This window comes from Mesorhizobium sp. f-mel (genome assembly GCF_053850215.1).
Map to the genome: position 1 here is coordinate 1 of NZ_JBSPTO010000033.1, position 51,102 is coordinate 51,102.

The window sequence follows — 51,102 nt, forward strand, 5'->3', positions numbered from 1 at the left end:
GCTCTATTTCCGTTACCACCCGGCACCCGATCTTCTCGCCGCATCCGACCCGGAGCGGGCCTCGCACTGTGCTTTCCGCCTGCGCGAGGTCGGGATGGACACGGTCATGGCGATACGGATTCATCTCCCGGGCGAGTTGCCCGAGCCTATGGACGTGATGGCAATGGACGAGTTTCTCAACAAGAAGGAAGGATATGAGATTACGGAAGCCGATCAGCAGATGATGGCTTCCGGCGGCCTGGGGCAGCCTTTCGGTCAGTTCCTACTCGACCGGGCGGGTATCGTACGCTGGAGCTTCACTGAAGTTCTGGAGGGTGGCCTGAATGCGTTCAGGGCGTCGAATCCCGAGGAATTGATGTCGGCAGCTTCCCAAGTCGCACATTAATAGCTGAAAAGCTCGCTCGACGACCACCGTCCTGTGGTGATTCTGTGGGTTTGAGCCATCATCAGGGTGCTCAAGCGCGGCAGCTAAGGTCTGCCCGTAAGCTTCGTAGCGATTTCCATTCAACGGCCCCGCAGAGTGAACCCGGCGCTGGAGTGAGCGAGCCTCAGCGCATATGCGAGGCCACGTCCGCTCCCTTGCCGCGATCACGTCGTTCCGACAGCCGCCCCATACGGCAAGTTTCCACCCAAAGCGGGAATCTGGGCAAGGCCGCTGAGGGACTTGCCGGAACAATGACGCCAGCGCTATTCATCCTCGATGGCAAGGGGCTGGACATTTTAATCGCTGATCGACGCCAGGATGACAGTGACGGCGTTCTGTCATCATGCGACATGCAACCACAACCAGAAGCTGGATCTGGCGATGCTCCGCGACCGCGACCGCTACGGCCCGGACGCGGCGGCGATGGCTGACGACATCATTCCGAAGCTCCGGTGCGCCCGATGCCGCGGCAAGGCAGTCGGCTTGATCTACACGCCAGACACGACACCGACAGGCTATGCGAAGGCAAAAGTATGCAATGTCTAGCGCAATCAGATTGGCGACGAAAGGATATGGTGCCAACCGCTCACTCGGAAAGCAACCGGTCCTCAAGTCCGGTCGTTAGGTCCTGCCAAGCGCGGCGGCAAGTTCGGACGCGCGCGCAAGGATTCCACGGGACCTCTTTGTCAGCCGGCGGTTCTGCTCGATGAGTTCCTGAGTTTCTTTGATGCGGATGAGGCTTTGCCGCTCCCTCTCATCGAGCTGCTTAAGCAGCTTTTTGGTGTCGTTGATCTGTTGCATGGTGATGCCGCCTTCAAAAGCGTTCGCCCGCGATTCAAACCCGCGAGGCTGGAAACCGTTCCCTAGATATTTCAAAGAGGATCACGATGACAGCAGACGAAGTCCACGACAAAGAAGGGTTTATTGATCTCTTGACGCAGATGCGTGAAGAGCTGAGGGCGGGTGCCGACAATTGGGAAAACATCAAGCTTGATGACTTTTTGGAGGCGATGTCGGCTTGGGTAAACGATTGGCAGTGGCCTGCCGAAACAAATCCTTGGACCCACGCAGCTAAACTGATGCAAGCCGCTGCGATCTATGAGTAACGCTCCCGGCTTTAGCCCGGTGGCCGCGCCATCCTTACGCCTGCCCCCCCGCCATTCTCGGCGATGAATTGGACGCCAGCGGATTCGAGGGCCGCGCATAGGCTTTGCGCTGCTATTGCGGCCTCGATCTGATGCGTCGCAGCTTCCTGTTTGGTCACGGTGAAAATACGATAGAAAGGTCGCCTCTCTCTCATAGCGGAATGGCGCCGGCCCACAGGTCTGCGTAAGCAGAAATTTTAAGCTTAGCGACCTCGGGAGGCGTCACCGTTATCGATGCCGGCGAGCGTGCGGCGAGATCCTTGAATGACTGGCTCACCGTCCAGCCCTTCGTGTCATCGACGACAATAAGCCGATCGTGCAAGAGGCGAGGACCGGCGCTCCGCGCTTCGATCGGACGCTTCGCAGCATACTGTGCAGTCCAACGCTTCACCGCAGGCGCCAGGTTGGCCTTCACCGTGGCGCCGTCGCAAAGAAGTTCTAGCTTTACACCCTCCATGCTCATGGGCGCAAAATCGGTCAAAATGGTTTCGTCCAGGTACGGGTCGACGACAAGTAGCTTCGCACGCGCTTCTTTCAGAACCTTTCCGATCGCGGTCATGGCGTCCATAGCGCTGCCGACCGGCAGGAACGATCCGGACGATGAGGCGGGGGCGGCAAGCTCTGCGCGGGCCAGTGCTCTCTGAAGGATGAGCCAGAAGCTGTTTGCGTAGATGTTTGGGTGCGCGCTGTACCATTCCGCCGCGTCCCGTATTGCCAACGTATCTTTTATGTTGCCCACGGCCTCAACCAGGGCAACAGCTTGGCTAACCCAAATTTCTTTCTCCGCGCTGTGGAGCTCAATCCTGGCGGGCATCGCCTCAATATGGTGACCAATGCGGACGTAGAGTTCTTGCGCGTCGATCTGGCGGTAGAGCATCTATGTTGCCCCAAATGTTGCCCGGAGCGGACTGAGCCAGCAGGTTGGCAGGAGTAGATTTAAGCTAAGTTATTGAAGATGTTGGCTCCCCGGGCCGGATTCGAACCAGCGACCAACCGGTTAACAGCCGGTTGCTCTACCACTGAGCTACCGGGGAACAGAGGCTCTCATGTGAGTGGCGCAGCCTATAGCAAACCCGTTTCGGCTTTGCAAAGAAGCATTTCGTATTTTTCCGCGCTTTTTCGCGCGACGATTTCTCGCAATCATGTGCGCGCGTCCTCATATGAGCGGTCTGACGGGGTGCGCGGAACCGAAAACGTGGTTGCGGCTTTCGTCAGCTGGTGCTTTTACTTTGCCCGAACGGACCACCGATCATACATGAGCGCAGCAAGCCACAACCATCCACCGGCACGGAAAATATCGGTCTTCGGCCGTCAGTTCACCATGCCGCGCTCGCGCGGCCTCAGGATTGCGATCGGCGTCGTGCTGATCTTCGGCGGCATTCTCGGCTTCCTGCCGATCCTGGGATTCTGGATGATACCGATCGGATTGCTGGTGCTCTCCTACGAGTTCGCCTTGGTACGCCGCCACCGGCGCCGGCTTGTCGTGTGGTGGGAACGGCGGCGGCGGCCGAACTGACGGTTTGCACCGCGTGGCAAGCCTCTGTGAAGGGGCGGTCTTTCCGGCTCGACGCAACCCGGCTGATGCCCGGCGCGCTTTTTTCCGGCCCTTGCAACTCCTTCAAAATGGCGGACCTTCTGCTTACCCGACGTGAGGTCCAGGCCCCGGGCTTCCCTTTGCAAAATTCCGTACTTAACAGTTAACTAATATTTTGATTGCAGCATGCGTGTCGACGACGCGATGCGTGGAATCATGGTCGAGGGGAAACCGTCCGGAATGCACCATGGCCGCTTGACGGCATTTTCGCCGCAACCTATTGGAACCGGGTGGAACGCCGGGAGCAATGAGGCCTCGTGGCGGAGTGGTTACGCAGAGGACTGCAAATCCTTGCACCCCGGTTCGATTCCGGGCGAGGCCTCCAAATGCCCAAGCTCCCGCGCACCAGCGCCAGGGGGCTTGAGTTCCGGTCGAAATGAGCCGCGGTCTTGGCGCGGCAAGCAGATTGGTTTTGGGCGGATTGGTTGGAACATGAGCGCTGATTTTGCCGAACGTCGGGTGAAGATGGTCGATGGCCAGATCCGCACCACCGACGTGACCAGCGCGCCGCTGCTCGAGGCGCTGCTTGTCGTGCCGCGCGAGGCCTTTGTTGCCCCCGGCCAGCGCGATCTAGCCTATATCGACGAAGACATCCGCATTGCCAATGCAGCGGATGGCCCCCGCTACCTCATGGAGCCCTCGCCGCTGGCCAAGCTGATGCAGCTGGCCGAAATCGGCCCTGGCGATTCGGCGCTCGATGTCGGCTGCGGCACCGGCTATGCGGCGGCGATCCTGTCGCGGCTGGCAAAGTCCGTCGTTGCGCTGGAAAGCGATCCGGCATTGGCCGAGACCGCCATGTCGACTCTTTCGGCGCTTGGCTGCGACAATGTCAGCGTGGTCACGGGACCGCTGCCGGAAGGCCATGCCGCGGGAGCACCCTACGATGTCATTTTCATCGGCGGCAGCGTGGAGAAAGTGCCGGAGTCGCTGCTCAACCAGCTTGCGGAAGGCGGTCGGCTCGTCGCCGTCGAAGGGCAGGGGAATTCGGGTGTGGCCCGATTGTTTCTGAAAACAGGGGGGGTTGTAGCCGGAAGAGGCGCATTTAATGCGGCAATTAAGCCACTACCGGGATTCGAACGTATTCGTGCGTTTGAGTTCTGAATGATTTTGGCTTGCAGCAAAGGCGTTGTCATGTTCGCTTGCGCTGAACAATCGTTGCTGATCCGCATAACCGGGGTGTTCTTTTGGGGGCTGACAGCAGGGAACCTGAAACACACCGCGCCGGCTGCCCAAATGGGAGAAGCCGGCGCGGTGTGGTTCCCATGCAAAACGAATGAGGGAATAACGTGCCGTCTTTACGCAAGAGCCTTTTTGCCGCCGTCCTCGTTTCGGCGACCGCGCTTTCTCCGCTGGCCGCCTCGGCGGAAACTATTCTCGGTGCACTTTCAAAAGCCTACCAGAACAATTCCCAGCTCAATTCGGCTCGTGCCGGCGTCCGTGTCACCGATGAGGGCGTCGCCATCGCCAAGTCGGGGTGGCGCCCGACCATCACCGGTTCTGCGGACATCGACTTTTCCAGAAGCCATTTCGATGCCCGTACCAATCTCGGTTCGAACCGGGGCATCTCGTTGACCACCGGCAACTTCGGCGTCCAGATCGACCAGACCCTGTTCGACGGCTTTCAGACCAGGAACAACGTCGCCGCCGCCGAATCGCGGGTCCGCGCCTCGTTCGAGAGCCTGCGCAACACCGAAGAGAATATTCTGTTCAACGCGGCAAGCGCCTACATGGACGTGATTCGCGACCGCCAAGTGGCGGTGCTGACGGAGCAGAACCTGCAGTTCCTGACCGAGCAGGCGCGCGCCGCGCGCTCGCGCTTCGACGTCGGCGAAGGCACCCGCACCGACGTGGCACAGGCCGATGCCGAGCGCTCGTCCGCTGTGGCGGAACTGGCCGCCGCCCGCGCCCAGGCGCTGGCAAGCGCTGCGACCTATCGCCAGATCGTTGGCGACGAGCCGGGCAGGCTCAGGGGCGCTTCGCCGTTGTCGAAGCTGTTGCCGTCGAACCTCGATGCGGCGATCGCGATCGCATCCAGCGAGCACCCGGCCATCCTCTCGACCCAGCATCTGGTCGATGCGGCGGCGTTTACGGTGAAATCGGCCGAAGGCGCGCTGCTGCCGCAGCTTTCGGCTTCCGCCGGCGTTTCCAGCGCCTTTCGCAGGACGGCCCCGGGCTCTGCCGATACGGGGCAGGATGGCACAACCAATTCGGCCAGCATCGGTGCGACGTTGACTATACCGATCTATTCGGGCGGGCGGACGTCGGCGATAGTGCGCCAGAACAAGGAATCGCTCAGCCAGGCCCGGATCGAGGTCGATGTAAGCCGTGACACCGTGCGGCAAGCCGTGACCTCGGCGTGGACGCAATACATCGCCGCGCAGCAAACCGTGGTGGCCAACAGGCAGGTGATCGCCGCCGCGCAGCTTGCCTTGAGCGGCGTCATCGAGGAGCGCAATGTCGGCCAGCGCACCACGCTCGACGTTCTCAACGCCCAAGCCACCCTCATCACCGCCAAGATCAACCAGGCCAGTTCCGAACGCGATTTGGTGGTGGCGAGCTATGCCATCCTCTCGGCGATAGGTCGTCTTTCGGTCGATCGTCTCGCCCTTCAGGTGACGAAATACAGACCCGAAGAGCATTACAATGCGGTCAAGGACAAGTGGATCGGCCTGCGCACGCCAGACGGCCGCTGATCGCTCCACCAGTTTCAATTCCGTCCAGTTTCAAGGCATTAGAGCCCGCCGTTCAAAGGAACGCGCGGGCTCTAATCTGTTGAAATCCAACGCGCCCTCAGATTGGGGATTCTCGTAAGGCGATCCGTCGGTTACGCTGTTGCCATGATTCGAATCCGGCTTTGGCCGGACTGGAAATCTGCAACGAGTCACAAGGGCGGCGGATGTGACGATGGCGACAGCAAGCAGCGTACAGCGCGAACCTTCCATGGAGGAGATACTGGCTTCCATCAGGAGGATCATCGAGGACAACGATACCGGCCGCAAGCAGCCGGACGAAGCGGACGACCTGCTGCAGGATTTAGCGTCGGTTGCCGTGCCGGCACCGGCGGTAGGCGGGCCGCCACCGGCGGCAGGCGAGGCGCCGCCGGCGGTAGGCGTGGCGCCGCCGGCGGTAGGCGGGGCGCCACCGGAGGCGGGTGCGTTTCGCGCCGAGTTGCGTCCGGGATTCGACGCCAGGAGGCCGGTCACGCTGACCGAGGTGCAGGCGCCACCGTCGGCCGCCGAGCCTGTCATCGCACGTATGGAGCCGCCGCTGCGTTCCGACCCGACTCCGGTCAAAGCGCCCGTGACGCTTGCTGGTGCCAGGGCCGCGGCCGAGCCGGGCCCGGCCGCCAAGCCGGAGTTGGATATGCCTGCGACGGCAAGGGTTGCCGAGACGACCGACAGCATTGTTGCCGATTGGCGGCGTGAGATCGCCGCCGTCGGCGAAACGATGACCGCGGCCAAGCCGGACAGGGCCGAGGTGCGACGAACGCCGGACGCCGAACCGAAGGCCGAGGTTTTCGAGGACGCGGCCGAACCTGCTTTCGAGCCGGCCCCGCCGCGAAGCGGGTTGGCGCGCCCGGCGACAAGCGAGGCACCGTCCACTCGTCCGGCGATCCTTTCCGAACATACGGGCCGGCAGGTCGCCGCCGCCTTCGGCGAGCTTTCCGATGCGTTCGCCAGCCGCAGCAAGAAAACCTTCGACGAGATGGCCGAGGAGATGCTCAGGCCCATGCTGCAGGACTGGCTGGACAACAATCTGCCGACGCTGGTCGAGCGGCTGGTGCGCGAGGAAATCGAGCGCGTAGCGCGCGGCGCGCAGTAACAATTCCGACGGTTGGCGGATGGGGAACGCCGCCGCTGGCGGCGTTTTGTTGATGTGCGATTTAATGCCTACGGCCTCGGCAGTGGCATTGCCTGTGATCTTGTCAGATCTATCTGTATGGCAGGCGAGCCCGCTCGCCTGCCGCCTCGCGGTTGACTTGGCCAAGACCTTCCGATTTACACCGGACCAGCAAAAAACCCGACAGCTCGGACCATTTCCCTATGCTCGAAAAAACCTACGACGCTAAAATCGTCGAGCCGAAGATCGCCAAAATCTGGGAGGAGGCCGACGCGTTTCGTGCCGGCGCGGGCGCCGAGGAGGGTGCGGAAGCCTTCACCATCGTCATCCCGCCACCGAACGTCACCGGCTCGCTGCATATGGGCCATGCGCTCAACAACACGCTGCAGGACATTCTGGTGCGCTTCGAGCGCATGCGCGGCAAGAACGTGCTGTGGCAGCCCGGCATGGATCACGCCGGCATCGCTACGCAGATGGTGGTCGAGCGCCAGCTTATGGAGAAGCAGATCCACCGCCGCGACCTGACGCGCGACGAGTTCATCGAGAAAGTCTGGGAGTGGAAGGCTGAATCCGGCGGCGCGATCTTCAACCAGTTGAAGCGGCTGGGGGCCTCGGCCGACTGGAGCCGAGAACGTTTCACCATGGACGAGGGCCTATCCAAGGCGGTGCTCGAAGTGTTCGTCACGCTCTACAAGGAAGGCCTGATCTACAAGGACAAGCGCCTTGTCAACTGGGACCCGAAGCTCCTGACTGCGATTTCCGACCTCGAGGTCGAACAGCAGGAGGTCAACGGCAACCTCTGGCATTTCCGCTACCCCGTCGAGGGCGAGGTTTTCGATCCGGAAAATCCTAAAACCTTCATCGCCGTGGCAACGACACGCCCGGAGACGATGCTGGGCGATACGGCGGTGGCGGTGCATCCCGACGACGAGCGTTTTCGGCATCTGGTCGGCAAGAACCTCGTCCTGCCGATCGTCGGCCGCAAGATCCCGGTGGTGGCGGACCAATATTCCGATCCGGAGAAAGGCAGCGGCGCGGTCAAGATCACGCCGGCGCATGACTTCAACGACTTCGAGGTCGGCAGGCGCCATAAGCTGCCGGCGATCAATATCCTCACCGTAGAGGCGGCGGTCACCCTCACGGACAATGACGACTTTCTTGCCGGGCTGGAGGTGACGCCCGAGCGCCAGGCCGTCTGGGATGAACTCAACGGCCTCGATCGTTTCGTCGCGCGCAAAAAGATCGTCGAGCTGATGGAGGCGGGCGGTTTCCTCGAAAAGGTCGAGCCGCATCGCCATGCGGTGCCGCATGGCGATCGCGGCGGCGTGCCGATCGAACCGTTCCTGACCGAACAATGGTATGCGAACGCGGCGGAGCTCGCCAAACCGGCTATTCGTGCGGTGCGCGAGGGCCGTACCAATTTCGTGCCGAAAAACTGGGAAAAGACCTATTTCGACTGGATGGAGAACATCCAGCCCTGGTGCATTTCGCGCCAGCTCTGGTGGGGTCACCAGATCCCGGCCTGGTACGGACCGGATGGGCGCGTCTTCGTCGAGAAGACCGAAGAGGAGGCGCTCGCGGCCGCCGTCGAATATTATCTGGCGCTGGAAGGGCCTTGGAAGGCCTGGGTCGAGGACAAGCTCGAGAACTTCAAGCCGGGCGAGATCCTGACCCGCGACGAGGATGTGCTCGACACATGGTTCTCGTCGGCGCTGTGGCCGTTCTCGACGCTTGGCTGGCCGGACCAGACGCCGGAGCTGAAAACCTACTACCAGACCGACGTGCTGGTGACCGGCTTCGACATCATCTTCTTCTGGGTCGCCCGCATGATGATGATGGGCCTGCACTTCATGGACGAAGAGCCGTTCCACACCGTCTATGTCCATGCGCTGGTGCGCGACAAGAACGGGCAGAAGATGTCGAAGTCGAAAGGCAACGTCATCGACCCGCTCGATCTCATCGATGAATACGGCGCCGACGCGCTGCGCTTCACGCTGACGGTGATGGCCGCGCAAGGACGCGACGTGAAGCTCGATCCGGCCCGCATCGCCGGCTACCGCAACTTCGGCACCAAGCTGTGGAACGCGACGCGCTTTGCCGAGATGAACGACGTCGCGAGGAACGACGAGTTCTGGCTGAACGACGCCAAGCTGGCGGTCAACCGCTGGATCCTGACCGAACTGACCCGCGCCTCGCGCGAAATCACCGATGGCATCACCTCATACCGGTTCAACGAGGCTGCAGGTGCGGCCTACCGCTTCGTCTGGAACCTCTTCTGCGACTGGTACCTGGAACTGCTGAAGCCGGTGTTCACAGGTCCGGATGAGGCTGCCAAGGCCGAAAGCCGGGCTTGTATCGCCTTCGTGCTCGACGAGATCTACAAGCTGCTGCATCCGATGATGCCATTCATGACCGAAGAACTGTGGGCTGAGACATCAGGCGAGGGCAAGGAACGGCCGTCGCTGCTTTGCCATGCCGCGTGGCCGTCGCCAGACTTTGAGGATGAGGCAGCGGCCGCCGACATCAACTGGCTGGTCGAGCTCGTCTCAGGCATCCGCTCCGTGCGCTCGGAAATGAATGTGCCGCCGGCCGCGATCGCGCCCCTGATGGTGATCGGCGCCAATACCGCGACCCACGAAAGGCTTGAGCGCCAGGCATCGGCCATCAAGCGACTGGCGCGGGTCGGCGACATCTCGCTGGTCGATACGGCGCCTAAGGGCTCCGCCCAGATCGTGCTCAACGAGGCGACCATCTGTCTGCCGCTCGGCAGCCTGATCGACCTTACCGCCGAGGCGGCGCGGCTGCAGAAGGAACTGGTCAAGGTGACCGAAGAGATCGCCCGCCTGCACAAGAAGCTGTCCAACGAGAAATTCGTCGTCAACGCGCCGGAAGATGTCGTGGAAGCCGAGCGCGAAAAACTCGCCGAGTATCGCGAGGCGCAAGAAAAGCTTTCGGTAGCGCTGACACGAGTGCGCGAAGCCGGTTGACTTATTCTGGGGTTTGAGAATCGAATTGGCTGAGGTTCGGATTGACCAAAACCGGCTTCCGCTTTTGGGTCCGATGCTCAGGATTCGCGAGTCCTGCGACCTTGCTTTTCGGACGGCTTCCTGACGCGAAATAGGCATTCCGCAGCGTAAATCTTGACGTAAACGGAATGTTTTAGCCCCATTGTTGCCATAATGTAACAATGTGGCCTTGTCTTCGCAAAACCGGCCGTTTTGGCGTCGTTCCACGCGAGTTTTCTGAATTTTTTGTCGATTTGCAACCAAACGGGCCGTTTTCTGGCTTTGCGGTGAAAGCTGTCACTTTGTCTAAAATGCGGTCGGCGAAGGTGTACATGTACCGCATCGGGAATTCATTGTTGCGCCGTTAACCTGAATTGGTTCTAGCTTAATCCCATTCGTATTCGGGAGGAGATTCATGAACAATTTGCGTCGGAAAGCGCTGCTGGGGGCGGGGTGCTTTTCTCTATTGACTTCGGGCGTTGCGAACGCCGGCGGCTTCGACCGGGGCGGTGTCAACATCGACCAGTTGTTTGATGCCGCGCCATATTCGTTCGATGCTGGCGTCACATATGTTTCGCCACAGCGCAAATTGAAGAATGTGCAGCGCTTGGATTCCCCGCCGAACCCGGTTGCATTGTCGTCTTCATCAGTGGATGTTGGTGGCGACTATGCGGTGCCGCGCATCGGTATCAAGGCCAACATCTTTGAACCAGTGGATTGCCTTGCGACCTATACGGAACCGTATGGTGCGGAGGCAGACTTCGGAATGAACAACGCCTATTCGCCAACGGCGGTTGAATACTTCGTCAAAACAAATGATTTCGGCCTTACCTGCTCCTACAAGGTAAATGTCGGCAAGGGCTCCATGCGGTTCATCGGCGGCGTCTCCTACCAGGAGGTCGATGCGTTTCTGTCCCGCCAGACACTGCTGGCCTTCGGCAATACCGGCATCGGCGAGTTCAAGCTTTCTGACGAGGCGTGGGGCTGGCGTGTTGGTGCCGCCTATGAAATTCCCGAAATCGCCTTGCGCGGAAGCCTGATGTACTCTTCGAGCTACAAATATGACGAGCTGTCGGGAACTGTCGACACCACTGGTTTTAGGGGCGCCTTTCCGGCGGATCTGATTCCAGGCGCTACCGGGGTCTTCCCTGTCTCCGCCTCGGCCGAGATACCCCAAGCTGTGGAACTTAAGCTGCAGAGCGGTATAGCGCCTGGCTGGCTGGCCTTTGGTTCCATCCGCTGGCAGGAATGGAGCAGGCTTGGCGTCATTCCCATCAATGGCGTGCGCAGTCCGGTGACCGGCGCTCCCTCGCCCGTTTCTTTCGACCTGCTTTATCGCGACGGCTGGACGGTTTCGGGTGGCATAGCTCACAAGTTTTCCGACCAATTGTCTGGCGCGGTTTCGCTGACCTGGGATCGTGGAACCTCGACGACCTCCGGCTATCAGTCGGACACCTGGTCCGTGGCCAGCGGCATTTCTTATTCGCCGAACGACAAGATCGAGGTCAGACTTGGTGGTTCGATCGGTGTTCTGACCAGTGGGTCGTCGACCTTCACCGGTGTTGGTGACACGGCAAATGCCATCACCTACACATACGACGACGATCTGCTCCTTGCCGGCTCAGCTTCGGTTAAGGTCAAGTTCTAAACATAAGTTTTCAATAGCAAAAAGGCCGGGCATTGCCCGGCTTTTTTGTTCGAGCGGCTTCCTGACATGCAGGCGGCGTTACAAAAACGCGGCACCCCTCTGCCTCCCGCGATTGTGACGTTTTGGCAACAGTTTCTGAGCAACCCTCGCACCACAAGGACGCCCGGGGAGATTGCCTATTTCCCGCCATAAACCCGGCGCACTCGAATTTGTCCCGGAACACGTGCCCAAAGAGGCTCGGCAATGGGGCAGGTCGCACCGCCCGCGGCAAGGAAGAGTATGAACGCCAGAGTCATCTCCAAGGCCAAGCTGCCCAGCCGCTATGTGACCGTCGGTCCGGCGCGCGCGCCGCACCGCTCCTATCTCTATGCGATGGGATTGTCGGCGGCCGAGATCGCGCAGCCGCTGGTCGGTGTCGCGAGCTGCTGGAACGAGGCGGCACCGTGCAACATCTCGCTGATGCGCCAGGCGCAGGTGGTCAAGAAGGGCGTCGCCGCGGCGAACGGCACGCCGCGCGAATTCTGCACCATCACCGTCACGGACGGCATCGCCATGGGCCACCAGGGCATGAAATCGTCACTGGTGTCGCGCGAGGTCATAGCCGATTCGGTCGAACTCACCATGCGCGGCCATTGCTACGATGCGCTGGTCGGCCTTGCCGGTTGCGACAAGTCGCTGCCCGGCATGATGATGGCCATGGTGCGGCTCAACGTGCCGTCGATCTTCATCTATGGCGGCTCGATACTGCCCGGTTCCTACAAGGGCCGGCAGATCACCGTGCAGGATGTGTTCGAGGCCGTCGGCCAGCACTCGGTCGGCACGATCGGCGACGCCGAGCTCCTCGAAATCGAACAAGCCGCTTGTCCGTCGGCCGGCTCTTGCGGCGCCCAGTTCACCGCCAACACCATGGCCACCGTCGCCGAGGCCATCGGTCTGGCGCTGCCATATTCCTGCGGGGCACCGGCGCCCTACGAGATGCGCGACCGCTTCAATTTCGCCTCCGGCGAAAAGATCATGGAGCTGATCGCAAAGAATATCCGCCCGCGCGACATCGTCACGCTGAAGGCGCTGGAGAATGCGGCGACCGTGGTTTCGGCCACCGGCGGCTCGACCAACGCAGCGCTGCATTTACCGGCGATCGCGCATGAGGCCGGGATAAAGTTCGACCTCTTCGATGTAGCCAGGATCTTCGAGAAGACGCCCTACATCGCCGACCTGAAGCCGGGCGGCAAATATGTCGCGAAGGACATGTTCGAGGCCGGCGGCATTCCGCTCTTGATGAAGACGTTGCTCGACCACGGCTATCTGCATGGCGACTGCCTGACGGTGACCGGCCGCACTTTAGCCGAAAATATGGAGCACGTAGCCTGGAATGATAGCCAGGATGTGGTCCGTCCCGCCAACCGACCAATCACCCAAACGGGTGGCGTCGTGGGCTTGAAGGGAAACCTAGCCCCCGAAGGCGCGATCGTGAAGGTCGCGGGCATGTCGGAGCTGAAATTCTCTGGTCCGGCGCGCTGTTTCGATTCGGAAGAGGAATGTTTCGAGGCGGTTACGGATCGCAGCTACAGCGAAGGCGAGGTCCTCGTCATCCGCTATGAGGGTCCGCGCGGCGGTCCGGGCATGCGCGAAATGCTATCGACGACGGCGGCGCTCTATGGCCAGGGCATGGGCGGCAAGGTGGCTCTCATCACCGACGGACGTTTTTCGGGCGCGACACGCGGCTTCTGCATTGGCCATGTCGGGCCGGAAGCCGCCGTGGGTGGTCCGATCGGGCTGCTCAGGGATGGCGATTTGATCTCGATCGACGCGGTGAACGGCACGATCGAGGTGGCGCTGTCCGACACCGAACTGGCGGCCAGGGCAAAGGCCTGGAAGGCCCGCGCGACCGACTATCAGTCGGGCGCGATCTGGAAATATGCACAAACGGTGGGGCCTGCCCGCGACGGCGCGGTCACCCATCCCGGTGGTGCGAACGAAACACATTGTTATGCGGATATCTGAGTTGCTGAGGTTGTCTGTCTTTTCGGCACTGGTCGCTATCGCCACTTTTGGCGCGACCTTGGGCGCCGCGGACCAGGCCATGGCCTTCGACGACAAGGTGTTCGACGACAAGACCGGCGTGAAGCCGCAGTCCAGCCCGTGGGCGGTGTTTCAGTTCGGCTTCTCCGCCTATAAGAACGGACGCAAGGAACAGGCCGCGGAGGCCTACAAATACGCGGCCGAAAACGGCCAGATCGGCGCCACCTGGAAGCTTGCGCGTATGTATGCGGAGGGTGACGGCGTGGAGCGCGACGACTATGCGGCGTTCAAGTTCTTCAGCGAGATCGCCGACCAGGACGTCGAGCCCGGTTCGCCGGAAGAGAGCTATGTGTCGGACGCGCTCGTGGCGCTCGGCGACTATTTGAGGAAGGGCATCCCCGGCAGCCCCATCACAGAGAACGAGGTGGCGGCCCAGGAATATTACATGCGCGCCGCCGCCAATTACCGCAACCCGAATGCCCAGTTCGAGATGGGCCAGATCTTCCTGAATGGCAAGGGCGGCGTCAAGGCCAGCATCAAGCAGGCCGGACGCTGGTTCCAACTCGCCGCGGAAAAGGGCCATGCCGGCGCGCAGGCAACGCTCGGCCATCTGCTTTTCCAGAGCGGTAAGATCGTTCGGGGGCTGGCGATGATGACCGCGGCGCTCGAACGGGCCTCACCTTCCGACCAGCCATGGATACGCGGCATGCAGGAAGAGGCGTTTGCCGCCGCGGGCGAGGCCGACCGCCGCACCGCGATTTCGCTGGCCGACGACATCCTCACCAAGGGCGGCGGCGACCAGTAGCCAAGAAGCCAGTAGCCACGAAGCCGATAGTGAGGAAGGCAATAAGTCGGAGGACTGGCTACTTCGAAAAATCAAGTCGGAAGATCAGTTCTCGGTGGGTCCCGTCGGAACGAGACCGGACTCAGGTGTTGAAATTGGCGTGGCCGACGGCGCCAGCGTCGTTCGCGGGCATTCGTCCCGAATCTTTGTCCATGACGTGTTGTTGAGCACCATATCGCAGCGGGCGAGGTGGCTCCGGCCGGACAGCGTCAGACAGGCGACCTGGCCGATCTGGAATGATTTTCCGTTGGCCAGGCATTCAGGATCGGCAAACGCCGGCGTCGCCGCGAGGGCGAGCGCGGCGGCACATGGGCAAAGCGCAAATCTGATCGTCATCTTGAACCCCGGCCGAACCCGGATTGCAGCGGAAACCCCGATTGTGGCGATATGACGGTCCATCAACCGGGAATCCGGTGGTCCGAGCCCCGAAATGATCAGATTGGCGCGAAAGCCAGTTCGACGGCCACCGGCACATGGTCGGAGGGTTTTTCCCAGGCGCGCACATGCTTTTCGATCGAGGCCGAGGAAAAGCGGTTGGCGGCTTCGGGCGAGAGCAGCAAGTGATCGATGCGGATGCCGTTGTTCTTCTGCCAGGCGCCGGCCTGATAATCCCAGAAAGTAAAGATGTCCGGCGCGTCGGTGACCGCGCGCACCGCTTCGGTGAAGCCGAGATTCTTCAGCCGGCGGAACGCCTGCCTCGTCTGCGGCTGAAACAGCGCGTCGCTCAGCCAGTTCTCCGGGAATTTCGCGTCGATGTATTCGGGGATGACATTGTAATCCCCGGCCAGCACCAGCGCCTCTTCGAGCATGAGCCGTTCCTCGGCCCAGCGCTCCAGCCGCGCCATCCAGGAAAGCTTGTAGGAGAACTTCTTCTCGTCATTGATCGGGTTGCCGTTCGGCAAGTAGAGCGACGCAACGCGCAATGCGCCCTTGTCGGTCGAGAACACGCCCTCGATGAAACGCGCCTGCTCGTCGGTGTCGTCACCCGGCAAGCCTCTGATGACCTCGTCGAAGCGCAGCTTCGACAGGATGGCGACGCCGTTAAAACCTTTTTGGCCATATAATTCAACGTTGTAGCCGAGCGCCTCGATCTCCGCGCGCGGAAACTGCTCGTCTACGGTCTTGATCTCCTGCAGGCAGGCGATATCAGGCGCGCTTTCCGTCAGCCAATGGGTCAAATTGCCGATGCGGGCCCGAACGCCGTTGATGTTCCAGGTGACGATTTTCATGACGACCTCATTGCTGTTCCGGCGGATGACGTTCGACGATGCCGATCGTATTGCCTGCCGGGTCCTTTAGGAAGGCCATCCATTCGCTTTCCCCCGCCGGCCCGAACAGGCCCTCGGTGTCGCGATGGACGAGCATCGGCGGCGCGGTGAAGGGGACACCGGCGGCTTTTGCCGAGGCGTAGAAATCGTCGAGGCCCGATATGTCGAGATAGACGGTGCCGGCCGGCAGGCCATCGGTGAACAGCAGCCGCACGTCGCCGGCCATGATGAAGGCGATGCCGGGCGGATCGAAGCGCACGTGCACCGTCATGCCAAGCACGTCGTGCCAGAACGCCAGCGTTGCATCGAGATCGCGCCCGGCTGAAAGCGCGACCTGACGGACCGCGCCGATGGCAGGCATTTCTAAATACTGAAGCTGGTGCCGCAGCCGCACGAGGCGACCGCATTCGGGTTCCTGATCTGGAACGACTGGCCCATCAAGTCGTCAACGAAATCGATCACCGAGCCACCCATATAGACCAGCGAGAGGTCGTCGATCAGTACGGTTGCGCCGTCTTTCTCGATGGCGACGTCGTCATCGTTGCGCGTTTCGACCAGGTCGAACTTATAGGAAAAGCCGGAGCAGCCGCCGCCCTCGACCGAAACGCGCAGCGCCGTCTTGCCGGCTTCGCCAGATACAATCTTTGCGATCCGCCTGGCTGCGGCGTCGGTCATCTCGACTTTCATGGCGGTCTTGGCATCAGCGCCCATGGGCGTCACCTTGCTTTCGGTTTCACATGATAGGTATGAAGCGCGAGGGGGCAAGTCAACTGCGGCAGCGGCGATGACAAACGAGTTGGGCGACATCGGATTTGGTTATCGGCCGCGCGCGGCCTATGCCTGCGATCCGGCGAAGTCGCGCGGGCGGCTGTTCGACGAGGTGGAGAGCCCGACCCGCACGCCATTCCAGCGCGACCGCGACCGCATCATCCATTCGACGGCATTCCGCCGGCTGAAGCACAAGACGCAGGTGTTCGTCGCGCATGAGGGCGATCATTACCGCACCCGGCTGACGCATTCGATCGAGGTGGCGCAGATAGCGCGTGCCCTGGCGCGGGCGCTGCGCGGCGACGAGGACCTGGCCGAGGCGGTGGCGCTGGTGCACGATTTTGGCCACACGCCCTTCGGCCATACCGGCGAGGACGCGCTGAACGAGAAAATGGTCGTCTGGGGCGGCTTCGATCACAACGCGCAATCGCTGCGCGTGGTGACGCGGCTGGAGAGCCGCTATGCCGAGTTCGACGGGCTCAACCTCACCTGGGAAACGCTGGAGGGCCTGGTAAAACACAACGGACCGCTGACTGACGCCAGCGGAAAGGGTCTGAAGGGGCCGGTGCCGCAGGCGATCCGCGACTATTCGGAGCTGCACGACCTCGAACTCGACCGCTTCGCCGGCATCGAGGCGCAGTGCGCAGCGATCGCCGACGACATCGCCTACAACACCCATGACATCGACGACGGCCTGAGATCCGGCTTCCTGACGCTGGGCATGCTGGAAAAGGTCTCGCTGCCCGGCTCGATCCTCGAAGGCGTGCGCCAGCGCTATCCGGCGCTGGACGATGTGAGGACAGGGCACGAACTGATGCGACGGCAGATCACGATGATGGTCGAGGATGTCATCGTTTCCACCACCGCCAATCTGGCCCGCATCAAGCCGGACAGCGCCGACGCGGTAAGGGCGGCAGGCGAGACGATGGTGACCTTTTCAGCCGAAATGGCGGCGTTCGAAAAGGAATTGAAGGCCTTTCTCTACAAGCATCTCTACCGGCACAGCGAGGTCATGCGCGTGCGTAACGAGGCCGAGCAGATCGTCAACGACCTGTTCGAGGTCTATTTCGCCGATCCGCGCGCCATGCCCGACGGCTGGCGCGAAGGGCTCGACCGGGCCGACGATCGCATCAAGGCGCGCAGCGTCGCCGATTTCCTGGCGGGCATGACGGATACCTACGCTTTGAAAGAACACCGCCGTTTGTTTGACCATACGCCTGAATTAAGCTAGGCCGAGCTCGATTTTGCCGGCCAATAAGCCGGATCCCTGCAAAGCCGCCAGAGCCACACCCCAGAGCTACACCAATGAACATCTTCGCCGATTTCAACGCGCGAATCACCAGAGCTGTCGAAGCGCTTGATTTAAAAGACAAAGACGGCGGTTCGCTGGACTTGTCGCGCATCGCCGTCGAGCCGCCGCGCGACGCCAGCCATGGCGACCTGGCGACCAATGCGGCAATGGTGCTGGCCAAGCCGACCGGCCAGCCCCCACGCGCACTGGCTGAAAGGCTGGCGCAGGCGCTGCGCGCCGACATCGACATCGCCGCTGCGGACATTGCCGGTCCAGGCTTCGTCAATCTCAGGCTCAAGGACGCGTTCTGGCAGTTGCATCTGACTGTGCTGCTCGGCGAAGGCCGCGATTACGGCCGCTCGACGGTCGGCGGCGGCAAGAAAGCCAATGTCGAATATGTCTCGGCTAACCCTACCGGACCGATGCATGTCGGCCATTGCCGTGGCGCCGTGGTGGGTGATGCGCTCGCCAATCTGATGGCCTTCGCCGGTTATGACGTGACCAAGGAATATGTCATCAACGATGCTGGTTCGCAGATCGACGTGCTCGGCCGCTCGGTCATGCTGCGTTACCGCGAGGCGCTCGGCGACGACATCGGCGAGATTCCGGCCGGGCTCTATCCGGGCGACTATCTGGTGCCGGTCGGCCAGGCGCTGGCCAGCGAATTCGACCGCTCCCTGCTGCAGATGTCCGACGAGGAAGCGCTTGCCATCGTCAAGGACAGGACGATCGATGCGATGATGGCCATGATCCGCGAGGATCTGGCGCTGCTCAATGTGCATCACGACGTCTTTTTCTCGGAGCGCACGCTGCACGCCGACAACGCCCGGAAAATCCGTTCGGCCATCAACGACCTGACGCTCAAGGGCCATATCTACAAGGGCAAGCTGCCGCCGCCCAAGGGCGAGAAGCCGGACGACTGGGAGGATCGCGAGCAGACGCTGTTCCGCTCGACAGCGGTCGGCGACGACATGGACCGGGCGCTGGTCAAGTCGGACGGCACCTTCACCTATTTCGCCGCGGACGTCGCCTATTTGAAGGACAAGGTCGATCGCGGTTTCGTCGAGCTGATCTATGTGCTTGGCGCCGATCATGGCGGCTATGTGAAGCGCCTGGAAGCGCTCGCCCGGGCGATTTCCGGCGACGAGGTGAAGCTTACAGTGCTGCTTTGCCAGTTGGTGAGGCTTTTTCGCGAGGGCGAACCGGTCAGGATGGGAAAGCGGACCGGCAATTTTGTCACTCTTCGCGAAGTCATTGAAGAAGTCGGTCGAGATGCAGTTCGCTTCATGATGCTCTACCGCAAGAACGATGCGCCGCTAGATTTCGACTTCGCCAAGGTGACCGAGCAGTCGAAGGACAATCCGGTGTTCTACGTGCAGTACGCTTCGGCGCGCTGCCATTCGGTGTTCCGGCAGGCGAGCGAACAGTTGGGCGAGGCCAATTTCGACCGCAATCGGCTGGCCGCCGCCACCGCTTCGCTGACCGACGAAGGCGAGATCGGCCTGATCAGGAAGCTTGCCGAATATCCGCGGCTGATTGAATCCGCGGCACTTGCGCTCGAGCCGCACCGGCTGGCATTCTACCTCTACGATCTCGCCTCCAGCTTCCACGGACATTGGAACCGCGGCACCGAGAATCCGGACTTACGTTTTGTTAAGGTTAACGACCGACAATTGACGCATGCCAGACTAGGGCTGGTGCAGGCTGTTTCGGACGTTTTGACGTCCGGCCTGACGCTGATCGGGGCCGATGCGCCCACCGAAATGCGTTAGGTTTGACTAAAAAACCTGTCACCTTTTGCCCACATTGCGCTGGTAAGGGCCAACCCTGCGCGACGTCCATGGCGTCCGAATGAGTGCGAGTTCGGGAACAATAATGGCAGACAGAACCCAGCTGAGAGCAGCCGCCCAAAACGATATCGCCGACGATGATCCGTTCGCGGAACTGACCAGGATCATGGGGTTCGACCCGCGCCAGCCGGTCAAGCCGCAGGCCCAGCCGAAGGCGGTTCCCGCCAGCCAGCCGGCGGACGAGGGCGATTTCGACATCGATCTCGAGAAGGAGTTGATGGGCGAATTCGGCGCCGACGACAACGACGGCGCAACCGTGATTCGCGAGCCGGCTTTCGAAGCGGCTGCCACCGACGCCGTGGACGACGAGCTTGCCGCGTCGCTCGAACAGGATTTCCTGCTGGACGATGATGCGGCGGACGAAACCGCCCATGCCGTTGCTGCCGACGACGCGCGTTCTGGTGTTGCCGAAGCATCCGCGCCGGCTGTTGAAGCTGCCTTCGATGACGATTTCGACGATGCGCTTGCCAGTTCGCTCGAAGACGTGTCGCCGTTCGAAGACGATTTGGCAGGGAACGACAAGCTTGGGAACGACAAGTTCGGGAACGACGAGCTTGCCGCGTCGCTCGAACAGGATTTCCTGCTGGACGACGATGCGGCGGACGAAACCGCCCATGCCGTTGCTGCCGATGACGCGCGTTCTGGTGTTGCCGAAGCATCCGCGCCGGCTGTTGAAGCTGCATTCGATGACGATTTCGACGATGCGCTTGCCAGTTCGCTCGAAGACGTGTCGCCATTCGAAGACGATTTGGCAGTGAACGACAAGCTTGGGAACGACAAGCTTGGGAACGACGAGCTTGCCGCGTCGCTCGAACAGGATTCACTGATCGACGACGACGCGACGGACGTGGCCGAACAGAATACTGCCGCCATCGAACCCGCCTTCGACGATGAATTCGACAACGCAGTCGCAAGCTCGCTCGAAGACGAGCTGATGCTCGACGAGCAGGTGCCGATGGAGCAGGTTGCCGAAGCCGCCGAAATCTCCGCGCCGGCTGCCGACCCCGCCTTCGACGATGAATTCGACAAGGCGGTCGCAAGCTCGCTCGAAGACGAGCTGATGCTTGAAGAACACGTGCCGATGGAGCAGGCTGCCGAACCCGCCGACGTTTCCGCGCCGGCCGCCGAACCCGCCTTCGATGACGAATTCGACAATGCCGTCGCAAGCTCGCTCGAAGACGAGTTGATGCTCGACGAACATGGGCCGATGGAGCAGGCCGCTGTTGAAGCTCCTGCTGCGCCTGTTCGGGCTGTTTCGGACGAGTCCGATGAGGACTTTGCCGGCCATTTCGACGATGTCATGGTCGATGTCGACATGGATTTCGACGTTCGCACGGCTGAACCGGTCGAAATTGACGAGCCAGAAATCGACGAATCGGAGGCTATCCTCGCCAAGCACGAGCCTTCCGCCGAGACCCCGGAAGATGCGTTCGACGCCGATTTTGACCTGAGCTTCGAGGACGCGCTTGCCGAGGAAGCCGAAAAGCCGGTTGCGCAGGCCTCCGGCGTTGCTGCCCAACCGACGGCGCCGGCCGCCGTAGTCCAGCCGGCGGCGCCAGCCCCCATCGCTGACGAGCGGAGCCTCGAAGACGAGCTGAACGCGCTGTTGGGCACGATGCGCACACGGGCTGCCCCCGTGGCGGCCTCCGCGGCCAACGAACCCGCTATGGTTCGGCACCCTGTAGCCGCGACTGAAAATGTCGCTATCAAATCAGCGAATCCCGTCGAAGAACTGGACTGGAGCCTTGACGAGCAAGACCTTTTGGGGTCGCCGGATAGTAGCGCGGTTCACGCCGCCGACGCCGATCTCGATAGCGTTCTCCTCAATGAGCTCGAGAGCCAGGATTTCAGCGCTGAAGATGCCGCCGGGCAGGCCGATGTCGATTTCGACGATGACGCATTGCATACCGCGTTCGCCAAGGACATCGGTCTGGATCATGGCGACGGCGATGACGTTGCGGCCGCCGCTCCCCAGCAGGATCGGGCTGACGCGCTCAGCTGGATGGCGGCACCCCCCGCCCCGCCGACGCCGGCCCGTTCGTGGAGCCGCGTAACGCCGGTCGCACAGTCGCAGCCTGCCTTTGCAGCCCAGCCGACGACTTCGGTGAAGACCACGGAAGCGACACCGCCAATGGCTACGGCACCGTCCTATCAGGATGAGCCGGCCGAAGACGGTGCCGCCGATGCGGCATCTGCGCCGGCGCAAAGCGAACAGTCTTCGGCGTATGACGAGATGCCCGATGTCGAGACGGTCGATGTGCCCGAGCGCGTGGTGGCGCTGGCGGACGACCTCGATATTCCGGACCTCGACTTCAATGACGACGAACCGGCGGTGCCTGCCTATGACGATCTCGACACCGAGTTCGCCAGCCTTCTCACGGAAATGAATGCCGTAGACGTCGCTGCCGCCCCGGCGCGCAGCGCCGCCTATGACGACGAATCCTACAATGCCGGATTTCAGTCAGGGGCCGGATTTCAGTCAGGGGCCGGATTTCAGTCAACGGCCGGGTTCCAGCCAGCGGCCGAGTTCCAGTCAGCGGCCGGGTTCCAGTCAGGCTATGAGCCCGACCGCGTTGAAACGCGGACCTATGCGGCAAGACCCGCACAAGCGTCTGTCAGTGCGTCTTATGCCGATGCCGCCAGCGGCTTCGATCTGGGCGACTTGCCCAACGGCCGGCCGGCTTCGCAGGCCGACGACTTTGGCTTGGACGAACTCGACTACGACCCCGAACTGGATGAGGCCATGTCAGTTCCCGGCTTGGCTGAGCACGATGCTGCGAGGCCGCGGAGCCGCGGCCTGCTGGTCGCCGCGGTCGTCGGCGCCGTGGCGCTCGCCGGCGGTCTCGGCGCCTTCGCGCTGTCTTTCGGCGGCACCGGCGGCACCGATGCGCCGGTCATCGTGAAGGCGGACAACGCACCGATCAAGGTCAGGCCGGAAAATCCGGGCGGCACCGTCGTGCCGAACCAGGACAATAAGGTCTATGACGCCGTGGCCAAGGGTGGCGCAAAACCCGCCGAACCGGTCCAGGAAAAACTGGTCACCAACACCGAAGAGCCGGTGGACGTGGCGGCCAAGGAGCCGCCGCAGAGCCGTGTGGTCGATCTTTCGCCTGACGATATCGACACGGCTGAAGCCTCCGATGCGATCCGCAATGCCGAATCCGCCGCCGCTGAAGGCGCCAATGCGATCCGCGGCACGCAAGCGGCCGGAAATGCCGACGTCGCCGCCGTGCCGGCATCCAAATCCGAGGATCGTATCGCCCAGGTTCTGCAAGAGGCCGACCAGGGCATCGACCCCGACCTCGTCGCGGTTGCGCCGCGCAAGGTGAGAACCATGGTCGTCAAACCCGATGGCTCGCTGGTTGCGCGCGAGGATCCGGCGCCTGCGGCACCGCAGATGGCTGCCGTCGAGCAAGTCGATCCGGCGCCGCAGCATGTGGCCCCGACAGGTCAGGCCGAAAACGCAGAACAGACCGGTACGGTACCGCCTGTTGCCGACCAGGCAAGTGGCGACCTACTGGGTGGCGACCCAGTGGGCGGCGACCAGACCGAAGCCGCCAAGCCGGAAACAGCCAAGCCGGAAATAGTCAATCCGACGGTCGCGCCGGCAGCCGCGCCTGAGGCTGAGGCCCAAACCGCCCAGCCTGCCAATACGCCGGCCTCGGTTCCGGTGGCGCCGCAGCGTCCGTCCGACCAGCCGGTCGACGTCGTCGGCGAGGTCAAGCCCGACCAGGTTGCGTCCATCAATCCGGCGGCGGGCTCGACCGGCGGTGGCTCATGGTCGATGCAGATCGCCTCGCAGCCGACCGTCGAAAGCGCCCAGTCGACCTATCAGGATCTGCAGCGCCGATATGGCAGCGTGCTTTCCGGCCATACCGCCAACATTGTCAAGGCCGAGATCGCCGGCAAGGGAACGTTCTATCGCGTCCGCGTCCCGGCGAAGTCGCGCAACGATGCGATCAACCTGTGCACCAGCTACAAGGCTGCCGGCGGCAACTGCTTCGTGTCGCGCTAGCCATTTCAAGTCTCCCGCCCTTGGGCGGAAAGAACCGGCGCGGTCACGAACCGCGCCGGTTTTTTTTGTGGAAGGGAGTTCTTTGTGTGGAAGGGGTCCTGGCCGCATGTGGTTCGATGCGATTCCCTTTGTCCGCGTGAAGCTCTAAACTCCTGGCCATGACCGAATCAAAATCCATGATCCTCGGCTGCGCCGGGAAATCGCTCACACGCGAAGAAATCAATTTCTATCGCAATGAATGCCCGTGGGGATTCATCCTGTTTGCGCGCAACATCGGCGAGACCGAGCAGATCCGCGATCTGGTCGCCGCGATGCGCGACTGTATCGAGCGCCCGGACGCCCCGGTGTTCATCGACCAGGAAGGCGGCCGGGTGCAGCGCCTGCGCCCGCCGTTGGCGCCGAATTATCCGGCCGGTGGCGCGCTCGGGGCCCTGTGGCGCAACGACCACGACGCCGGCAACCGCGCCGCCTGGCTGATGGCACGGCTGCATGCCTTCGACCTGCTGCGCTACGGCATCACGGCGGATTGCCTGCCGGTGCTCGACGTTCCGATCGAGGGCGCCAGCGACGTCATCGGCGCGCGCGCCTATGGCAAGGAGCCTCGCTCCGTCATCGAACTGGGTCGCGCAGCGGCGGAGGGCCTGATGTCGGGCGGCGTGCTGCCGGTGATGAAGCATATTCCCGGGCATGGACGGGCCTTTGCCGACACGCATTTCGAACTGCCGACCGTCGATGCCTCGATGAGCGACTTGCAGCGGCATGATTTCGCCCCGTTCAGGGAGCTCAATCATTTGCCGATGGCGATGACGGCGCATGTCGTCTACAGCGCGATCGACCCGAAGAACCCGGCCACGACATCCGGCAAGGTCATCGATGAGATCATCCGCGGCGAAATCGGCTTCGACGGGCTTCTGATGAGCGACGACACCTCGATGAAGGCACTTTCTGGGGATTTCCCGACAAAGGCGGCCGCGATCCTTGCGGCGGGCTGCGATCTGGTCCTTCACTGCAATGGCGTTTTCGAGGAGATGGCCGGCATTGCGTCGCGCACAACGGGGCTTGAAGGCACGTCGCTGCGACGCGCGCAACGGGCGCTGACCTATATCAAGAACCGCGATCGGGCTGATGAAGCCGAGATACGCGCCGAATTCGCCACCTATTTCGATGCGGTGGCCTAGACCATGATCCCGAAAAATGGGAGCCGGTTGTTCGGAACAGATCATGGCCAAACAAGAAGATAGAAACCAAGGAAAGCAACAGGAAGTGGCGGAAACATTGGACAACAAGGCCGGCAAGGCCGCACCGATGGACCGTCTGTGGGCCGAGAACGACGATTCGCGGCTGACCGGCGATCCCGCGCTGGTCGTCGATGTCGACGGTTTCGAGGGCCCGCTCGATCTTCTGCTGCATCTTGCCCGCAACCAGAAGGTCGATCTGTCGCGCATCTCGATCCTGGCGCTGGCCGAGCAATATCTGGCCTTCGTCGAGAAGGTGAGGGCGCTCAGGCTGGAGCTTGCCGCCGACTATCTGGTGATGGCGGCGTGGCTGGCGTTTCTCAAGTCGAAGCTTTTGATCCCCAAGCAACCCGGCGACGACGGCGAAAGCGGCGAGGAGTTGGCGGCCGTGCTGCAATTCCGGTTAAAGCGGCTGGAAGCGATGCGCGACGCGGCGGCACGCCTGGTCAACCGCAACCGGCTCGGACGCGACGTGTTCGCCCGCGGCATGCCGGAAATGATCATCGTCGAGAAACGCAACGCCTATTCGGCCTCGCTCTACGATCTGCTGTCCGCCTATGCGACGCAACGCCAGAAACAGGCCATCACTAATGTGACGATCGCCAGGCGCGGTGTGTGGTCGCTCAAGGATGCGCGCGATATCCTCAACAGGCTGATCGGCTCGCTTGCCGACTGGACGGCGCTGGACAGCTTCCTGGTCGAATATCTGACTGGCCCGGACGAGCGGCGTACCGCGATTGCCAGTTCGTTTGCGGCGACGCTGGAACTGGTGCGCGAAGGCAAAGTGGAAATGCGGCAGAACGAGGTGTTCGCGCCGCTCTATCTGCGTGGCCGTGCGCAAGGCATCAGTGCAGTCGAGGTGGCATCATGAGTGAACGCGCCAACGCTTCGGTCATTCCGTTCAACGTCGACGACGAGACCGAAGAGGGCGTGCTCGCCGGGGCACCGGCAGAAAGCCAGGCCCAGAACTTGTCCCAGAATCCTGGCGAGCGGCTGCATATGGCGGAAGCCGTGCGCATGGCCGAGGCGATCGTCTTTGCCAGCGCCGAGCCGGTCAGCGAAAAGCAGCTTGCCGCACGCCTGCCTGACGGCATCAGCATCGCCGCGGCGATGGCCGAACTGCAGCAGATCTATGCGCGGCGCGGCGTCAATCTGGTGCGCGTCGGCGATGCCTGGGCGTTCCGGACCGCCGGCGATCTCGCGTTCCTGATGAGCCGCGACACGGTGCAGCAGAGGAAACTTTCCCGCGCGGCGCTCGAAGTGCTGGCGATCATCGCCTACCACCAGCCGGTGACGCGCGCCGAGATCGAGGATATCCGCGGCGTCGAGACCTCGAAGGGCACGCTGGACACGCTGATGGAGACCGAATGGGTGAAGATGCGCGGCCGGCGTCGCACGCCCGGCCGCCCCGTCACCTACGGCACCACCGACATCTTCCTCGACCACTTCGCTCTGGAGGAGATCCGCGACCTTCCCGGCATGGAGGAATTGAAGGGCGCAGGGCTGCTTTCGGGCCGCATGCCGTCGAATTTTACCATTCCGCTGCCACCGGCCGATCCGGATGCGCTGACCGACGACGAGGATCCGCTAACCGACATCGACCTTGAGGAACTCGGCTTGTTGACGCCGCGCGTCGAGGAAGATTGACCGCAAACGACGTGCCGAAAGCCGTTGGTATTTCGCGGCTGCGCCGATTGGTAGCGGGCTATGGCGCCGAAAGTGCGTGACTTCGGCCACTGATTTATAAAACTCTGTCGCGGTTGTGTTTGAATCCCGACGCGAAAGCGCATAGATCATCGTCAGAGAAAACTTTCGAGAGAGATTGTTATGGGTTCATTTTCGATTTGGCACTGGCTGATCGTGCTGGTGATCGTGTTGCTGGTGTTCGGCCGCGGCAAGATTCCCGAGCTGATGGGTGACATGGCCAAGGGTATCAAGAGCTTCAAGAAGGGCATGGCCGACGACGAGGTTGCCGAGGACAAGCGCACCGTTGAACACCGAGCCGACGAAACCGTTTCGGCAGTGAAGGAAAAGGCCAGCAAGAGCTGAGCCCAAACTTTAGTCGGAACGCATCGCCATGTTCGACATCGGCTGGACCGAGATGCTGGTGATCGCGATCGTCATGATCGTGGTCGTCGGGCCCAAGGATTTGCCAAAGATGCTGCGCACATTCGGCCGCACGACGGCGAAGATGCGCGGCATGGCAGCCGATTTCCAGAAACAGTTCAACGACGCGCTGAAGGAGGCCGAGCTTGACGACGTCAAGAAGTCGGTCGATTCACTCAGAAGCCTCAACCCGGCCGCCGAGATCAGGAAACAGCTCAACCCGTTCGAGCAGGCGGCAGCCGATGTCCGTTCAGGCGTCGACGCGGTGATGAAGCCGAAGCCAGCAGTCGACCCGGCCACGCCAGCTGCTTCGACGCCGCAGGAGACCGAGCTGAAGAATGGCGCGACGGTGCTGCCGGGCGTCAACGCCCCGGAAGCGGCGCCGGCGGCGCCGACGTTCCCGGCGATGACCGATGAGTCGGTGGTGACACCGCCTGTCGCGACGGCGACGCCGGCTGCACCTCAAAAGGCCGCGGCAGCGAAGAAGAAGGCCGCGGCAGCGAAAGCGATGCCGGCCTCCAAGGCCGCAGCGAAGCCAGCGGCAGCAGCGGCAAAACCTGCCGCGACAAAGACCGCAGCTAAAGAGGCCGAGCCGAAGCCTGCACCGGCAGCGGTGAAGAAGCCGACTGCAGCCGCCAAAAAGACGGCGGGAGCCGCCAAGTGAGCATTTCGGAAAAGGACGAGATCGATAAATCGGCGGCTCCGCTGATGGAGCATCTGATCGAGTTGCGCCGGCGGCTGATGTGGTCGATCGGCGGGTTCTTCGTCGCCTTCCTGTTCTGCTTCTTCTTCGCCAAGCAACTGTTTAACCTGTTGGTTATCCCGTTCAAATGGGCAACCCAATGGGCAGGGCTCGACCCGCACAAAGTCGAGCTGATTTACACGGCGCCGCAGGAATTCTTCTTCACCCAGGTCAAGCTGGCGATGTTCGGCGGCATGGTGATTGCCTTTCCGCTGATCGCCACGCAGATCTATAAATTCATCGCGCCCGGCCTTTACAAGAACGAACGCAACGCTTTCCTGCCGTTCCTTATCGCTTCGCCGATCCTGTTCCTGATGGGTGCGTCGCTGGTCTATTTCTTCTTCACGCCGATGGTGATGTGGTTTTTCCTCGCCATGCAGCAGGCCGGCACCGACGACCAGGTGCAGATATCGCTGCTGCCGAAAGTGTCGGAATATCTCAGCCTGATCATGACGCTGATCTTCTCCTTCGGGCTTGTGTTCCAGTTGCCGGTGGTGACCAGCCTGATGGCGCGGGTCGGCATGCTGTCGTCCGAGGCGCTGGTTGAAAAGCGCAAATGGGCGATCGTCATCGCCTTCGTGGTGGCGGCTGTGCTGACACCGCCCGACCCGATAAGCCAGATTGGCCTCGCCATCCCCACCATCCTTCTCTACGAGGTCTCGATCTGGTCGGCGCGGCTGATCGAGCGCAGCAAAGAACGGGAACGTCTGGCGCGCGAGAAGCGGGAAGCTGCGGAAGCGGCGGCCGAAAAGCCGGTGGATGCGTCGTCTACGTAGGCTGCATCAGGCGGGTAGCACTATCTTCAAAATCTTCGGGACAGCGCCCCCCTCTGTCCTGCCGGACATCTCCCCCACAAGGAGGGAGATCGGCAGTTTCGCCGACAGCTCACTTCTTCAACGCCGGAGATAGGCGAAAGCCCGCGATGACAGCCAATCTCCCCACCCGTGGGGGAGATGTCCGGCAGGACAGAGGGGGGCGCGAAGGAACTCGGCCTTGACATCTTGCATCGGTCAAGGATGCGGTTTACGCCCTCTGACCTAGCTCAGGAGCGTTCAGGACCATGCTTGACATCAAATGGATTCGCGACAACCCGAAGGCCCTTGTCGAGGCGCTCAAGAAGCGCTCGTGGTCGGCTCAGGATGCGCAGTCCACGGTCGATGATCTGATCGCCAGGGACGAGGCGCGGCGCGAACACCTGACCGAGCTGCAGACCAGGCAGGAGCGCCGTAACGCTGCGTCGAAGGAGATCGGCAATGCCATGCGTTCGGGCGATGCCGCACTTGCCGAAAGGTTGAAGGTCGAGGTCGGCGAGATCAAGACCTTTATCCAAAATGGCGAAGCGCGCGAACGCGAACTCGACAAGGCGCTGAACGACGCCTTGGCCGTGCTGCCCAACGTGCCGCTCGACGATGTGCCGGTCGGCAAGGACGAGCACGACAATGTCGCCAAGCGCATCGTCGGCAAGGTGCCGACGCGACCGAACTGGGTGAAGGAGCATTTCGAGATCGGCGAAGCGCTCGGCATGATGGATTTCGAGCGGGCGGCGAAGCTGTCGGGCTCGCGCTTCACGGTGCTCAAGAGCGGGTTGGCGCGGATGGAGCGCGCACTTGGCCAGTTCATGTTGGACCTGCACACAACCGAGCATGGCTATGAGGAGATTCAGCCGCCTCTGATGGTGAAAGCCGAGGTTCTTTTCGGGACGGGGCAGCTGCCGAAATTCGAGGAGGATCTCTTCTTCGCCCCGCATGGAGATGGCAGGCTTGGCCTCATCCCGACCGCCGAAGTGCCGCTCACCAACCTCGTGCGCGAGGAGATCACGGCGCACGAAAAGCTGCCGCTGCGCTATACGGCGCTGACGCCGTGCTTCCGTTCGGAAGCGGGCTCGGCCGGGCGCGACACGCGCGGCATGCTGCGCCAGCATCAGTTCTACAAGGTCGAGCTGGTCTCGATCACCGATCAGGAATCGTCGCTGGCCGAGCACGAGCGGATGACCGAATGCGCCGAGGAGGTGCTGAAGCGTCTCGGCCTGCCGTTCCGCACCATGACGCTGTGCACCGGCGACATGGGTTTTGGCGCGCGCAAGACCTACGACATCGAGGTCTGGCTGCCGGGCCAGAACGCCTATCGCGAGATTTCGTCCTGCTCGGTCTGCGGCGATTTCCAGGCGCGGCGCATGGACGCCCGCTACAAGGACAAGGACGGCAAGGGCAACCGCTTCGTCCACACGCTGAACGGCTCCGGCACCGCCGTCGGCCGCGCTCTCATTGCTGTCATCGAAAACTACCAGAATGAGGATGGCAGCGTAACCATTCCTGAAGCGCTTCGGCCCTACATGGGCGGTCTGGAAAAGATCGAATCGAAATAATGCGCATCCTCCTGACCAATGATGACGGCATCCATGCCGAGGGCCTTGCATCGCTCGAACGCATCGCCCGCACGCTGTCGGACGATGTCTGGGTGGTGGCGCCGGAGCAGGACCAGTCCGGCTACGCGCATTCGCTGTCGATCTCGGAGCCGCTGCGCCTGCGCAAGATCGGCGAAAAACACTTTGCCGTGCGCGGCACGCCGACCGACTGCGTCATCATGGGCGTGAAGAAGATCCTGCCGGCAGCACCCGACCTGATCCTGTCCGGCGTCAATTCCGGCGCCAACATCGCCGACGACGTCACCTATTCGGGCACCGTCGCCGGCGCCATGGAAGGCGCGCTGCTCGGCGTGCGTTCGATCGCGCTCAGCCAGGCCTATTCCTATGTCGGCGAGGATCGCGTCGTGCCTTACGAGACCACCGAGGCGCTGGCGCCGGCGCTGCTCAGGAAACTTGTCGCCATGCCGCTGCCGGACGGCGTACTGCTCAACGTCAATTTTCCCAATTGCGCGCCAGAAGAGATCGCCGGCACGGTGGTCACCTCGCAAGGCAAGCTCGTCCACAGCCTGTGGGTCGACGAGCGCCGCGACGGCCGCGGACTTCCCTATTATTGGCTGCGCTTCGGCCGCGAGCCGGTCGAGGGCAAGCAAGGCACCGACCTCTATGCCATGCGCAACCGGCTGGTGTCAGTAACGCCGCTGCAGCTCGATCTCACCGCTCATGAAATCCGCGATCAACTGACCAAGGCGCTCGCATGAACCTGAACCACGGTCCGACGCTCGACGACCGCGAAGGCTTCGCCGCTTTCCTGCTCCGCCTGCGTGGCAAGGGCGTGGTGCCGAAGGCACTGATCGCCGCCTTCGAGGCGACGCCGCGGCGCGGCTTCCTTTCCGCGCAGTTCCATCCGATCGCCTGGTCGGAGCGTATGCTGCCGATCGAATGCGGCGAGGCGATCGAGGGCGCCGATCTGCAAGCCGCAGTGATCGCAGCGCTTGCCATCGAGCCGGGCAACCGCGTGCTCGAGATCGGCACCGGGTCGGGCTACACGGCGGCTGTGATGTCGCGGCTTGCCGCGCGGGTCGTCACCATCGACCGCTACAAGACGCTGGTTGAGCAGGCCAAACAACGCTTCGAGGCACTCGGCATCGGCAGTGTCATCGTGCGTCAGGCGGACGGCTCCAACGGGCTGGCAAATGAAGCGCCGTTCGACCGTATCGTCGCGTGGGCGGCCTTCGACAGCCTGCCGCGCTTCCTGCTCGACCAATTGTCGAGCGGCGGCATCGTCATCGCCCCGATCGGACCCGAGGAGGGCGAGCAGGTGCTTGCCAAACTGACGAAGGTCGGCAGCCGCTTCGAACGCGAGGACATCGGCCTCGTCCGCCTGCAGGCGATCCTGCGCGGCGTAGCCGCGGTCATCTAGGGAACTGTCGATATTTCAGGGGATGGCCGCAACCGGTCTGGCCGCTTCGCGCCCGTCCGCGACGGGGCCCTACCTGAACCTCAGCCCGACAGGTCCAGCCTTAAATATTTTAACAAAATTTGCGTCTGATTCTAGAGGTTTAACCGACCAGTAACATTAACGCGCTTTAATCGCGGTCAGTCTGTACCGGGTATCTGCGGGTAAAAGCGATGCAATTCAGTATTTTGAAGGCAAACGGACGCAACCTGGCGCGTGGTTTCGCTGTCCTCATGGTTGCGGGCACCGCGGCGGGATGCAGTTCCCAGGTCTCGCGGTTCAACAGCGTCGATGACGTTTTCACCTCCTCGACCAACAACCAGCGCGCCATCATCGACAAGCAGGACGCCGCACAGCCTTATCCTGGCGATGCGCCGGTGTCGGCCGCGCCGCTCGACGGCAGCCATACCCAGTCGGTCAGCCGCTCAAGCCTCGAGCCGGTTACGACGCAGCAATTGCCGCCGGTCAGCCAGTCGCAGCCGGCGCCCGCCGCCAGTCCGGCGCGCACCGCTTCGGCGCCAGCCGCCCCCCAGGTCGACCGGATCGCAACGGGGACAGCGGCAAAGCCGTTCAAGGACGCACAGTCTGATGCTCCGCGCATGGCGACGGCAGGCAGCGCACCGCGTGCTACCGAGATCGTCGTCAAGGACGGCGAGACCATTTCCGGCCTGTCGCGGCGCTACGGCGTGCCCGCCGATGCCCTCATGAAGGTCAATGGGCTAAGCGCGACCAACGGGCTGAAGACCGGCCAAAAGCTCGTCATCCCGGCCTATGCCTATTCGGGCAAGAAACCGGCGCCGAAGCTTGCGGACGCCAAGCCTGCGAACGACACCAAGCACGATTTGCCGGCCAAGGCGCCGGAGATCGTGGCCGTGCTGCCGCAGCAGCCGAAGCCTAAGGAGGGCAAGTCCGCCGCGCAGGTGGATGCATCGGCCGCAGCAAGCCAGCCGAAGGACGGAAAAGCCGCCCCCAAGACGACTGGTGCCGGCGGCACCTACACGGTCCAGCAGGGCGATACGCTGTCGGCGATCGCCAGGAAGACCGGCGTCGGCGTGGTTGCGTTGAAGCAGGCGAACGGCATGCAAGACGGTTTGCTCAAGATCGGCCAGACCCTGAAGGTGCCGGCCGGCGGAACCGCGACGGTTGCCGGTGCCAAGCCGGCAAAGGTCGATCCGGTAACGACTGCCACTACCCCGCCTGCGGCAAAGACCACGCCGTCGGAGACGCTCGCCGCCTACACGCCGCCGAGGAAGGATGCCAAGGTCATCCAGCAGGCCGAGGACGACGACGCGGTGGCGCCAAACGCCACCGGTATCGGCAAGATGCGCTGGCCGGTACGCGGCCGCGTGATCTCCAGCTTTGGCGGCGGCAAGGATGGTGTCGACATCGCGGTGCCGGAAGGAACCCCGGTCAAGGCGGCCGAGAACGGTGTCGTCATTTACGCCGGCGATGGCCTCAAGGAATTCGGCAATACGGTGCTGGTGCGCCACGAGAACGGGTTGGTCACTGTCTATGGCCACACCCGCTCGATCGAGGTCCAGCGCGGCCAGAAGGTTAAGCGCGGCCAGGAAATCGCGCAGTCCGGCATGAGCGGTACCACCGACTCGCCGAAACTGCATTTCGAAGTGCGTAAGAATTCGGCGCCGGTCGATCCTTCGACCTATCTTGAATAAAAGAAAGTCGATCCTTCGACCTATAAAAGAAAAGTCGATCCGTCGACCTATCTCGAATAGAACAAGAAAAGCAACTGCGCGCCGCCTGACCTCCAGTCCGGCCCGCCGGCTCAGCCCGCTCCGCAAGGGGCGGGCTTTTTCAGTCTTCGTCCCTAATCTTTGAGCGATTTGCCGAGCCGGCCTGCCAGATCCTGGGTGAATTGCCAGGCAACGCGGCCCGAACGGCTGCCGCGCGTCGTCGCCCATTCCAGCGCCTCGGCGCGCAGCGTCTCGGGATCGATGGCAAGGCCGTGGTGGCGGACATAGCCGTCGACCATGTCGAGATACTCGTCCTGCGAGCATTTGTGGAAGCCGAGCCAGAGGCCGAAACGGTCGGACAGCGAGACTTTTTCCTCGACCGCCTCTGACGGGTTGATGGCGGTCGAGCGCTCATTGTCGATCATGTCGCGCGGCAGTAGGTGCCGCCGGTTTGAAGTGGCATAGAAGATAACATTGGCCGGGCGGCCCTCAACGCCGCCTTCCAGCGCCGCCTTCAGCGACTTGTAGGACGTGTCATCGTGGTCGAAGGAGAGATCGTCGCAAAACAGGATGAATCGGTAAGGTGCTGCCTTCAGCAAATTCATCAGCTTCGGCAGCGTGTCGATGTCCTCGCGATGGATCTCGATGAGCTTGAGCGGCAGGTCCAGCTTTGCCGAGGCATTGACCGCCGCATGCACGGCCTTGACCAGCGAGGACTTGCCCATGCCGCGTGCGCCCCACAACAGCACGTTGTTGGCTGCGTAACCGGAGGCGAAGCGCTCGGTGTTGTCGACCAGTATGTCGCGGACGCGGTCGACGCCGCGGATCAGGCCGATGTCGACGCGGTTGACCTTGAGCACCGGCTCCAGATAGCCGGGATCAGCCTGCCAGACGAAGCAATCGGCCTCGCCGAGGTCGGTTTCCGGCACCGGCGGCGGGGCGAGGCGGGCGACCGCCTCGATCAGACGGTCTAGCTTGTTGTTCAGGGCTTCAATGGTGCTGTCGCTCATTTCTTGTCTTTTTGTTTTTGCATTCAGGAGTGTGACAACGGAACTTATTTGATTCCGGCGGTTTCGGACCGGCTCCAACCTTTTGTTAGAGCATGATCTTTTCCGAAACCGCGCTCCATTTTTTGGGATCATGCTCTAACACGGCTCAACCAGCCGGAAAAGCAGCTGAAATGCCTGGCCGCAGTTGCATTGGTAACTTTACCGACTATATTCCGGCCAAATTTCACGGGGCCGCCAAATTTCCCTAGGACGGTTTGGCGGCTGTTTTTCAAAATTCAGGAGTACCTCGATGTTCGTGACACCGGCATATGCCCAAGGCGTCGGCACCTCCCCGGATATGTTCATCAGCATTTTGCCGTTTGTTCTGATTTTCGTGATCATGTATTTTCTGATCATCCGGCCGCAGCGCACGCAGTTGAAGAAGCGCGGCGAGATGCTGGCGGCGGTTCGTCGCGGCGACACGGTCATCACTGGCGGCGGTTTCGTCGGCAAGGTGACCAAGGTGATCGACGACAACGAGCTCGAGATCGATCTCGGCGGTGGCACCAAGGTAACGGCGCTGCGCTCGACGATCGCCGATGTGCGCGTCAAGGGCGAGCCGGTGGCGAACCAGAACGCCAAGAAATAACCGAAATTTCTGGCGGAGCGATCCGCGGATACGCCCCCTGACGGACGACGCCATTTGCTGTATTTCTCGCGCTTCAAGATGACTCTGATCTGGGTAACGTGGCGATCGCACGGGTTCTTGGTGCGCCCAGTCTTTTCGCCGCCAGTCCGCTCGCCAAGCAGCAGCCCGACTGGATGCCGAAACTCGAAAGGGCAATCGGCCTTGATCAAAAGGGCGGTTCGCACATCCTGCTCAGCTTGGATCTGGACGATTTGATCAAGGGCAGGCTGGAGACGACACGCGATGAAATCAGGTCACTGCTCAAGAAAGCCCGATGGCAGCACCAAAGTGACTGACCCGTGCTCTATAATTGCAGGTGCGGACCAACGGCGAGCCGCTGGCGAACCAGAACGCCAAGAAATAACCCGATTCCAGGCGGAACGATCCGCCAGAATGCCCTGACGGACGACGCCATATGCTTTATTTCTCGCGCTTCAAGATGATCCTGATCTGGCTGGCCGTGGCCGCCACAGTGATCCTCGCCGCGCCCAATCTTTTCTCTGCCAGTACGCTGGCCCAGCTTCCTAACTGGGTGCCGAAGCGCCAGATGACGCTCGGCCTCGATCTGCAGGGCGGCTCGCATATCCTGCTCAGGATGGATCCGAACGATCTGACCAAGGATCGGCTGGAGACGACGCGCGACCAAATCAGGACACTGCTGCGCGACGCCAAGATCGGCTACACCGGTCTTGCCGGATCAGGCCGGACCGTGCAGGTCCGCATCACCGATCCCGGTCAGGTCGATGCCGCCAAGACGGCGCTGAAGACATTGACCGATCCGGTGGCCGCCGGCCTGTTCAGCGGCGGCTCCGTCCAGGAGATGTCGCTGGATGATTCCGAGCCTGGCCTGCTCAAATTCACCGTCACCGATGCCGGCATCAAATACCGGACGTCGACGGCGCTGGCGCAGTCGCTCGAGGTCGTCGAGCGCCGCGTCAACGAACTCGGCACTACCGAGCCGATCGTGCAACGCCAAGGCGACGACCGCATTCTGGTCCAGGTGCCGGGCCTGCAGGATCCGCAAAGGCTGAAGGACATTCTTGGTCAGACCGCCAAGCTGACCTTCCAGATGGTCGACCAGTCCATGCCGGTGCAGGACGCGCTCAACGGCCGTCCGCCGGCGGGATCATCGGTTCTGTATTCGCAGGATGATCCGCCGGTTCCGTATCTGATCGAGAACCGCGTCATCGTTTCGGGCGAAAATCTCGTCGATGCGCAGGCGACGTACAATTCCCAGACCAACGAGCCGGTGGTTTCGTTCACCTTCGATTCCAAGGGAGCGGCGCGTTTCGGCCAGGCCACCTCGCAGAATGTCGGCAAGCTGTTTGCCATCATCCTCGACAATCAGGTGATTTCGGCGCCGCAGATCCGCGAACCGATCCTTGGCGGCAGCGGCCAGATCTCGGGCAACTTCACCGCCGAGAGCGCCAACGACCTCGCCGTGCTGTTGCGTGCCGGCGCGCTGCCGGCGACGCTGACGGTGATCGAAGAGCGCACGGTAGGCCCTGGGCTCGGCGAGGATTCCATTCACGCCGGCAAGGTCGCCGGCGTGATCGGCTCGATCCTCGTCGTCGTATTCATGTTCGTGGCCTATGGCTTCCTCGGCTTCATTGCCAACATCGCGCTGGCGGTGCATGTGGCGATGATCATCGCGTTGTTGTCGTTGCTCGGCGCGACACTGACATTGCCGGGCATCGCCGGTATCGTGCTGACCATCGGCATGGCGGTCGATTCAAACGTTCTCATCTACGAGCGCATTCGCGAGGAGCGGCGAAACGGTCGCTCGGTGATCCAGGCGATCGATACGGGCTTTTCGAAAGCGCTGGCGACCATCGTCGATTCGAACGTCACCTCGCTGATCGCGACCGTGGTTCTGTTCTGGCTCGGGACCGGACCGGTGAAGGGCTTTGCCGTAACCTTCGCCATCGGCATTCTGACCACCGTCTTCACCGCGTTCACTTTCACCCGGCTGCTGGTGTCGATCTGGCTTCGCCGCGCCCGCCCGAAGGAGTTACCGCGCGCGCCGGTGACCTTCGTCCCGCCGGGCACTAGAATTCCGTTCATGGGCATCCGCCGCTGGACATTCGCGCTGTCCAGCGTGCTGTCGATCCTGGCGGTCGTGCTGTTCATGACTGTCGACATCAATTACGGCATCGACTTCAAGGGCGGTTCGCTGATCGAGGTCCAGGCCAAGGATGGCACCGCCGATATTGCCGACATCCGCAGCAGGCTTTCGGAACTCAACATCGGCGAAGTGCAGGTGCAGCAGTTCGGCGACCCGAACGACGTCTTGATTCGCGTCGGCACGCAGGAGGGCGGCGAGAACGCCGAACAGACCGTCATCGACAAGGTGCGCGGCGAGTTGCAGGACCATTACGACTTCCGTCGCGTCGAGGTGGTGGGACCAACGGTTTCCGGCGAGCTCGCTAAGCAAGGCACCATCGCCATGCTGATCGCCCTGCTCGGAATCCTGATCTATGTCTGGTTCCGCTTCGAATGGCAGTTCGCGGTCGGCGCCATCATCGCCACAGTCCACGATGTGGTCATGACGATCGGCTTCTTCGTCATCACCGGTCTCGAATTCAACCAGTCGTCGCTTGCGGCGATACTCACCATCATCGGCTATTCGCTCAATGACACGATCGTCGTCTATGACCGTGTTCGCGAAGACCTCCGAAAATACAAGAGAATGCCGCTGCCGCAGTTGTTGAACAACGCCATCAACGAGACGCTGTCCAGAACGACGCTGACCTCGGTGACCACGATGCTAGCGCTGCTGGCGCTGGTGCTGTTCGGCGGCGAGGTGATCCGCTCGTTCACGCTGGCAATGCTGTTCGGCGTCGTCTTCGGAACCTATTCGTCGATCTTTATCGCCGCCCCGCTGCTCATCCTGTTCAAGCTGCGGCCACAGGCCGCGACGGCCGACGAGGAGAAGCCGGTGAGCGGCGGCAAAGCCGTGGCAACCTGACGGGCGGCCAACGGGATGACCAAAGGCATCGTCATCCGTGAAGCGCATTTCCCCGGCCGTGCCCCGATCGAGGCCTACGGCAATGGTGGGTTTCGTTTCGCCGACATGTCGCATCGCGGCTCGCTCCTGTGCCTGCCGTCGGGCATCTACGGTTGGGAGCCGGCCGATCCCCTGGCACTGACGGCGGCGGATTTCGCCAAGCTGCTCGACGAGGCTGACAAGATCGAGATCCTGCTGGTCGGCGCCGGCAAGGATCTCAGGCCGTTGCCGGCGGCGCTGCGTGCTGCGCTGAAGGCGGTGGGCATTGCGGCCGATCCGATGTCGACCGGCGCGGCCGTGCGGACCTACAATGTTCTTCTGGCGGAAAACCGTGCGGTGGCTGCCGCACTGATCGCCGTCGAGTGACGTGAGCGAAAACGCCAAAATCGTCATGGAAACGGTGCGAGCCGCCGACCATGACCGCTATGTTTGCGCGCTCTATGCGCCTGAGGACAAGCGTGACGCACTTTTTTCGCTCTATGCCTTCAATGCCGAGATATCAGGCATCCGCGACCGCATCCGCGAGGCGCTGCCGGGCGAAGTGCGGCTGCAATGGTGGCGCGATGTCATCGCAACCGAGGACAATGGGGACGGGGTTGGCCATCCTGTCGCGGACGCGTTAAAGGCGACGATTTCCACCCACCACCTGCCGAAACCCGCCTTCGAGAACATGCTCGAAGCCCGCGTTTTCGATCTCTATGACGACCCTATGCCGTCGCGCACCGATCTGGAAGGCTATTGCGGCGAGACCGCAGCGGCGCTCATCCAGCTTGCAGCGATGGTGCTTGATCCCGTCGAAGCACCACGGTTTGCCGAACTTGCGGGCAGGGCAGGTTGTGCACAAGCGATGACCGGCCTTTTGCTACTGCTGCCGCTGCATCGCAAGCGTGGGCAATGCTTTGTCCCGGCCGACATTCTGGCTGCGGCAGGGTCGTCGCCCGAGGAGTTCGTTGCGGGCGAAGGTGGGCCTGGAGCGCAACGCGCTGTCGCCGCGATGATTGCACTAGCGCAGGAGCATTTGTCTGCTTTCGAGAAGGGTGCATCGGCCTTGCCTGTTTCGCTGCGACCGGCATTTTTGCCGCTGGCCTTGTCGAGCGCCTATCTCGGCAAGATGGAAGGTTCTCCTCATTCACCTCTGAACGGCGAGGCGCAGCTCTCGGCCTGGCGCCGCCATTGGCTGCTCTTGCGTCGCGCAACGCGAGGCTGGCCGGGCATCTGAAGGCTGACACGAACTCCGTAACTGCTACTCCGCTGCTTCCGCCCGCGAAGGCAATCCCAGCCATTCGCGGCAGTCGGCCAGCGCGCGTGACGTCAGCGCACGCCGCTTGGCGACTGTCTTATCCTTGCCGCGCAGGCGCTTTCCCTCGGCTTTCGGCGCTTCCACAGGGGGAAACAGGCCGAAATTGATGTTCATCGGCTGGAAGGAGCGCTTTCCCGGCTCGTCGTCGGAAACGATGTGACCGCCGGTGATATGGTTGAGCAGCGCGCCAAAGGCAGTGGTCATCGGCGGCAGCGCCGGCGCGTGGCCCAGCCGCTCGGCGGCGGCAAAGCGCCCGGCAAGCAGGCCGATGGCCGCACTTTCGACATAGCCTTCGCAGCCGGTGATCTGGCCGGCGAAGCGCAGGCCGGGCCGCGATTTCAACTGCAGCGAATGGTCAAGCAGCGTCGGCGAATTGATATAGGTGTTGCGGTGCAGGCCGCCGAGGCGAGCGAACTCGGCGTTTTCGAGGCCCGGGATGGTGCGGAACACGCGCACCTGCTCGGCGTGCTTCAGCTTGGTCTGGAAGCCGACCATGTTGTAGAGCGTGCCCAGCGCATTGTCCTGGCGAAGTTGCACGACGGCATAGGCCTTCACCGATGGATTGTGCGCATTGGTCAGCCCCATCGGCTTCATCGGCCCATGACGCAGCGTCTCGACGCCGCGCTCGGCCATGATCTCGACCGGCAGGCAGCCGTCGAAATATGGCGTGCCTTCCCATTGCTTGAATTCGGTTTTCTGACCGTCGACAAGTGCCCGCACGAAGGCAAGGTACTGCTCCTTATCCATCGGGCAGTTGATGTAGTCCTTGCCGGTGCCGCCAGGCCCGACCTTGTCGTAACGTGACTGGAACCAGCAAACGTCCATGTCGATCGTGTCGAAATGGACGATCGGCGCGATGGCATCGAAGAAGGCGAGCGCATCGGCGCCGGTCACTTCCGCGATCGATTGGGCGAGCGACGGCGCGGTCAGCGGGCCGGTGGCAATGATCGCCTGGTCCCAGTCCGCCGGCGGCAGGCCGGGCACTTCCTCGCGCTGGATGGTGATGAGTGGATGCGCTTCGAGCTTTTTGGTCACCGCTTCGGAAAATCCGTCGCGGTCGACGGCAAGCGCACCACCGGCGGGCACCTGGTTGGCATCGCCAGCGCTCATGATCAGCGAACCGGCCAGCCGCATTTCGGCGTGCAGCAGACCGACGGCGTTGGTTTGCGCATCGTCGGAACGGAAGGAATTGGAACAGACGAGCTCGGCCAGCCCACCCGTCTTGTGCGCATCGGTGCCGCGGACGGGACGCATTTCATACAGAACAACGGGAACGCCGGCTTCGGCCGCCTGCCAAGCGGCTTCTGAGCCGGCGAGACCGCCGCCGATGACGTGAATGGGATTCTTGTTCATGAGCGCCGAAATAGTCCCTTGTAGCCGCGATTGCAATTGCATGAGTTCGTCGCACTGTTGGCGCCAAGTGCTGCAATCGTCTACTGTCGGAGAATGGACGGGAGTCTCGGGAACTTTGCCAGAGCGACCTTTTTGACAGTCGTGATCGCCATGGCCGGATCAGCGGCCGCCGGCGAGCTGGCCGCGACGGCTTCCAAGCGGATCCCCATATGCCACGGCTATAGTTGCAACTATCGCACGATGCTGGCGCTTGGCCCCGGTGACGGCGCGCGTTTCCGCTCTATCCTGCGTGCGGGCGCGGGTTCGCCCCAAGCCGAGCGTTCCGCTATTTCGAAGGCTGTCCGCTATTTCGAGCAGCGCATCTTCCGGGCCATCGGCATTCGCGATCTGCCGCAGTCGGAATTCGGTGCATCGCGCATCAGGGGCCAGATGGATTGTGTCGACGAATCGACCAATACGGATGCGTTGCTGGTCTATCTTGCCGAGCGAAAATTGCTCAGGTTTCACAAGGTCGAGGACAAGGCCTCGCGGGGCCTGTTTGTCGACGGGCGCTATCCCCATTGGACGGCGGTGATCAGCGACCGCGGGGGCACCGAATGGGTGGTGGATTCCTGGTATGCGCCGATGGGCGGCGCACCGGACATTTTTCCGCTGAGCCAGTGGAAGAAACGGGGCGTGCTGGAAAGCGGTGCGCTGGACTGACGACAGTCCCCCGCCAAAACGGCTCTCGGACTGCTTCGACTCTGAAACAACAACACCCGCCGGGGGAGGAGGTCCGGCGGGTGTCGTTTTGCTGGCCGATCCTCGGGAGGAGGTGAAGATCGACCGTATTCGTCATCGCCGGGGAGGAGGTCGGCTTTGACGAAATTCCTTTCGCCTGATGAGGGGGGGCGAAACCCCTGGGGACGAAATTCGTTTCGCCCTGGGACGAAATTTGTTTCGCCTTGGGGAAACAACGCCCGCCGCGGGAGGAGGTGCGGCGGGCGCCGTTTTTGTGGTCAAACCCTCGGGAGGAGGTGAAGGCTGACCGTATTCGTCAGGGTTGGGGAGGAGGTCAACCCTGGCGAAATTCCTTGACTAGATCGCCTTGCGGGCGATGCTCTTGATCTCTTCGCGGACGATGCCGAGGTCATGCAGCTGGCGGTTCGAAAGGCGACCCAGCTCGGTAACCGTCGAGCGATAAACGCGCCAGTTACGATAGTTGCGGATTAGGTTCATTGTCGTTCTCTTTTCAAGTCAAACTGGTTCGGACCATTTGCGGTCCGAAGAGGATTAGACCGCTTTGCGGGCGACGTAGTGGATGTCGCTGCGGCTGATGCCGAGGTCGGTCAGTTCGCGGGTGCTTAGGCGGCTCAGCTCGGAAACGGTGTCCCGGTAGCGGCGCCAGTTGCGGTAGTTGCGGATCAGGTTCATGGTATTTCTCGTTTCGTCTTTCTTTCGGATCATTCCGTCTTTGTGTACGACCTGAAGATAGGTGGGGTCATATCGATTTAAAAGGGCTATTGGTGCATAGCAGCAATGCAAATTGTGCAATGCACCATCACCGCCAAATCACGACTTCGACACAGATTAACCCGAATCGGAAAATGCCGTAGCGTCAACGGCTTGGCCGGATCGGCTGAAAAAAAGACCAAGCTGGGGGAGAAAGGCATAGCGAGCTATTCGTCACGCGTCAGGACCGATATCGCACGATGGCTGCAGGTTGGCCTGATCGATGCCTCGACGGCCGACGCGCTGACGCGCGACGTCGAGGCCAATGAGCGCAAATCACTGAGCTTCGGCTCGATCCTGGCGATGATTGCGGCGCTGCTTTTTGGTGCGGCCGTCCTGATCTTCGTCGCTGCCAATTGGCAGGCCATCCCGCGGCTGGCGCGGGTGGCAGCGCTCTTCGCCATCATCTTCGCCGGCTATGTCGGCGGCGCCGTGCTGAAGACACGCGACCATACTGCAATGGGCGAGGCCCTCTGGATCGTCGCCGCGGCGGCATTCGGGGGATCGATCGCGCTCATCGGCCAGATGTATCATTTGTCCGGCGACGAGGCATCGGCCTTGATCACCTGGGGCGCTGGCACGGCCCTGGCTGCGGTTGCGCTGCGCTCGAACCCGTTGACAGTCGCTGCTGTCGGCATTGCCGATGCCTGGCTGTTCCTGAAGGGCTTCGATTATTTCAGTCGCGCGGAATTTCCGCATCTTTTCGTCGTCATGGCGAGCGTGTTGTTCGCCATTTCGTTCTGGAGCCGCAGCCAGGCGGCGCGCCACCTGATCATCCTGTCGGTCATCTTCTATCTCGTGCTGTTGTTTACGGAATACGAAACACTGCAGGTCGCTGTGCCGCTCGTCGTCGTGTCGGTGCTGCTTTTCTCGGCTGCGATCTTCGCTGCCGAGCCCGTCGACTGGATACTGCAGCTGGGCGGCCGGCTGCCCTTGCACGCGCTGGTCGGATTTCTCACCGGCCTGGCGATGATCCAGTTCGAATTAGCCGATTTAAGTAGCTACAACAGCGGCTTTGCCATTGCCTCGGCCGTTGCGCTTGCCGGCATTGTCGCGGCAATCGTGTTGGGCGGACGCGACAGCAGGGGCTTGCGCTGGGTTGCCTATGCCGGCTTCGCCTTCGAACTCGCCATCATCTATGTGGTGATGTTGCAGTCGATGCTCGACACGGCAGGCTTCTTCCTGGCGGCAGCTGTGCTTCTCGGCATCCTTGCCTTTGTCATCCTCCGCGTGGAAAAGCGCATGAGAGCCCCGAGCGTGCAAGGAGCGGCATGATGACCGGTAAACGGCTGATCATTTCGGCGGTGGTGCTGGCGCTCGTCCAGATCGGCTTCCTGAGCTGGATCATCGCTGGTCGGGCGGCGATCCTGCGCGACGGCAAGCAAGTGCTGCTTAGGGTCGAACCGATCGATCCGCGCGATCTGCTGCGCGGCGACTTCATTCGCCTTGGCTACGATATTTCCCGCATACCGGTGAAGCTGATCGCCAACATTCCCGCCGGCAAGCTCACGAGCGACGACACGCCAATCGTCGTCAGGCTGAAGCAGGGCGCCGACGGCTATTGGCAGGCGACAGCGGCCTGGTTCGGGCACGCGCCGGCGCCGGCAGCATCCGACGAAACCGATATCGTCGGGCATGTGTCCGCGGGGTGGGATCTCAGCGCAGCCACCACCATCGCGCCGGATTACGGCATTGAACGTTTCTACCTGCCGGAAGGCGAGGGAATAGCGATCCAGGACGATATGCGGGTGCGGCCGTTCGGCGTCCGCGTCGCAATCGCAGCCGATGGCGCCGCGCAGATCAAGGCGCTGATGGACGGCGACAAGACGCTGTTCGAGGAGCCACTTTATTAGAATTGGCCCGGATTAGAATTGGGAAAGCGTGGCCGCTCGGACAGCATCAAACATGACAATTATCCTGACGACACGAGAAGACATAAATCTCAGCTCTGTTTTCCGCGTCGCCTGGAAGAAAGACACGGTGCAAATCAGCGGCAAGGCTTTGCAGCGCATCGCAGAGTGTCGCGCGTCGTTCCTGCGTCTTATCGAAACCGACCCTGTGCCGGTCATCTATGGCGTAACCACCGCCATGGGAGAACTGGCGAGTAGGCGGCTCGAACTTGGCGAGCGGGATCGCCATGCGCGCATCAAGGCGTTCGCAGCCGCCACATCATTCGGCGAGCCTTTGCCAGATCGCGTGGTGAGGGCGATCGTGCTCGCCCGTCTGACGAATTTCCTCGAAGGAAATGCCGCGACTACACCGCGTATGGCGCTCGCCGTCGCCGCGATGCTGGACGGCGGACCCATGCCCATGGTGCCATCCTCCGGCCAGGGCGGCGCCGGTGAAATCCTCGCTCTTTATCCGCTCTTTGCAGAGCTTTCGACGCGCTTCGACCTGGAAATCAAGGAACGGGGATCCCTGATCAATGGCTCGCCCTGCGCTGCCGCACTCGTGGCCGATGCCGCCTTGGCGGCGCGCCGTCGCGTTCGCCTTGCCGAAAAGGTCTTTGCGCTTTCGATCGAAGCGTTTCGCGCGCCGCTCGAACATTACGATCCGGCGCTCGACGCGCTTTGGGGCGATGAACACGAAGCCGCGGCCCTGCGGGGATTGAGGGAGTTTCTTGCCAGTGCCGGCACCGGGCGCCGCAATTACCAGGCGCCGGTCAGCTATCGCATCGTCCCTCGCATTCTGGGGCACGCGCATCGCGCGCTGGCGTCGGCAGAGCGGGCGGCTACTGTGTCGCTCGCTTCGGTATCGGACAACCCGGTCTACATCCCGCCTGACGACCGGCACCCGCTCGGGCGCTGCATCAGCACGGGCGGCTACCACAATGCCATGGCAACACCCGCCCTGGATGATCTGGCAGCGATATGGGCCGATATCTGCCTCTTATGCGACCGCCACGCCTCGAAGCTTTTGAACGGCAAGGTGTCGCTCCTGCCCGATCTGCTTTTGACGGGGCGGGACTGGAGTGACAGCGATGGTCACGGCAATGTCGGCTATGTGCCGATGGCGATCACGGGCTATCTGGAGCACGCTAAACTCGCGGCGCAGCGCACCTTCATCCCGGGAACGGAATCGGCCGGCGCCGGCCAGGACGATGTAGCGACGACGGTGTTCCTCGCCTGGACGAAGGAAGCACGCGCCGGCCGCTGCCTCGATGCCGCGATGGCGATGCTGGCGGTGATCGCCTCGCAGGCGCTGCAGGTAACCGAGCGTGTGGCGCCTCCGGCGCTTCAGTCGTTCGTCGCGGATATCAGAAGCATCGTGCCGCCGGTCGGCGACGATCGCGTGCTGGGACCTGAACTTGCGAATTTGACCGAGTGGTTCACGCGCCAGGTCTTTGAGCAGTAAGCGGCCTGGAGTTTCACGATGCCCAAATGGCGGCTAAGACCAGAACGGCCCGAGGATGAACACGGCCATTAGGGCAACAAAAAGCACAGCGATGATCACGGCGCCCCACATGAAGACCTTTCCGGTGCCGCGTTTCTCTTCCTCGCGAGATAGGTCTTTCGCCATCGCACGGATCCTTTTGTGAAGGTCGATGACTTAGCAACGTGTTTTGCCGAGGCTGGTTCCCGGCAGTCATCTTGAGCAGGATCAGCTTTCGCAAGGGCCAATTGATGCTCTGCCGAACAGGTCGCACCTGGGAGAACGCGGCGTTTCCAGGCCTTTTGGCGAAAAACTTGGTACGATGACACGAACCCTACGCTTTCGGCACTGGAACCTCCACTTTCTAGGAGAGCAGTGGTGCGGGTAGAGGGACTCGAACCCCCACGTTCTCACGCCAGAACCTAAATCTGGTGCGTCTACCAATTCCGCCATACCCGCTGGCTTTGTGTCACCGTAACACGTCTATGTCACAAGCTGTGTCATAAGTTCAAGACTTAGATTTTCGAGGTTTTTCGGCCCCCGCGTGCCGTCTATGCCAGTCGCCTGGGCAAGTCCCCTGTCGGTGGACCGTGGACTTCACGCCGCGCCACGCGTTGGCATCGCCTCGAACTGACGGATCATATTTCGGGTTCTTGCAAAGCTGTCGGCCAAGATGAGCACCAGATGGTGCCATCGGCGGCCACGGCGCGGATCTCCCGTCCAAAGTAGGCGACGGCGGCGCGAACGAACTCATCGGCGGTCAGGTTTTTCTGCCTGGGAATGTATTCACAATTCTTTCAAATTGAGGCGAAATTTTTTGCTACCCGTAAGTCACGATCGTAAACAAATTCAGGGTTAGCAATTCAAAAACTCTCTGAGTTCGTTGTCGCCAAAGTAGCAGGCTTTGAAACTGCTGCTGAGGTAACTACCAAAGGAGGAGTGTCATGGCAAATGTCGTTAAGCGTTTCGCCACAGCTTTGGCCGGTGGTGCACTTGTTGTATCTCTGTCTTTACCCTCCAGCGCAGGCGGCATTAGCGTCGGCGCCGGCGCATCGGTTGGCGGCAGTGGCGGCGTAAACGCCGGTCTTGGCGCCTCGATCGGCGGCAGTGGCGGCATCAATGCGGGAGCCGGAGCCTCGATCGGCGGTAGCAACGGGGTGAATGCAGGAGCCGGTACATCGATCGGCGGTAGCGGCGGGGTGAATGCCGGTGCCGGTGCAGCGATAGGCGGCAAGAAACGCATTACCGCGAGTGTCGGCGCTTCGATCGGCGGTAGCAACGGGGTGAATGCAGGAGCCGGTACATCGATCGGCGGTAGCGGCGGGGTGAATGCCGGTGCCGGTGCAGCGATAGGCGGCGAGAAACGCATTACCGCGGGTGTCGGCGCTTCGATCGGCGGCCGAAGCGGGGTGAATGCCGGCGCCGGTGCATCGATTGGCGGCAGCAAGGGCATTACCGCTGGTGCCGGCGCCAATGTGGGCGGCACCGGGGGTATAACTGCTGGTGCAGGCGCAAGTGTCGGCGACACCAGGGGTAAAACTGTCGGCTTAGGTGCCGATGGTGGTGGCACTGGTGGTGTCGCCCGGGGTGCCGGTGTAGGCGTTGCAGGTGCAAGCCTTCTGGGTACACCGGGCACTCCTGGAACGCTGGGAACTCTTGGAACAGCCGGGGCGCCGAGCACTTCCAGCGTGCCGAGCGTGGTCTCGCAGTTGTCCAGCAGCCAACTGACTCGCATGAAGAAGCGTTGCGTCGACGTGCTCGGGAGCAGCGGCACGTACGATGGCGACCTACGTGAGCTTTGCTTGCTGATCGCACGCCGTTGAGGAGTCTGTTGCGCAAACGGGAGTATCGCATCCGCCGTGGAGGCTTTTGGCAATAGCCTCCTGGCCTCGCGGCGGCCCGCCACTCGCAACGTGGCGGGCTTCTCTGCGTCAGGATCGCTGCGCTGAGCCATCATTCTGTCAATGTCGCCGTCAAAATTGGGGGCGGTTCGCCGGCGTATGATCCGGAAAATCGAAAAACCGATTTTCGGAAAGGATCCCGCGCCAAAATGAAAGTCCTACAGCGTCCTTTGCGCGTCCAAGAGGACGCGCGGCGCTGTAGACGCGAAGATGGTTGAAAATTAGCCGAGCCTGTGACAAAAGGCGTGTCGAATGTGACGGGATGCGACGATCCGCTTCTGCAGAATGTGATAAGAAGTAGGAAAAACAAAGACTTATTCACATTTTGGAGCGTATTTCTGAAGGATTTGAGCCGCATTGGGCGGACAGATCGGCAAGTCCCGCACCAAAAGCCATTCCCGGCAAGATAATACCGGCAGGCTGTAACGGCAGGAGCCGTTTGGCTGCCTCATTGGTGGAAACAAAGGTTCTATGATGCAGGTCACCGAAACGCTCAACTCCGGTCTCAAGCGCGAGATCAAGATCACCGTGCCGGCGGGTGACATGGAAGCCAAGCTGATGGCGCGGCTTTCCGATGCCAGGAACAAGGTCCGCATCAACGGCTTCCGCCCCGGCAAGGTGCCCGTGCAGCACCTGCGCAAGGTCTACGGCAAGTCGTTCATGGCCGAGGTGGTCAACGAGATCCTCAACGATTCGACCCGTTCGATCATTACCGGGCGCGGCGAAAAGGCCGCCATGCAGCCCGAAGTGATCATGACCGAGGACGAGAAGGAGGCCGAGAAGATCCTGGCCGGCGGCGCAGACTTCGAGTTCCGCCTGAACTACGAGATCATTCCGCAGATCGAGATCAAGGATTTCTCCGACATCAAGGTGACGCGTCAGGTGTTCGACGTGCCGGATTCGGAAATCGACGAGCAGGTCCAGCGTGTCGCCGAATCGGCGCGCACCTATGAGCCGAAGGCCGGCAAGGCCGCCGAAGGCGACCGCGTGACGATCGACTATGTCGGCAAGATCGACGGCGAAGCCTTCAGCGGCGGCGCCGGCACGGACCAGCCGCTGGTGCTCGGCTCCAAGGAATTCATTCCCGGCTTCGAGGATCAGCTCATCGGCAGCAAGGCCGGTGACGAGACGCAGGTCACGGTTACGTTCCCGGAAAACTACCAGGCGGCGCATCTGGCCGGCAAGGAAGCGACCTTCGACGTCACCGTCAAGGAAGTGTCCAAGCCCGGTGCGTTGGAAATCAACGACGAAATGGCCAAGAATCTCGGCCTGGAGTCGCTGGAGCGCCTGCGTGAAGTGGTGCGCGGCCAGATCGAGAACCAGTTCGGTTCGATGACGCGCCAGAAGATCAAGCGCCAGCTGCTCGACCAGCTCGATGCCGCCTACTCGTTCGAGGCACCGTCGAAGCTCGTCGAGGCCGAGTTCAACAACATCTGGAACCAGGTCAACCGCGATCTGGAAGCCGCCGGCCGCACCTTTGCCGACGAGGAGACGACGGAAGAAGAGGCACGCGCCGAATATATGCGGCTTGCCGAGCGCCGTGTGCGTCTCGGCCTGGTTCTCGCCGAAATCGGCGAGAAGGCCGGCGTGACGGTGTCGGACGACGAATTGCAGCGTGGCCTGTTCGAGCAGGTGCGCCGCTATCCGGCCAACCAGCAGCAGGAAGCCTTCGAATTCTACCGCAGCAACCCCGAAGCGCTGAACACGCTGCGCGCGCCGCTATTCGAGGAGAAGGTGGTCGACCATCTGCTCGGACAGATCTCGATCACCGACGTCAAGGTCAGCAAGGAAGAGTTGATGGCCGACGACGAGGACACCGAGACGGCAAAGGCGAAGCCGGCGAAGAAAGCCGCCGCGAAGAAGGCCGACGCCAAGCAGGCCGACGATACGGAAGAGCCCAAGAAAAAGGCCGCGCCGAAGAAGAAAGCCGCCAAAGACGCCGAATAACACGGCATTCTGCGAATTGTGAAAGGCCGCCCACGAGGCGGCCTTTTTCGTTGCCGCCGACGTCGTAAGGCCGCCGCCCTAGTCGCGAGGCAATTGACTGACGAGGATCCGCATCACGGTCACTCGCTTGGGCAGTTCAATGAGAAACTCTTCGTCACGCGGCAGGTGGTGGATCTTGTGCGGGTCGCCGCCGGTGAAGCTCGCCATGGCTTCGACGTCTGGCCAGTACGAGATGGTCACGAACTCCGTTTCTTCTTCGCGATCTTCGCGAAAAAATTGCAAGCCAAGTGCCTTCTCCTGAAGCGGCGGAATGCCTTCGCGGCGTAGATAGGGCTCATAGGCGTCTGCCAGATCACGGCGTGTCCTTCCCCGCCAGATCCGGGCAATTGTGGCGTTGTCAGTCATGAAGTGCTCCTCTGTGCGGGCGATTAATGCAGGACCTCGCGAGGAACCGTCGCACCAGCGGCAGGGCGACCTCGAAATGGGTCTCCAGCAGCCAGTGTCCGGCGTCCTTCAGCAAATGCAGCTCGGCCTCGGGGAGATCGCGCAGATAGCCGCGCGCTGCCGGCTCAGGCATGTATTCGTCCTTCGGTCCCCAAAGGATCATTGCCGGCGGCCGCTGCTCGCGCAGATATCCCTGGTAACGAGGGAACCAGTCGAGATTAGCCTTGAGCTTCTCCATCAGTCCGACTGAAAGCGCACGGCGCACAGGCGTATCCATCAGCGGCCAATGCAATTTCCACAGATCGGGCGGGACACGTCGAGCGACGTCGTCATCGACTTCGCCTACGAACTCGGCGCGAAAGCCGTCCTCGCTCACAGCCCTCTCGAGCGGCGCGCGGTTCGCTGGTGAAGGATCCCGCCAGAAACGTCGGATCGTTTCGTATTTGGGGCCAAGAGCATCCGCGTAGATGTCGCCATTCTGGATGATGAGGGCCCTGATCCGCGATGGATGCGCTATGGCGTGCCGCAGGCCGATCTGCGAGCCGTAGTCGTGCAGCCACAGCGCGTAGCTGCCGAGCCCCAGCGCGTCGGTGAACCGCTCCAGAAAAGTCGCGTAAGCGTCAAAATCATAACCGAACCGTGCCGGATCGGGAGTTCCACTGTAGCCAAAGCCGGGGAAGTCTGGCGCAACCGTCCGCCACCGATCGGCGAGCGCCGGCATCAGCCGGCGATATTGGAAGGATGAGCAGGGATAACCATGCGGAAGCAGCAACACCGGCGCGGCTTCAGGGCCTGCCTCTCTGTAAAAGATCGTGTCGCCATCGATCATGAGGGTGCCGTGGCGCACCTCCAGGACGCTCCCGTCGTTCATGGACGCTTCTCTAATCTTTGATCTTCCAGATGCTTAACCGTAGCTGGTCTAACGCCTTTACCCGGTATGCGTTCCGACCGCGCCCCGACGCCGCTCGAGCCGCCCGTCGCTTCGGGCAATCTGGCTGGTCGACTTCTTCTATCTGCCGGCCAGATTCTGTGGTATGTAGATGCCGCAATTCCATGCGGGGGACGCGGATATTCCGCTCTGTTCGTGCAAGGGGCGCTTGCCGGCGAAAGTCTGCGCGCGCAGATCGTCCAAGGCAGATTTGGCGATCGGGGAGGAAATGCCATGCGTGCAATCGCGTTTTTCGCTACCGTATCCGTTGCGATCTTAGTCACGAGCCAATCCCAGGCGCAGGACGCCGCCGCGGGTGAGAAGGTCTTCGCCAAATGCAAGGCCTGCCACGTCGTCGACGAGGACAAGAACA

At 61.9% G+C, this 51,102-nt stretch carries 47 protein-coding genes, 3 tRNA genes and 2 pseudogenes; 37 read left to right on the forward strand and 15 right to left on the reverse strand.

Annotated features, from left to right (window positions below; genetic code table 11):
• Window positions 1-385: pseudogene (locus ACWUKX_RS27020) on the forward strand (AhpC/TSA family protein); the annotation flags it as partial.
• Window positions 386-805: 420 nt separating this feature from the next.
• Window positions 806-970, forward strand: a complete 165-nt coding sequence (locus ACWUKX_RS27025; RefSeq protein WP_456009775.1) for a hypothetical protein — start codon at window positions 806-808, stop codon at window positions 968-970.
• Window positions 971-1,045: 75 nt separating this feature from the next.
• On the opposite strand, the gene ACWUKX_RS27030 is transcribed toward ACWUKX_RS27025, so the two are convergent.
• Window positions 1,046-1,225 (reverse strand): hypothetical protein, encoded by a 180-nt coding sequence (locus ACWUKX_RS27030; protein ID WP_456009776.1) that lies wholly within the window; start codon window positions 1,223-1,225, stop codon window positions 1,046-1,048.
• Window positions 1,226-1,311: 86 nt separating this feature from the next.
• On the opposite strand from ACWUKX_RS27030, the gene ACWUKX_RS27035 reads away from it, so the two are divergent.
• A complete protein-coding gene (locus tag ACWUKX_RS27035; protein WP_456009777.1) occupies window positions 1,312-1,530 on the forward strand; it encodes a DUF7660 family protein in 219 nt (72 codons plus the stop codon).
• A 190-nt stretch (window positions 1,531-1,720) separates the two neighbouring features.
• Here the strand turns inward: ACWUKX_RS27035 and ACWUKX_RS27040 are convergent, their stop codons facing one another.
• Both ACWUKX_RS27040 and ACWUKX_RS27045 read right to left on the reverse strand, forming a co-directional pair.
• Window positions 1,721-2,446: a phosphatidylserine/phosphatidylglycerophosphate/cardiolipin synthase family protein gene (locus ACWUKX_RS27040; RefSeq protein WP_456009778.1), complete on the reverse strand. Its 726-nt coding sequence runs from the start codon at window positions 2,444-2,446 to the stop codon at window positions 1,721-1,723.
• 82 nt (window positions 2,447-2,528) lie between these two features.
• Window positions 2,529-2,603, reverse strand: a tRNA-Asn gene (locus ACWUKX_RS27045).
• A 221-nt stretch (window positions 2,604-2,824) separates the two neighbouring features.
• Here ACWUKX_RS27045 and ACWUKX_RS27050 point away from each other — a divergent pair.
• The 9 genes from ACWUKX_RS27050 to ACWUKX_RS27090 all read left to right on the forward strand — a co-directional run bounded on the left by ACWUKX_RS27050 (window position 2,825) and on the right by ACWUKX_RS27090 (window position 14,483).
• Complete coding sequence (locus ACWUKX_RS27050) at window positions 2,825-3,085, forward strand: hypothetical protein (RefSeq protein WP_029353198.1); 261 nt, start codon at window positions 2,825-2,827, stop codon at window positions 3,083-3,085.
• Between the two features lie 329 nt (window positions 3,086-3,414).
• A tRNA-Cys gene (locus ACWUKX_RS27055) sits at window positions 3,415-3,488 on the forward strand.
• Window positions 3,489-3,595: 107 nt separating this feature from the next.
• Window positions 3,596-4,264 (forward strand): protein-L-isoaspartate O-methyltransferase family protein, encoded by a 669-nt coding sequence (locus tag ACWUKX_RS27060; RefSeq protein ID WP_065007752.1) that lies wholly within the window; start codon window positions 3,596-3,598, stop codon window positions 4,262-4,264.
• Between the two features lie 185 nt (window positions 4,265-4,449).
• Window positions 4,450-5,856, forward strand: coding sequence for a TolC family outer membrane protein (locus tag ACWUKX_RS27065; protein ID WP_456009779.1), 1,407 nt, complete (start codon window positions 4,450-4,452; stop codon window positions 5,854-5,856).
• A 211-nt stretch (window positions 5,857-6,067) separates the two neighbouring features.
• Complete coding sequence (locus ACWUKX_RS27070) at window positions 6,068-6,985, forward strand: DUF2497 domain-containing protein (protein WP_456009780.1); 918 nt, start codon at window positions 6,068-6,070, stop codon at window positions 6,983-6,985.
• A gap of 221 nt (window positions 6,986-7,206) precedes the next feature.
• Window positions 7,207-9,990, forward strand: coding sequence for a valine--tRNA ligase (locus ACWUKX_RS27075; protein WP_456009781.1), 2,784 nt, complete (start codon window positions 7,207-7,209; stop codon window positions 9,988-9,990).
• 433 nt (window positions 9,991-10,423) lie between these two features.
• The gene (locus tag ACWUKX_RS27080; RefSeq protein WP_128341499.1) at window positions 10,424-11,656 is read left to right on the forward strand and encodes an OmpP1/FadL family transporter; all 1,233 of its coding nucleotides are present in this window, start codon (window positions 10,424-10,426) and stop codon (window positions 11,654-11,656) included.
• A gap of 279 nt (window positions 11,657-11,935) precedes the next feature.
• Window positions 11,936-13,660, forward strand: a complete 1,725-nt coding sequence (gene ilvD / locus ACWUKX_RS27085) for a dihydroxy-acid dehydratase (protein WP_456009782.1) — start codon at window positions 11,936-11,938, stop codon at window positions 13,658-13,660.
• Window positions 13,647-14,483, forward strand: coding sequence for a tetratricopeptide repeat protein (locus tag ACWUKX_RS27090; RefSeq protein ID WP_456009783.1), 837 nt, complete (start codon window positions 13,647-13,649; stop codon window positions 14,481-14,483). The genes ilvD and ACWUKX_RS27090 overlap by 14 nt, the downstream gene beginning before the upstream one ends.
• An 84-nt stretch (window positions 14,484-14,567) precedes the next feature.
• Here the strand turns inward: ACWUKX_RS27090 and ACWUKX_RS27095 are convergent, their stop codons facing one another.
• The 4 genes from ACWUKX_RS27095 to erpA all read right to left on the reverse strand — a co-directional run bounded on the left by ACWUKX_RS27095 (window position 14,568) and on the right by erpA (window position 16,501).
• Window positions 14,568-14,858, reverse strand: coding sequence for a hypothetical protein (locus tag ACWUKX_RS27095; RefSeq protein ID WP_456009784.1), 291 nt, complete (start codon window positions 14,856-14,858; stop codon window positions 14,568-14,570).
• Window positions 14,859-14,956: 98 nt separating this feature from the next.
• Window positions 14,957-15,751 carry an exodeoxyribonuclease III gene (gene xth / locus ACWUKX_RS27100; protein ID WP_456009786.1) on the reverse strand — a complete coding sequence of 265 codons (795 nt, stop codon included), beginning with the start codon at window positions 15,749-15,751 and terminating at the stop codon, window positions 14,957-14,959.
• Between the two features lie 7 nt (window positions 15,752-15,758).
• On the reverse strand, window positions 15,759-16,151 hold the full coding sequence (locus ACWUKX_RS27105; protein ID WP_456009788.1) for a VOC family protein: 393 nt from the start codon (window positions 16,149-16,151) through the stop codon (window positions 15,759-15,761).
• A 2-nt stretch (window positions 16,152-16,153) separates the two neighbouring features.
• Complete coding sequence (gene erpA, locus ACWUKX_RS27110; protein WP_029353177.1) at window positions 16,154-16,501, reverse strand: iron-sulfur cluster insertion protein ErpA; 348 nt, start codon at window positions 16,499-16,501, stop codon at window positions 16,154-16,156.
• A gap of 73 nt (window positions 16,502-16,574) precedes the next feature.
• Between erpA and ACWUKX_RS27115 the strand changes: the two genes are divergently transcribed.
• The 13 genes from ACWUKX_RS27115 to ACWUKX_RS27175 all read left to right on the forward strand — a co-directional run bounded on the left by ACWUKX_RS27115 (window position 16,575) and on the right by ACWUKX_RS27175 (window position 33,291).
• Window positions 16,575-17,789 carry a deoxyguanosinetriphosphate triphosphohydrolase gene (locus ACWUKX_RS27115; protein WP_456009789.1) on the forward strand — a complete coding sequence of 405 codons (1,215 nt, stop codon included), beginning with the start codon at window positions 16,575-16,577 and terminating at the stop codon, window positions 17,787-17,789.
• A 74-nt stretch (window positions 17,790-17,863) separates the two neighbouring features.
• Entirely contained in the window at window positions 17,864-19,621 is a 1,758-nt protein-coding gene (gene argS / locus ACWUKX_RS27120) for an arginine--tRNA ligase (protein ID WP_456009790.1), read from the forward strand.
• A 103-nt stretch (window positions 19,622-19,724) separates the two neighbouring features.
• Window positions 19,725-23,714, forward strand: coding sequence for an SPOR domain-containing protein (locus tag ACWUKX_RS27125; RefSeq protein ID WP_456009792.1), 3,990 nt, complete (start codon window positions 19,725-19,727; stop codon window positions 23,712-23,714).
• Between the two features lie 158 nt (window positions 23,715-23,872).
• Window positions 23,873-24,892 (forward strand): beta-N-acetylhexosaminidase, encoded by a 1,020-nt coding sequence (nagZ, locus tag ACWUKX_RS27130; protein ID WP_456009793.1) that lies wholly within the window; start codon window positions 23,873-23,875, stop codon window positions 24,890-24,892.
• A gap of 127 nt (window positions 24,893-25,019) precedes the next feature.
• Window positions 25,020-25,820, forward strand: a complete 801-nt coding sequence (locus ACWUKX_RS27135) for a segregation and condensation protein A (protein ID WP_456009808.1) — start codon at window positions 25,020-25,022, stop codon at window positions 25,818-25,820.
• Window positions 25,817-26,596 carry an SMC-Scp complex subunit ScpB gene (gene scpB, locus ACWUKX_RS27140; protein WP_029353166.1) on the forward strand — a complete coding sequence of 260 codons (780 nt, stop codon included), beginning with the start codon at window positions 25,817-25,819 and terminating at the stop codon, window positions 26,594-26,596. Before ACWUKX_RS27135 ends, scpB begins: the two co-directional genes overlap by 4 nt.
• A gap of 180 nt (window positions 26,597-26,776) precedes the next feature.
• Window positions 26,777-26,998, forward strand: a complete 222-nt coding sequence (locus ACWUKX_RS27145; protein WP_029353164.1) for a twin-arginine translocase TatA/TatE family subunit — start codon at window positions 26,777-26,779, stop codon at window positions 26,996-26,998.
• Between the two features lie 28 nt (window positions 26,999-27,026).
• The gene (tatB, locus tag ACWUKX_RS27150) at window positions 27,027-27,719 is read left to right on the forward strand and encodes a Sec-independent protein translocase protein TatB (RefSeq protein ID WP_456009794.1); all 693 of its coding nucleotides are present in this window, start codon (window positions 27,027-27,029) and stop codon (window positions 27,717-27,719) included.
• 44 nt (window positions 27,720-27,763) lie between these two features.
• Window positions 27,764-28,573, forward strand: a complete 810-nt coding sequence (gene tatC / locus ACWUKX_RS27155) for a twin-arginine translocase subunit TatC (protein WP_456009809.1) — start codon at window positions 27,764-27,766, stop codon at window positions 28,571-28,573.
• A gap of 284 nt (window positions 28,574-28,857) precedes the next feature.
• Window positions 28,858-30,162 (forward strand): serine--tRNA ligase, encoded by a 1,305-nt coding sequence (serS, locus tag ACWUKX_RS27160; RefSeq protein ID WP_456009796.1) that lies wholly within the window; start codon window positions 28,858-28,860, stop codon window positions 30,160-30,162.
• Window positions 30,162-30,920, forward strand: a complete 759-nt coding sequence (surE, locus tag ACWUKX_RS27165) for a 5'/3'-nucleotidase SurE (RefSeq protein ID WP_065007768.1) — start codon at window positions 30,162-30,164, stop codon at window positions 30,918-30,920. Before serS ends, surE begins: the two co-directional genes overlap by 1 nt.
• On the forward strand, window positions 30,917-31,582 hold the full coding sequence (locus ACWUKX_RS27170; RefSeq protein ID WP_456009797.1) for a protein-L-isoaspartate(D-aspartate) O-methyltransferase: 666 nt from the start codon (window positions 30,917-30,919) through the stop codon (window positions 31,580-31,582). Before surE ends, ACWUKX_RS27170 begins: the two co-directional genes overlap by 4 nt.
• Window positions 31,583-31,791: 209 nt before the next feature.
• A complete protein-coding gene (locus ACWUKX_RS27175) occupies window positions 31,792-33,291 on the forward strand; it encodes a peptidoglycan DD-metalloendopeptidase family protein (RefSeq protein ID WP_456009798.1) in 1,500 nt (499 codons plus the stop codon).
• A gap of 152 nt (window positions 33,292-33,443) precedes the next feature.
• Here ACWUKX_RS27175 and ACWUKX_RS27180 read toward each other — a convergent pair whose 3' ends face one another.
• Entirely contained in the window at window positions 33,444-34,319 is an 876-nt protein-coding gene (locus ACWUKX_RS27180) for an ATP-binding protein (RefSeq protein ID WP_456009799.1), read from the reverse strand.
• A 289-nt stretch (window positions 34,320-34,608) separates the two neighbouring features.
• Here ACWUKX_RS27180 and yajC point away from each other — a divergent pair, with 289 nt between their 5' ends.
• From yajC to ACWUKX_RS27205, 5 genes are all read left to right on the forward strand, one after another.
• Entirely contained in the window at window positions 34,609-34,947 is a 339-nt protein-coding gene (yajC, locus tag ACWUKX_RS27185; RefSeq protein ID WP_065007771.1) for a preprotein translocase subunit YajC, read from the forward strand.
• A gap of 173 nt (window positions 34,948-35,120) precedes the next feature.
• Window positions 35,121-35,282, forward strand: a complete 162-nt coding sequence (locus tag ACWUKX_RS27190; protein ID WP_456009800.1) for a hypothetical protein — start codon at window positions 35,121-35,123, stop codon at window positions 35,280-35,282.
• Window positions 35,283-35,401: 119 nt separating this feature from the next.
• A complete protein-coding gene (gene secDF, locus ACWUKX_RS27195; protein ID WP_455840900.1) occupies window positions 35,402-37,954 on the forward strand; it encodes a protein translocase subunit SecDF in 2,553 nt (850 codons plus the stop codon).
• Window positions 37,955-37,969: 15 nt separating this feature from the next.
• Window positions 37,970-38,359 (forward strand): Mth938-like domain-containing protein, encoded by a 390-nt coding sequence (locus ACWUKX_RS27200; protein WP_456009801.1) that lies wholly within the window; start codon window positions 37,970-37,972, stop codon window positions 38,357-38,359.
• A 1-nt stretch (window position 38,360) separates the two neighbouring features.
• On the forward strand, window positions 38,361-39,212 hold the full coding sequence (locus tag ACWUKX_RS27205; RefSeq protein ID WP_456009802.1) for a phytoene/squalene synthase family protein: 852 nt from the start codon (window positions 38,361-38,363) through the stop codon (window positions 39,210-39,212).
• Window positions 39,213-39,236: 24 nt separating this feature from the next.
• Here the strand turns inward: ACWUKX_RS27205 and trmFO are convergent, their stop codons facing one another.
• Window positions 39,237-40,646: a methylenetetrahydrofolate--tRNA-(uracil(54)-C(5))-methyltransferase (FADH(2)-oxidizing) TrmFO gene (gene trmFO, locus ACWUKX_RS27210; protein WP_456009803.1), complete on the reverse strand. Its 1,410-nt coding sequence runs from the start codon at window positions 40,644-40,646 to the stop codon at window positions 39,237-39,239.
• A 141-nt stretch (window positions 40,647-40,787) separates the two neighbouring features.
• Here trmFO and ACWUKX_RS27215 point away from each other — a divergent pair, with 141 nt between their 5' ends.
• Window positions 40,788-41,348, forward strand: coding sequence for a hypothetical protein (locus ACWUKX_RS27215; RefSeq protein ID WP_456009810.1), 561 nt, complete (start codon window positions 40,788-40,790; stop codon window positions 41,346-41,348).
• Window positions 41,349-41,723: 375 nt separating this feature from the next.
• Here ACWUKX_RS27215 and ACWUKX_RS27220 read toward each other — a convergent pair whose 3' ends face one another.
• Together ACWUKX_RS27220 and ACWUKX_RS27225 are read right to left on the reverse strand one after the other, a co-directional pair.
• A complete protein-coding gene (locus ACWUKX_RS27220; protein ID WP_023802557.1) occupies window positions 41,724-41,864 on the reverse strand; it encodes a DUF1127 domain-containing protein in 141 nt (46 codons plus the stop codon).
• Between the two features lie 54 nt (window positions 41,865-41,918).
• Window positions 41,919-42,059: a DUF1127 domain-containing protein gene (locus tag ACWUKX_RS27225; RefSeq protein ID WP_091596947.1), complete on the reverse strand. Its 141-nt coding sequence runs from the start codon at window positions 42,057-42,059 to the stop codon at window positions 41,919-41,921.
• 237 nt (window positions 42,060-42,296) lie between these two features.
• Between ACWUKX_RS27225 and ACWUKX_RS27230 the strand changes: the two genes are divergently transcribed.
• The 3 genes from ACWUKX_RS27230 to ACWUKX_RS27240 are packed head-to-tail and all read left to right on the forward strand — an operon-like array spanning window position 42,297 to window position 45,491.
• Window positions 42,297-43,412 carry a DUF2157 domain-containing protein gene (locus tag ACWUKX_RS27230; RefSeq protein WP_456009811.1) on the forward strand — a complete coding sequence of 372 codons (1,116 nt, stop codon included), beginning with the start codon at window positions 42,297-42,299 and terminating at the stop codon, window positions 43,410-43,412.
• A complete protein-coding gene (locus ACWUKX_RS27235; RefSeq protein WP_455847579.1) occupies window positions 43,409-43,990 on the forward strand; it encodes a GDYXXLXY domain-containing protein in 582 nt (193 codons plus the stop codon). The genes ACWUKX_RS27230 and ACWUKX_RS27235 overlap by 4 nt, the downstream gene beginning before the upstream one ends.
• Window positions 43,991-44,042: 52 nt before the next feature.
• Window positions 44,043-45,491 (forward strand): aromatic amino acid lyase, encoded by a 1,449-nt coding sequence (locus tag ACWUKX_RS27240; protein ID WP_456009804.1) that lies wholly within the window; start codon window positions 44,043-44,045, stop codon window positions 45,489-45,491.
• Window positions 45,492-45,524: 33 nt separating this feature from the next.
• On the opposite strand, the gene ACWUKX_RS27245 is transcribed toward ACWUKX_RS27240, so the two are convergent.
• A complete protein-coding gene (locus tag ACWUKX_RS27245) occupies window positions 45,525-45,656 on the reverse strand; it encodes a hypothetical protein (RefSeq protein WP_280950420.1) in 132 nt (43 codons plus the stop codon).
• A 229-nt stretch (window positions 45,657-45,885) separates the two neighbouring features.
• A tRNA-Leu gene (locus tag ACWUKX_RS27250) sits at window positions 45,886-45,968 on the reverse strand.
• Between the two features lie 485 nt (window positions 45,969-46,453).
• Here ACWUKX_RS27250 and ACWUKX_RS27255 point away from each other — a divergent pair.
• Together ACWUKX_RS27255 and tig are read left to right on the forward strand one after the other, a co-directional pair.
• Window positions 46,454-47,332 (forward strand): hypothetical protein, encoded by an 879-nt coding sequence (locus ACWUKX_RS27255; protein ID WP_456009805.1) that lies wholly within the window; start codon window positions 46,454-46,456, stop codon window positions 47,330-47,332.
• Window positions 47,333-47,884: 552 nt separating this feature from the next.
• Window positions 47,885-49,357: a trigger factor gene (gene tig, locus ACWUKX_RS27260; protein WP_455840925.1), complete on the forward strand. Its 1,473-nt coding sequence runs from the start codon at window positions 47,885-47,887 to the stop codon at window positions 49,355-49,357.
• 78 nt (window positions 49,358-49,435) lie between these two features.
• Here tig and ACWUKX_RS27265 read toward each other — a convergent pair whose 3' ends face one another.
• Window positions 49,436-49,762, reverse strand: a complete 327-nt coding sequence (locus ACWUKX_RS27265; RefSeq protein ID WP_456009806.1) for an antibiotic biosynthesis monooxygenase family protein — start codon at window positions 49,760-49,762, stop codon at window positions 49,436-49,438.
• Entirely contained in the window at window positions 49,755-50,672 is a 918-nt protein-coding gene (locus ACWUKX_RS27270; protein WP_456009807.1) for an alpha/beta fold hydrolase, read from the reverse strand. The genes ACWUKX_RS27265 and ACWUKX_RS27270 overlap by 8 nt, the downstream gene beginning before the upstream one ends.
• Before the next feature lie 291 nt (window positions 50,673-50,963).
• Here ACWUKX_RS27270 and ACWUKX_RS27275 point away from each other — a divergent pair.
• Window positions 50,964-51,102: pseudogene (locus ACWUKX_RS27275) on the forward strand (c-type cytochrome); the annotation flags it as partial.

Excerpts from the sequence above, each read along its gene's own strand:
- ACWUKX_RS27025 (WP_456009775.1), top strand. The coding sequence starts at position 806 with ATGCTCCGCGACCGCGACCGCTACGGCCCGGACGCGGCGGCGATGGCT.
- ACWUKX_RS27030 (WP_456009776.1), bottom strand. The coding sequence starts at position 1,225 with ATGCAACAGATCAACGACACCAAAAAGCTGCTTAAGCAGCTCGATGAG.
- ACWUKX_RS27035 (WP_456009777.1), top strand. The coding sequence starts at position 1,312 with ATGACAGCAGACGAAGTCCACGACAAAGAAGGGTTTATTGATCTCTTG.
- ACWUKX_RS27040 (WP_456009778.1), bottom strand. The coding sequence starts at position 2,446 with ATGCTCTACCGCCAGATCGACGCGCAAGAACTCTACGTCCGCATTGGT.
- ACWUKX_RS27050 (WP_029353198.1), top strand. The coding sequence starts at position 2,825 with ATGAGCGCAGCAAGCCACAACCATCCACCGGCACGGAAAATATCGGTC.
- ACWUKX_RS27060 (WP_065007752.1), top strand. The coding sequence starts at position 3,596 with ATGAGCGCTGATTTTGCCGAACGTCGGGTGAAGATGGTCGATGGCCAG.
- ACWUKX_RS27070 (WP_456009780.1), top strand. The coding sequence starts at position 6,068 with ATGGCGACAGCAAGCAGCGTACAGCGCGAACCTTCCATGGAGGAGATA.
- ACWUKX_RS27075 (WP_456009781.1), top strand. The coding sequence starts at position 7,207 with ATGCTCGAAAAAACCTACGACGCTAAAATCGTCGAGCCGAAGATCGCC.
- ACWUKX_RS27080 (WP_128341499.1), top strand. The coding sequence starts at position 10,424 with ATGAACAATTTGCGTCGGAAAGCGCTGCTGGGGGCGGGGTGCTTTTCT.
- ilvD (WP_456009782.1), top strand. The coding sequence starts at position 11,936 with ATGAACGCCAGAGTCATCTCCAAGGCCAAGCTGCCCAGCCGCTATGTG.
- ACWUKX_RS27090 (WP_456009783.1), top strand. The coding sequence starts at position 13,647 with ATGCGGATATCTGAGTTGCTGAGGTTGTCTGTCTTTTCGGCACTGGTC.
- ACWUKX_RS27095 (WP_456009784.1), bottom strand. The coding sequence starts at position 14,858 with ATGACGATCAGATTTGCGCTTTGCCCATGTGCCGCCGCGCTCGCCCTC.
- xth (WP_456009786.1), bottom strand. The coding sequence starts at position 15,751 with ATGAAAATCGTCACCTGGAACATCAACGGCGTTCGGGCCCGCATCGGC.
- ACWUKX_RS27105 (WP_456009788.1), bottom strand. The coding sequence starts at position 16,151 with ATGCCTGCCATCGGCGCGGTCCGTCAGGTCGCGCTTTCAGCCGGGCGC.
- erpA (WP_029353177.1), bottom strand. The coding sequence starts at position 16,501 with ATGGGCGCTGATGCCAAGACCGCCATGAAAGTCGAGATGACCGACGCC.
- ACWUKX_RS27115 (WP_456009789.1), top strand. The coding sequence starts at position 16,575 with ATGACAAACGAGTTGGGCGACATCGGATTTGGTTATCGGCCGCGCGCG.
- argS (WP_456009790.1), top strand. The coding sequence starts at position 17,864 with ATGAACATCTTCGCCGATTTCAACGCGCGAATCACCAGAGCTGTCGAA.
- ACWUKX_RS27125 (WP_456009792.1), top strand. The coding sequence starts at position 19,725 with ATGGCAGACAGAACCCAGCTGAGAGCAGCCGCCCAAAACGATATCGCC.
- nagZ (WP_456009793.1), top strand. The coding sequence starts at position 23,873 with ATGACCGAATCAAAATCCATGATCCTCGGCTGCGCCGGGAAATCGCTC.
- ACWUKX_RS27135 (WP_456009808.1), top strand. The coding sequence starts at position 25,020 with ATGGACCGTCTGTGGGCCGAGAACGACGATTCGCGGCTGACCGGCGAT.
- scpB (WP_029353166.1), top strand. The coding sequence starts at position 25,817 with ATGAGTGAACGCGCCAACGCTTCGGTCATTCCGTTCAACGTCGACGAC.
- ACWUKX_RS27145 (WP_029353164.1), top strand. The coding sequence starts at position 26,777 with ATGGGTTCATTTTCGATTTGGCACTGGCTGATCGTGCTGGTGATCGTG.
- tatB (WP_456009794.1), top strand. The coding sequence starts at position 27,027 with ATGTTCGACATCGGCTGGACCGAGATGCTGGTGATCGCGATCGTCATG.
- tatC (WP_456009809.1), top strand. The coding sequence starts at position 27,764 with ATGGAGCATCTGATCGAGTTGCGCCGGCGGCTGATGTGGTCGATCGGC.
- serS (WP_456009796.1), top strand. The coding sequence starts at position 28,858 with ATGCTTGACATCAAATGGATTCGCGACAACCCGAAGGCCCTTGTCGAG.
- surE (WP_065007768.1), top strand. The coding sequence starts at position 30,162 with ATGCGCATCCTCCTGACCAATGATGACGGCATCCATGCCGAGGGCCTT.
- ACWUKX_RS27170 (WP_456009797.1), top strand. The coding sequence starts at position 30,917 with ATGAACCTGAACCACGGTCCGACGCTCGACGACCGCGAAGGCTTCGCC.
- ACWUKX_RS27175 (WP_456009798.1), top strand. The coding sequence starts at position 31,792 with ATGCAATTCAGTATTTTGAAGGCAAACGGACGCAACCTGGCGCGTGGT.
- ACWUKX_RS27180 (WP_456009799.1), bottom strand. The coding sequence starts at position 34,319 with ATGAGCGACAGCACCATTGAAGCCCTGAACAACAAGCTAGACCGTCTG.
- yajC (WP_065007771.1), top strand. The coding sequence starts at position 34,609 with ATGTTCGTGACACCGGCATATGCCCAAGGCGTCGGCACCTCCCCGGAT.
- ACWUKX_RS27190 (WP_456009800.1), top strand. The coding sequence starts at position 35,121 with ATGCCGAAACTCGAAAGGGCAATCGGCCTTGATCAAAAGGGCGGTTCG.
- secDF (WP_455840900.1), top strand. The coding sequence starts at position 35,402 with ATGCTTTATTTCTCGCGCTTCAAGATGATCCTGATCTGGCTGGCCGTG.
- ACWUKX_RS27200 (WP_456009801.1), top strand. The coding sequence starts at position 37,970 with ATGACCAAAGGCATCGTCATCCGTGAAGCGCATTTCCCCGGCCGTGCC.
- trmFO (WP_456009803.1), bottom strand. The coding sequence starts at position 40,646 with ATGAACAAGAATCCCATTCACGTCATCGGCGGCGGTCTCGCCGGCTCA.
- ACWUKX_RS27220 (WP_023802557.1), bottom strand. The coding sequence starts at position 41,864 with ATGAACCTAATCCGCAACTATCGTAACTGGCGCGTTTATCGCTCGACG.
- ACWUKX_RS27225 (WP_091596947.1), bottom strand. The coding sequence starts at position 42,059 with ATGAACCTGATCCGCAACTACCGCAACTGGCGCCGCTACCGGGACACC.
- ACWUKX_RS27235 (WP_455847579.1), top strand. The coding sequence starts at position 43,409 with ATGATGACCGGTAAACGGCTGATCATTTCGGCGGTGGTGCTGGCGCTC.
- ACWUKX_RS27240 (WP_456009804.1), top strand. The coding sequence starts at position 44,043 with ATGACAATTATCCTGACGACACGAGAAGACATAAATCTCAGCTCTGTT.
- ACWUKX_RS27245 (WP_280950420.1), bottom strand. The coding sequence starts at position 45,656 with ATGGCGAAAGACCTATCTCGCGAGGAAGAGAAACGCGGCACCGGAAAG.
- ACWUKX_RS27255 (WP_456009805.1), top strand. The coding sequence starts at position 46,454 with ATGGCAAATGTCGTTAAGCGTTTCGCCACAGCTTTGGCCGGTGGTGCA.
- tig (WP_455840925.1), top strand. The coding sequence starts at position 47,885 with ATGCAGGTCACCGAAACGCTCAACTCCGGTCTCAAGCGCGAGATCAAG.
- ACWUKX_RS27265 (WP_456009806.1), bottom strand. The coding sequence starts at position 49,762 with ATGACTGACAACGCCACAATTGCCCGGATCTGGCGGGGAAGGACACGC.
- ACWUKX_RS27270 (WP_456009807.1), bottom strand. The coding sequence starts at position 50,672 with ATGAACGACGGGAGCGTCCTGGAGGTGCGCCACGGCACCCTCATGATC.